Genomic DNA, 57,671 nt, shown 5'->3' on the forward strand with positions numbered 1-57,671 from the left:
CGTGAGAGCGCGGCCGATCTCCTTCAGTTCGCTGACAGGCAGTCCGGTCTTGCCGCGGCGCGGATCGTCTTCATCGGCCGCCCGTTTCATGCCGGCCCATTTGCCGTCGAGCCAGTCGGCCTTGTTCGGCTTGAATGCCTGACCAGAATCGAACTCGCCATCCAGATGCTTGCGCCAGTCGGCCTTCATCTGGTCGACTTCCTCCTGACTCAGAACACCTTCCTTGATCAGGCGCTCGGAGTAGAGCTGCAGGGTCGTCGCATGCTTGCGGATCTTGCGATACATGATCGGCTGCGTGAACGCCGGCTCGTCGCCCTCGTTGTGGCCGAAGCGGCGATAGCAGATCATGTCGATGACCACCGGTCGCTGGAACGTCTGACGGAATTCGATCGCAATCTTGGCGGCAAAGACAACCGCTTCCGGATCGTCGGCATTGACGTGGAAGATCGGCGCTTCGATCACCTTCGCCATATCCGACGGATACGGCGAGGAGCGCGAGAAGCGCGGATTTGTCGTGAAACCGATCTGGTTGTTGATGATCACATGCAGGGAACCACCAGTGCGGTGACCGCGCAGCGCGGAAAGACCGAAACACTCCGCCACCACACCTTGGCCGGCAAAGGCCGCATCACCGTGCAGAAGCAACGGCAGAACAGTACCGCGATCGATTTCGGTGGTCTCGATGAAATTGCCGTTTTCATCGGCAGCAAGCTGATCCTGCTTGGCGCGGGACTTGCCGAGCACAACCGGATTGACGATTTCCAGGTGAGACGGGTTAGCGGTCAGCGACAGGTGAACATCGTTACCGTCGAACGACCGGTCGGAAGAAGCACCGAGGTGGTACTTCACATCTCCAGAACCTTCCACATCGTCAGGTGCGTAGGAACCACCCTTGAATTCGTGGAAGATGGCACGGTGCGGCTTGCCCATCACCTGGGACAAAACGTTCAGGCGGCCACGGTGCGCCATGCCCAGAACGATTTCCTTCAAGCCCATTTGGCCGCCGCGCTTGATGATCTGCTCCAGCGCCGGGATCAGCGCTTCACCGCCATCAAGACCGAAACGCTTCGTGCCGGTATACTTGACGTCCAGAAACTTCTCGAAGCCTTCGGATTCGATCAACTTGTTCAGGATCGCCTTCTTGCCCTCTGAGGTGAAGGCAACCTGTTTGTCCGGTCCTTCGATACGCTCCTGGATCCAGGCCTTTGCTGCCGGGTCGGAAATGTGCATGAACTCGACACCAAGGGTCGAGCAGTAGGTCCGTTTCAGAATATCCAGCATCTCGCGGATGGTGGCGTATTCGAGACCAAGGACATGATCGATGAAGATCTTGTGGTCCCAGTCGGCTTCGGTAAAGCCGTAGGAAGACGGGTGCAGTTCTTCGTGATCGCCCTTGCCTGCAAGCCCGAGCGGATCGAGATCGGCGTGCAGGTGACCGCGCATGCGATAGGCACGGATCATCATCAATGCCCGGACCGAGTCGCGTGTGGCCTGATGGACCTCGGTGTCCGAAACCGGTTCACCCTTGGCCTGCGCCTTCTTCTTCAGCTTGTCGCCAAGCTTCTGTTCGATCGGCGCCCAATTGCCGTCAAAGGCATTGACCAGATCGCCATTGGCCTCGATCGGCCAGTCCTTGCGTTTCCACGGTGCCCCGCGCGCTTCCTTCAAGACAGCTTCTTTTTCGTCCTGGAAGGCCGCGAAAAAGTCCCGCCACTCGGGTTCAACCGAGTTCGGATTCGTCTTGTACTGTGCGTAGAGGTCTTCGATATAGGCTGCGTTGGCGCCGTAAAGCAACGACGTCAGTGCGAATACGTTGTTCGCTTCCTGCCGTGCCATGTCCATCTAGCGGAGGTTTGCTCCGCCCTTTTTGTTTTGGCGGGCCGAGAATATGACCCGCGGCCGGTTCCCTACAAAGACCGGTGCCCAAACACCGGCCCCTCGAAAAATAGTCACAGCACCTGACGCGCCGTAACCTATCCTTTCATCATGCAGCAGGAAACGTAAACAGTTTCCGTCACCTGCTGCAAATTTTCTTGCTCTTTTAGCGCTTCAACACTTCGAGAAGGGTTTCGCCGAGCTTTGCCGGAGAAGGAGACACCTTGATGCCTGCCTCTTCCATGGCCGCGATCTTGTCTTCCGCGCCACCTTTGCCGCCGGAAATCACGGCACCGGCGTGGCCCATGGTGCGGCCCGGAGGAGCCGTCCGGCCTGCGATGAAACCGGCCATCGGCTTCGAACGGCCTTTCTTGGCTTCGTCCTTCAGGAACTGAGCGGCTTCCTCTTCCGCAGAGCCACCGATCTCACCGATCATGATGATGGACTGGGTCTCGTCATCGGCCAGGAACATTTCCAGGACGTCGATGAACTCGGTGCCCTTGACCGGGTCGCCGCCAATGCCGACGGCAGTGGTCTGACCAAGTCCTGCATTGGACGTCTGGAAGACGGCTTCATAGGTCAGCGTACCGGAACGGGAAACAACACCGACAGAACCCTTCTTGAAGATGGAACCCGGCATGATGCCGATCTTGCATTCTTCAGGGGTCAGGATGCCTGGGCAGTTCGGGCCGAGCAGCCGGGAATTGGACTTCTCCAGCCGACGCTTGACCTTGACCATGTCCGCCACCGGAATGCCCTCGGTGATGCAGACGATGAACGGGATTTCCGCATCGATCGCCTCGATGATCGCTGCGCCCGCGCCTGCCGGCGGAACGTAGATCACGGATGCATCTGCACCGGTTGCTTCCTTGGCTTCGCCAACGCTCGCAAAGATCGGCAGCTGAGCAGAGCTTTCAACGCTGCCCCAGGTCTCGCCACCCTTTTTCGGGTGCACACCGGCCACCATCTTGGTGCCGTAATATTCGAGCGCCTGTTCCGTGTGGAACGTACCGGTTTTGCCGGTCAGGCCCTGAACGATGATTTTCGTGTCTTTATTGACGAGGATCGACATTTGTCAAACTTCCTTCGTTTTAGCGGCACGTTTTCGAAACCAAGCAACTGCGCGAGTTATCAGCAAAGCAATCACGCAGGCCAAGGTGAGATGTAGAGCGACAAACCCCGTTATGGCCCGAGCTACGTCATGATCCGTGGAGAAAAACAACGCCCAGTAAAAGACGCTGCTTACGAATCCGAGCCCGATCACTGTCGACGCTGCCCATGTCTCAAACCTGCCCCATCTGTTTCCCCTTGCCGCAACAAAAACCAAACCGGTCAAGATTGCTGGGCTGTAGAGAACCGAAATAGTCAGCAGGATCTCACCAACCAAGTTCCGACGTACCTCCGGGCTTAACCTTTAACCGCTTTCACGATTTTCTGGGCGGCGTCGTCGAGATCGTCGGCGGCGATCACGTTCAGACCGCTTTCGTTAATGATCTTCTTGCCGAGTTCCACGTTGGTGCCTTCGAGGCGGACAACGAGCGGAACCTGCAGGCCGACTTCCTGAACAGCTGCGATCACGCCTTCCGCGATCACGTCACAGCGCATGATGCCGCCGAAGATGTTGACCAGGATGCCTTTCACGTTCGGGTCGGACGTGATGATCTTGAATGCTGCGGTCACCTTCTCCTTGGAAGCGCCGCCACCAACATCGAGGAAGTTGGCCGGCTCGGCACCATAGAGCTTGATGATGTCCATGGTCGCCATGGCAAGGCCGGCGCCATTGACCATGCAACCGATGTCGCCGTCCAGGGCAACGTAGGCAAGGTCATACTTGGACGCTTCGATTTCCTTGGCGTCTTCTTCGGTCTCGTCACGCAGGGCCATGATGTCGTCGTGACGGAAGAGCGCGTTGCCGTCGAAGGAGACCTTGGCGTCGAGAACACGCAGATGGCCGTCCTTCATGACGATCAGCGGGTTCACTTCCAGAAGCGCCATGTCTTTTTCGACAAAAGCCTTGTGCAGGATCGGGAACAGCTTCTTGCCGTCTTCGCGCGCAGCGCCGGAAAGTTCCAGGGCGTCGCAAAGCTTGTCGGCGTCTGCTTCGGTCACACCAGTGTCCGGATCAATCGGCAAAGTGATGATCTTTTCCGGTGTTTCTTCGGCGACTGCCTCGATGTCCATGCCGCCTTCGGTGGAAACGACAAAGGCCGGGCGGCCAACGGTGCGGTCAACCAGAATAGAGAGATAAAGCTCACGCTCAATGTCGGCGCCGTCTTCGATGTAGAGACGATTGACGACCTTGCCTGCTTCACCGGTCTGTTTGGTGACCAGGGTGTTGCCGAGCATTTCCTTGGCATGTGCGGTGACTTCGTCCAAAGAGAAAGCGAGACGGACGCCACCTTTCGCGTCTTCCGGCAGTTCCTTGAACTTGCCCTTTCCGCGGCCGCCGGCATGAATCTGGGACTTTACGACCCAGAGCGGACCCGGAAGGCTTTTTGCAGCTGCTTCAGCTTCGTCGGCAGAAAAAATCGCGACGCCTTCGGCCACCGGAGCGCCGAATTCCTTCAGCACGGCCTTGGCCTGGTATTCATGAATGTTCATGTGTTTCCCCCGTTGTCGGAGAACCGTTCCTTCGCCGGGAAGGAACGGCTGCTATTTCCTGAATGCCTGGGCTTAGCCAAGCGCCGGCTGGATTTTCTTACAAGCCTCAACCAGACCATCGACTGCGGCGACGGACTTTTCGAAGTTGGCTTTTTCTTCACCCTGCAGGTCGATTTCGATGACGCGCTCAACGCCTTCGGAACCGATTACGACCGGAACACCGACATAGGTGTCCTTCAGACCGTACTGACCATCAAGAGCGGCAGCACATGGCAGGACGCGCTTCTTGTCACGCAGGTAGCTCTCGGCCATGGAGATGGCGGATGCTGCAGGGGCGTAGAACGCGGAACCAGTTTTCAGGAGACCGACGATCTCGGCGCCACCATCACGGGTGCGCTGAACGATTTCTTCAAGACGCTCGGCGGTGCACCAGCCCATCTTGACCAGATCGGTAAGTGGGATGCCTGCAACGGTGGAGTAACGGGTCAGCGGAACCATGGTGTCGCCATGACCACCCAGAACGAAGGCGGTGACATCTTCAACGGAAACGTTGAATTCTTCCGCCAGGAAATAGCGGAAGCGCGAGCTGTCCAGAACGCCAGCCATGCCGACGACCTTGTTCTTCGGCAGGCCGGAGAATTTCTGCAATGCCCAGACCATGGCGTCGAGCGGGTTGGTGATGCAGATGACAAATGCGTTCGGTGCGTATTTGGCGATGCCGGCGCCGACCTGCTCCATGACCTTCAGGTTGATTTCCAGAAGATCGTCGCGGCTCATGCCCGGCTTACGCGGCACGCCGGCAGTGACGATGACAACGTCTGCGCCTTCGATAGCTTCATAGCTGTTGGCACCGGACAGGTTGGAGTCGAATCCGTCAACCGGGGAGGATTCTGCAAGATCGAGTGCCTTGCCCTGCGGAATGCCTTCCGCGATATCGAAGAGGACGATATCCCCCAGTTCCTTCAAACCTGCCAGATGAGCGAGTGTGCCGCCGATCTGACCTGAGCCGATCAAGGCGATTTTGTTCCGTGCCATATCGAAAGTTTCCCTTTACGTAAGATGGAACCATGTGCCATCCGCCGATGACTGAAGATGGCACTACTCCCTTTGTGCCGCCTGCGCAACCTCGCCAAAAGAATATTGCCCAAACGGAAGCAAAATTTCTCGAATCTTCCCGCCTGCATAATTCACCTATAGGGAATGCAGACCTATGCGTGTACTCCTATATGGTTACCCGCCAGGTAAGCTTCGGACCGCATTTCGATCAAACGCGAGGCCGTCCGGTCGAACTCAAACGCCTCGGTACCTTCTTCAGCTACATAGAGCGACGTCGGCTCCGCTTCCGCAGAGACGACCAGCTTGATGCCGTTATCGTAAAGTGTGTCTATCAGCGTGATGAAGCGCTTGGCCTCGTTGCGGCGCGCCTTCGACATGACCGGCACATGATCCAAAAAGATTGTGCTGTAGGCATTGGCAATGCGCAGATAGTCGCTGGCGCCGAGCGGCTGCATGCACAGATCCTCGAAAGTGAAACGGGCCGCTCCAGCTGCAACGCAGGGCACATGGATTTTCCGACCCTTGTTTTCCAGCTCTTCCGTATGCGGCTTCATGTCGTGAGTAAGTTTAACCCAGATCCGATCCATTTGAGCATCGGCCTCCTCACCAAGAGGCGTGACATAGACTGGTGCTCCGGCAAGTTTTTCCAGCCGGTAATCTGTCGGTGAGTCCAGATGGAGCACTTTCACTTTCGAGGTCAGCATCTGAATGAACGGCAGGAAAAGTTGCCGATTGAGGCCATCCTTGTAAAGATTCGAGGGCTCGACATTGGACGTTGCAACCACAATGACACCGCGCTCGAACAATTGTGTGAACAGCCGGCCCAGGATCATTGCATCGGCAATGTCGGTGACGGAGAATTCGTCAAACAGCAGGAGCCGGGTTTCATCTGCGATCTGGCCGGCGACAGGGGGAATCGGATCATCCCCTTTCACTTCTCCGCGCTTGTGTGCCTGACGATGTTCGTGAATGCGTTCATGCACATCGTTCATGAACTCGTGAAAGTGGACCCGCCTCTTCCTGCGGATCACCGTGACCTCATAGAAGAGGTCCATCAGCATCGTCTTGCCGCGTCCGACACCGCCCCACATGTAGAGGCCTTGAACGGCCGCCCAAAGCTGGTTTTTCTTGCTGGCAAACAACCAACCGAGTGAGCTCTTTTTGGATGCGAGACGTGTTTCGGCCAATCGGGTGTTGAGAAGATCGAGCTGACGCACGGCTTCCCGCTGGACGGGATCTTCTTTGATCTGGCCTGACGCGACAAGCGTGTCATAGCGGGCTTTCAATGCGCTGTTGACCGGCAGTTCCATTCTCAAGGGTGCTGCTCCCTCCATGAGGACTCATGGGGCCCGAGGGTGTTATTTGCACGGCGAAATACGGTCAAAACGCCGCAGATGCAAGTCATGATATGTTTCGAACCTGTTACCCGAGTTCACGTATTCGTTTTTCAACCGTTTGAAACTTAAGGATTTCACATGACATGGCAATTGAACTTGTTGCCCATGACGTTTCCTGAGAGACCGAACGGATAAGCTGATTCAAAACCTGCAGCTCTTGCGAGAGACGTTTTCCTCGCACTTGAACAGCATCGGACCGACCTCCATGCCAGCAGTTGTGGTCAAGCCCATAACGCATACCGGCGTTGTGCTGATGCCGTGAGAATTCACCGCTTCCGGTCAGCTCCCGTCTTGACGAATTTGATGATGCCAAGCCTGGTTATTCGCTCTGGTTGAAAGCTCTACAACTTACACGTTTATTGGATAGACCCTTCGGACCGGCGCAATCAAAAACAGTGCTCACCGAAATTGTTCGCTGATTGTGCAACCGACGCCCAGGCGGCCGCACGCCTATTGAATGACGACAGTTTGCCGTTGCCCCGCAGATCGATCATGCGCTTGCAAGTAAATTCGAGAACATCAAACAAAACATTTCTGCCGGTTTTGCCGCCCCAGCCGATCCGGAATGCCAAGACCACGGCAATTCCCGCTCGGTTGAACCTGTGATCAGACGTTGGGTGCACAAGCATGGCTTGAAAACCAGTTCGCCCGCGACCGGAAAACCGATTGCGGGCGCCGGGCACAGTGATTGCTCACCGTGCGGGAGGAGCTGGGTCCGTACTGATTTCAGGAACTAGCGCAGCAAAAGCGTCGAATTTCTGCCGTTTTGCAGCTCCTGAAGATAGAGCAATTGCGCGACCAGATAGCATTCGGACTGCGCATCGAGGTCTGCTTTCCGGCCGCGGCCGTCTGTCAACAACCAGGCATTTCCGGACTTCACGACGTCGCACTCAATCGGCGCTTTCTGGTCGAATTCCGTTCTTTCGAAGACTTCGGAACCGACAGAACTGTCAGTGTCGTTCTCCAGTCCCTTCATTTTCATGCGAAGACTGCGATACGCCTGATGGACCGACATGGTCGCAACGATCACCGTATGGACATCATCGCCGTTCAGCGCTGCAAATCTCAGAATGCCGCCTTTTGGCGGAATGGTGTTCTTTGAACAGGGTGTTTTTTGTACCTCGCCGAGCGCCGACCACTCAGCCCGCAGAGTAACGGTCGCCGGTTGGCGAATGGCCGACATTTCCTTGGCCAGGCGCCGCTCCGCCGCCTTTTGCGGATTTTTCGCGGCTCGATCTGCCCGCGCCGCACCGTTGGCAACCACAGTGCCGCCAATCCGTAACCGCCTGAACACGATCACATCGCGCATCAGGTCCGTGCGTTCAACGCGCCAGCCCGCATCAAGCCAGGAATTCTGATGAACAAGAGTACCGCCGGAATTGGCCCACCATGTACGGTGCTCCCGGGCGCTTTTGGGAAGCGGGGAACCAATGATTTCCTCCACTTCTTCAAGCTTTGCAGCCCAGACAACGTCTTTAAGAAGAGCCAGGTGCTCACGCAGTGGTTCATATTTCGACATTTGCACAGCCTTTCCGGTAGGTGTGCAAATATACACTTTTAACGCGTATTGTCCAGCAAAATTACGGAGGGTTGTTAACGGAACAGCGAAATTGGAGCGCCCGCAGAGGTTTGCCCGTTAAATTGTCCCGGAGTGCTGGAATAGAGTTGCGCGACGATCACGCCGGACCCGTCCTTCAAGACAACCTGGTTGCCATTGAGGTCCCATGCGGAGATTCCCGACAGGACCGGTGTCGCACAGCCCCTGGTGTTGGCGCGATACCCGCCCGACCATGTCGTCAGGGTCATGAATGCCATACAGTTGTCTCCGGCCGAGGACAGTTTCCAGCCGCCAAGCAGGTCGGAACGTCCGACAGTTTGTGCATTTGCCGGAGCTGATACCGGATTGTTGGCAAGATCCGCGGGAGCAGACGCCACGTCGGTCGGAGATCCGGCAACCGGTGCTGCATTGGGATCAAGCGGAGCCAGCGAGCCACTGCCCACCGGTGTGGTCGGTGTCGCAGGCAACGGCGCAGCGTAGTTCCGGCCTCCGGAAAGACGCTGACACCCGGCGGCAAGGACCACCAATCCCAGAACCAATACCAGTTTTCCCGCACGCTTCATGACGAATCATTCCCTTAACATCGTCTCAATCTCGAAGCATCTCTTAGCCTAGAATTTGTCAAAAATGCAAAACCCGCCGAAATTAACTTCACGGCCACATCAGCCCGTCCCAAAAGAGACCGAACCTTCAGTGGTTTGGGTGGGTTCAACGAGCAGGTCAATCGACTTTCTAATTCGATGAAAATAGTTCGCGCCCGCTGCAAATGTTGACTGCAGGGGCGGCTTTCCTGCGACACTCCACCAGTGGCTGGATGTCGTGGCCTTCCAGAATAGCGGCAAAACGATCGGTTCCATGTCCGCAAGATAAATCACACGGTCAGGGACCACGCCATGCGGCATGAGGAATATATCGACCGACTTGGGATTGAGTCCATTGGCGTTTACGCCCTTCGCGGACAGCAGCCGGTTGACATACCGGTTGAGACCTTCAGCCGGATTGATGCCTGCGGAAAACGCCCGCATGAGCCCTTTCGCCCGGCAATTCAGATAGGCTTCTGCCAGAGGACCGAGCAGGGAATTGTCCGGGCAGATGAATAGGACGGTGGTCTTTGTCACGCAGATTTCCTTCGCAGGCTCGTATGCCGCCGCACATGCCGCGGCGGTCTCCCCCTAGCGCCGGAGCGAGAATTCTATATGACAAAATGTCAGGTTCCTCGGTTTCGAGAGCAAAACCAGAACGGTTCCGTCAAATTGCCAAGGCGATTACATGCTGTTTCACGACGAATTTTGTTGCCGGATCGCAGCAGCCTCACCTATTGAAGCGAACAAAGATTTTCAGGAGATTTAGATGCCGGTTGCCTTCTGGTGCATTCTCGTTGCGGCCATCCTTCCCATCCTGTCTGCATTTCCAGCCAAACTGAGCAAGGATTTCGACAACTCGAACCCGAGAGATCCCGACTTCTGGCGAGAGGGGTTCCGGGCTCGGGCCCAGTCCGCACAAGCCAATGGATACGAAGCGTTTCCCTTCTTTGCGGTTGCCGTGTTTGTCGCAATAAGTCAGGGAGGCGCATCCTACTGGATCAATCAGCTGGCGGTGTTGTTCATCTTGCTCAGGCTCATCTACATCTTCTGTTACTGGACGGACCGTTCCACACCTCGTTCTGTTGCCTGGGCAGCGAGTTTCCTGACAATCATCGCGCTTTTCACCACACCTCTCTGGAGCTGATCAGAGCTCCAGAAAATAGTCCGTTTCGGCCTTCTCTCTCACTATCGCCTAGATCTCCGGCCTATCGTTCAATCGAGTTGAGGCTGCCCCAAATTTGATCCCACATCGGGTCTTTTGCCCCTGACCAAGGGCGAAATTTGGTCAAGAACGCTGACTAGCCTTCGTTCAGGCAAGAGCCTAAACTCCAAAATTGTTCAACGAAGATTTGCACCAAGCGGCTGATTTCGTTAACGATGTTGAGTAGAAGTACGGTTTACCGATGGGCAGAGGTGCATTGTGCGGACGACAGACCAGACGACGGACACCTTGCCGACGCGCCACCAGGCAGCGTCACAGCGAACAGTTTCCGACCAGCATATAGTCGATGTTCTGATCGCTGAACGGGGCAAACTGGTGATGGCGAGCCCCTGGTGGCCTTTCATTCGTCCATTCGCCCATAAGGTGCTGCGCTACAAGTCCGCCGTCGACATGGCCGACACCATTTCCCAAATGGAAGCGCTTGATGTGTTCGCGCATCTGAGCAATCTGCTCAGCCTCGATGTTACGACACTAGGCCTTGAACGCGTGCCGAGCGAAGGCCCTGTCGTGCTCGTCTGCAATCACCCGACCGGAATTGCCGATGGCATCGTGCTTTACGATGCAATCAAACCCCGGCGCGACGACCTGGCGATCTTTGCCAACCGGGACGCAATCCGCATTAACCCGCGTCTTGCCGACATGATTATCCCCGTGGAATGGCGGGCTGATTTCAAAACGCGTGAGAAATCCAAGGAAACCATCAAACTCGCTTCTTCTGCATTCTCGAAGGAGCGGGTCGTCGTCCTGTTTCCGTCCGGTCGGCTCGCATATTGGCATGATGGCAAACTGACCGAACGTCCCTGGATGACCTCGGCCCTTGCACTGGCGCGCAAGAACAAGGCGCCCATCATTCCGATGCATATGGGAGGACGCAATTCCGGGCTGTTCTACTTCCTCGCCCGCGTATCGACCGAATTGCGCGACATGACAGTCTTCAACGAACTGCTCAACAAGAAGAACGCCAAGTTCAGGGTTCATTTCGGCAAACCGATCCGGCCTGAGCGGCTGGAAGGCGATCTTACTGACCTGACCGAACAGATGCGGGTTCATTGCGCCGAAACACTGGCCTCAAATCCTGATGCGGAATTCTAGGGCGGCGTTCACCCCCGACGTCTCAAATCATCCACAGGCCCGTTTGCTCTCGGCCTGCGAATAAGACATTGTGCGGAGGAATCAAAGGAAGCCGCTGCCCCATGCCAGTGTCACCCGCAATTGCCGCGGATGAAACCACTCCAGCTCCGATTAACGATGCTCCGCTTGTCAGACCGGAGCCGAAGCCGCTTGCTGTCCTGCAAAAGGTGTTCGGTTACAGTGACTTTCGCGGGAAGCAGCACGCTGTCATTGACACGCTGATCGACGGCAACGATGCAGTCGTCCTGTTTCCGACCGGAGCAGGCAAATCACTATGCTACCAGATCCCCGCACTTTGCCGTCAGGGCGTTGGCATAGTTGTGTCCCCCCTTATCGCGTTGATGAAGGATCAGGTCGGCGCACTGAAAGCGGCAGGTGTCCGGGCGGCCGCCCTGAATTCCACCTTGTCGCCCGAGGAGCAGGCCGCGCTTCGGGAAAACCTGGGCAGCGGTGACATCGACCTTCTCTATGTGACGCCGGAGCGGCTCGCCAACGAGAATTTCCGCCGTTTGCTGGACACGCTCAAGATCGCACTTTTTGCCATCGACGAAGCGCATTGCGTCAGTCAATGGGGTCACGATTTCAGACCGGAATACCTGTCTCTTTCCTGTCTTTCGGATCGCTACCCAGGGGTGCCACGCGTCGCACTTACGGCAACTGCGGACCCGCATACGCAAAAGGACATTCTTGCCAGACTTCAGCTGGAGGAAGCGCAGGTCTTTTCGACCAGCTTTGACCGGCCCAATATCCGCTACGAGATCGTCGAACGCACCAATCAGCGGCAGCAACTCCTGGATTTTCTCAAAAAGCACGACGGGGAAAGCGGCATTGTCTATTGCCTGTCGCGCGCAAAGGTCGAAGACATTGCCGAATGGCTGACAGCAAAAGGCATCAAGGCCCTTCCCTACCACGCAGGGCTGCCCACCGATAAACGCGCCTCGCATCAGGATGCCTTTCTACTGGAGGAAGGCCTTTGCCTGGTGGCAACGGTTGCCTTCGGCATGGGCATCGACAAGCCGGATGTTCGGTACGTCGCGCATCTGGATCTGCCGTCGTCTGTTGAAGCCTATTATCAGGAAACCGGTCGCGCTGGGCGTGACGGAGCGCCCTCTGAAGCCTTCATGGCCTATGGCATGGCGGATCTCGTACAAAGACGACGCATGATCGCAGAGGGCGATGCCCCGGATGAGGTCAAGCGTGCGGAAAACACTAAACTGAATGCACTTCTGGGCATATGTGAAACTGCTGGCTGCAGACGTCAGGCGCTGCTGGCGCATTTCGGCGAAATCTATCCTGAACCTTGCGGCAACTGCGATACGTGCCTGTCACCTGTCGAGACCTGGGACGGAACGGAAGCTGCCCAGAAACTGATGTCGGCCATTTACCGAACTGGCCAGCGTTTCGGCACCGGACACGTCATCGATGTGCTTTTGGGGAAAACGAACGAAAAGGTGGCCCGTTTTGGCCATGACGGGCTTTCTGTGTTCGGGATAGGTCAGGATTTGCCGCAAAAGACCTGGCAGTCAATTGCCCGGCAGTTGGTTGCGGCCGGATATGTCGATGTCGATCATGACCATTTCGGCGCGCTGGTTCTAACCGAGAATGCCCGAACAATCCTGCGCGGAGAGGAAAAGATAGCACTGCGCAGAGACCGCAACCCGGCCGGGCTAAAACAGACCCGATCATCGAGAACGGCTTCGATCGCCGACGAACTTGATGAAGAAGACAAGCTCCTCTTCCAGCGGTTGCGTCGCCTGAGAACCCAGATCGCACGGGACCAGAACGTTCCGCCCTATGTTGTCTTTCCCGATGCGACGCTGGCGGGTATCGCCGCGGCCCGTCCGGTTTCCTCCGATGCTCTCCTGTCCGTTTCCGGCATTGGCCAGTCCAAGCTTGAGAAATATGGCGAGGCTGTCATTGAGCTGGTTGAAGCCTTTGAAGTCGGTGTTTGACATGGTTTGACCGGTCGGCATGCCCATGAGGAATGACCGACAATTCGACCAGCTTGCCTTCTGTGCAAGTCCCGGAGGTTCTTCTGCGAACTTCTAGAGAAATAACTGGTGAGCTGCCTGATTTCTAAGTCAATTGTCCGCTTGCAGGCACAATTGGTAGGCGCCTGCCACATACGCAAGCGTTTCCTCGGCAGGGTCGGCCAGGAACTGATCCACGATCTCGCGCAGTGCCAGATGCGTTTTCCTGTTCTGACGTAATCGTCTGTAAGAAGATCCCAGCTTGTAGATCTGGTCGATTTCCTCGCGCGAAAACAGATCAAGGCCGGCGATCCCAAGCACCACGCCCAGGTCCGCGTTGGTTCTTCGGGTCAAATTATGAGCAACGAGGAAACCAAACAGGCCGGTTATGAACCGGTTTTCGAACGACAGGTCATCGAATTTCACATCAACCGTTTTCAAAATCAGCTTTACGACGGCAACCGTAGCAGTCGCGGCGAACTCGGTCGGCGTGTTGGTATCACCTATTTCGAGACTTGCCGCTGCAAGCAATTCCGCCAGGCTGCCTCGCAAACGATCTTCTGTTTCAACAGCCCTAAGCTCTGAAACAAATTCAGGTTCTTCTGAACTCCGACGTCCAAACAATCCAAGCATCACCCCGCCTCAAAGACGTGAGCCCACCTGAAAAAGGTAGTACACAACTTACGCTACGGCAAACCCCGAACCCGCACCCAACATTTTACAAAGAGTGAAAAGCAAAAAAATGCCCGGCGTTGCCGGGCATTCGAACTGCTGTTTGTCAGGAACCGGTCTTGGGCAATCCCTTGTAAGCTTCCCCGCCCCAAACCGATTTTACCCGCGCATCCCGTCCGCACGCCTTGCGATAGCCTTTGTATGCATCAGCACGGGTGACATAACCGAAACGTGTCAATGTGCGAACATCGCTCTTGTAGTAGCCCTGATGGTACTCTTCCGCTGGCCAGAAGACGGCCGCTCCTTCCACCGGTGTCACGACCTTGCCGCCGAGCGCCTGGTTCGCTTTCTTGATTTGGGCTGTCGCATCCGCGGCCTGGCCCTCATCAAGCGGATAAATGGCGGTGGAGTAACCGAAGCCGCGGTCGCAAAACTGTCCACCGGCATCCGTTACATCAACCGTGCGCAGGAAAATACCGACAAGATCGCCATAACTGATCTTGGTCTCGTCGAAATCCACCTGGACAACTTCACGGTGGCCGCCGCGCTCGTAGTTCTTGTAGGTTGGGTTTTGTGTAGACCCACCGGCGTAACCCGACACGACATCACGCACCCCCGGCAATTTTTCCAGATCCGATTCCACGCACCAGAAGCAACCACCCGCCAGAATGGCAGTTTCAGCCTGCGCGGGCGCAAGCGGGCCAGTGCCGGCAAGGGCAGCAAGAAAAGTCAGCGGTAAGATACGCTTCATGTCAGATCCTCCATTACAGTGTTTCGGAAAATCCTTGAAACACCGGAATCACATAACGCGATGAAATCTTCGACGTCAGACAGCGTCAGGTGATTCAAATTTTTCCGATAACGCTTTAGTTGCCGCTAGAGGTAACGCATCCGGCCAAAGAGACAACTCAACTCCAAAGCCCGAACCTGCACAACGCCGTGAGATTCCCGTGACCGGCTTCCTGAAAGCTCAACTCTCCCAGCTGTTTGCGGACTGCCCAAACTCCGGAGTTTGCGGACTGACAACACAGAACCTGTGACCGCTGCCGGCTTCCATCACTACCCAATGTTCGAAACGTTGCACGATCTTTGCGCCCAATTTCTCAAGGCGGGCAACTTCTCTTTCCGGATCATCGGTTTCAATATCGAGATGAACGCGTGATGGGTGTTCTACCGACTGCAGCAGGATGCCGATCTCACCGGCTTTGCCTTCCAGACGGCGGTATCGAGGATTTTTCGGTTTCGCTTCAACCCTTCTTCCAAGCGCCCCGGCCCAGAACGATGCATGCTCGTCAATATCTCCACCTTCGCAATCGATCACCAGATCGCCCAATCGACTCTTGTGCATTTTCATCTCCAAAGCTCAAAATCAGATGAGAACAAATATCGAACAAAACAAGGCAAATCGCAACACCTGTCGTAAACCGTCTTGATGTCGATGTGAGCAACCAGCACAAAAAAGAAGCAGACCGAACGGCCTGCTTCTATTCTTTTCGCACTTGTCTTCACAACGCTTCCATCAAACCTGCGCGTTTTCCAGGCTGTGCGCTTCAGAACCCTGTCCGGTCCAGTCGATTTTCTGCGTTGCGAACATTGTGACTGCGAGCGCGATGAAGGCGATGATCGATCCGATCAGCAATGCATAGTCCTGCTCGCGCATCAGGGCGAACAGAACACCGAATATGCTTGCCAGTACGACGAACATGACCAGACCGGCGGATCGGCTTTTGAGCGACGCACCAACATAAACAGCATTGAGGACAGTCGCGGCACCTGCAGCAATCAGGTAGGCAAGCGCATAACCGACATGTTCCGCAAAGGCGAGCAACATCACATAGAAGATGATCAGGGCAAAACCGACCAGACCATATTGAATCCAGTGGAATCGCCAGCCAGACCGCATTTCAAGAACAAAGACCGCCAGGAACGTCAGGCTGATAAAGCCTATGGCGTACTTCAATGAGCGCGAAATGGTCTGATAAAAATTGACCGGCTCAACGAACTTCACGCCGATGAGTCTCGTTGCCAATGGCAGTTGGTTCGTTTCCTGGAACTTTGGAATGCCTCGTGCCAGATACGGGATACTCCATGTGGCATCGAACCCGCTGTCGGAAATATTCCGCGCCTCAGGCAAAAACGCCCCGGTGAAACCCGGATGAGGCCAATTGGACTGCAGTTTCACGCTGGTGGTTTGTCCCGCTGGTGCAATGAAGACAGCGGATGATCCATTGAGCTGAAATGGAATTTCAAAAGTGAAACCCTTCCGCCAATAGGCCGAAGAAACGCCTGCGTTGATACCCGATGCATGTTGCGGATGGAAAGACTCGTTTTCCGGATTGAACACGAGAGCTTCCAGACCGGGTTCGAAGGAAACTTCGCGATTACCATCCAGTTTGAGGGCAACTTCGCTTTTCAAGGCCCGCAGATCTCCAATGCCAACCACGAGAACCGCCTTGTCTGCCGCGATGTCGATTCTGCCGCCGTGTTTGGGATCAAATGCACCTTCAGGCGGTGTTTCGAACCGGCCCTTCAACATCAAACGGCCATTATAGACGGGAAGCGTATAGATGGACTTTTGCCGCTCTTCCACGACAACGTCTCCCGAGACATCCAGCTTTTTCGGAAAAAGCACAACCTTACGACGGACGGTTTTGGTTTTTCGATTTCCTGCTAGCCCGGTATCGAAAGTTTCGGTGAACGGAACCACCAGATACGGGCCATTGATCTGCTGCGTCCCGCCCCAGGACCTGGCGATGTCGCGGGCAACCTCCCTCGCCCGGTCTGCCCTCTCCTCCACCAGCAACCAGACAAATGTGCTCGGTGCAACGAGCATCAGCGTTACAAAACCGATCAGGATGAATTTTGCTGCCGGTGAATTCAGCAGCGAATATCCCCGATGCGGCGTCGACCTGCCGGATGGCATGTCAGAAAATGTCTTGTCAGTATCACTTGTCATTCATTCGAACCTCTGCCGGACGGGAGCCCAAACAAGCGGTCCCGTTCAATGGGTCGAACTTTCAGAGCAAACAGGGTGATTGCAGGGCGGAAACGCGGGTCTTTTCTGCATTGAAATTGCAGAATGTGTGCAGCCTCTTCAGTCCCGCAAGCTGCGCTTTGTGAAGGTTGACCAAACCTCAGACCGGTTCAGCAGGGCGTTTCGATCCGATACATAGGGTTATCGCCATGCCGTAATTGTGCCGCCGCCCGCCAGGTTTCCATCCATCCGGTTGGGTTGAGTGACACGCAGGGTCGCGTAGGTTTCGCCAAAACCCGTCAGCACGACGTCGTAACCACGCAAAGACCAGGTCGTGACCCGGTTCAGATTCGTACCGAAACAACCGAACGCCGAAGCCGAAGCGCTGCCGGCAATTGGTTTGTTCAATGTCAGACTGCAGTTTTGGTTCGATGCCGAAAGGTTCCATTTGCCGACATAACTTGCCGCATTCGAGGCGGAAGCTCCACTGGTTCCGGCACTGTTGGAATTTCCTCCCAGCAACCCGGCAACAAGCGCGCCGGCGGCATTCGGATCAACGGAAAATCCTGCTGAAGACGTGGTTGTCTTCGTATGTCTGGTCCCGTCTGCAGAAGTCCAGCTTTTGCTTTTGGATGAGGACGTCGAGCGTCCGATGGGGTCGACGGCAGGCATTATGACCGGCGTGTTGGCGGTTTCCGACGCCGTTGGAGAGGAAAACCCTTGAACCGCGGTGTTTCCTGTGGAAGGGGCCGACTGACAAGCGGCAACAGACAATCCCGAAACAACAACGCCTGCCATCGCGAGCGGTCGACTAAACCTCATGAGGTCACTCCATATTTTCAAAAAGGGGCGGGAAAGGAACCGCACAGCTCTCAGGAAGAGAGGTCAGAAACAGGGACGGGAAGAGCGCAGGACAACGATCGGATGACTGCGATTGGTATTCCTGAAAAACGGACTGATCCCGGCTTCCATCTGACATGACGGCAAAGAGACCAAAGGCTCTCACCAGCGCACAGAATTTGACCGAAGCACAAGATCCGGCACCCAATCACATTCAAAAAATCACTAGTTAGGCGCAAACATAACAGCAACAATTTGAGGTCAATTTTCTTCAGTGTTTCAAAACAGATGCAGACAGTCGAATTCAAAGTCTTGCAACTCCTCCCTAGGCTCAACGTTTAAACAAGAAGACTTAACTCCAGAAGGTTTTGCTGTTTGCCGCAAGTCCCAAACTGTTTTCCTGATGTCCTGCAAGCCACAGAAACGCCATTGCGTCCGAGCCGATGGATCGATTGAAAACGCGCGCAAACCTTCGTAATTCTAACGAGGTGAACAGGAGACAGCGAATGCACGTCGACGTGGCGGGCCGATCTTACTTACCTTATGCGCATTTCACCGTTGCCGACGCTGCACCGGGCGAACGGTTTTCGCTTTGGCGAGAGAGTATTTCCGCCGTGTTCGAAGTCGAGGCCGAAAGAGAGTTGCGTAGGGCTCGCGAATTCGACGCATCGCTGGCGGCCTACCTGCATGGGGCGCATATGCTGGCAACGACGAGCGCCGCGCGTCAGAACTGGCAGCGGTCGGAACGACTGATCGGACACGACGGTATGGATCACTACATGATCCAGCTCTACGAAACGGGCAATATGCTCTACAGCCACCGGGGTGAGGACAGAACGGTCAGGGCTGGAGACCTGATTGTCTTCGACAATTCTCAGCCGATGGCCAGCAAGACAACGGACATCGTCACGCTTACGCTGATTGTGCCCCGGATGGATCTGGCGCCTTTGCTCAAGGCACCGGACGACCAGCATTTGAGACGCATCGGCATGGGGGAACCGCTTGCCGTTTTGCTGAGAAATCACCTGCTGACGCTCCGCGATCTGTCCCCCCGGATGCGGCGTTGCGAAGCCGTTTCGCTCAACCCTTCGTCGCTGGCACTCATTGCGGCTTGTTTGAATACCGGTCAACCCGACGATGAAACGCAAGGCGGCGTTCAGGTAGCCCGCGCCATTGCCGTCAGACGTTTCATCAGCGCGAACCTCGTCAATCCGGAACTTGGCCCGAACTTCATCATGCGCTCTCTCGGCATTTCCAGATCGCGTCTTTATGCCCTGTTTGAAAGCGACGGGGGAGTGGCCGCCTATGTCAGAAACCAGAGGCTCAGACTGATCAAGCTGCGCCTGGCCGACCCTTCTCATGACCGGTTTTCGATACAGCAGCTCATGTTCGAGGCGGGCTTTGCCAGTTCTGCCTCTTTCAGCCGTTTGTTCCGGCAGCAATTCGGCATGTCCGCAAGTGAATTCCGCCAGGAAGGCCGGAATTTCAAGATCGCCGCATCAACCGGCGAACGCGCCGGCCGGCGATGGGAGAACTGGATCCGGTATCTTTCCGAGTAGCTCTCAGAAAAAAAGGCCACCCCGGGGGACGGCCTTTCCAATTGCGGTGCGCTGTGCGGCAGATCAGACCCGGCGCTCCACCATCATCTTCTTGATCTCGGCAATCGCCTTTGCAGGGTTCAGGCCTTTCGGGCAAGCCTGGGAGCAGTTCATGATGGTGTGGCAGCGGTAGAGACGGAACGGATCTTCCAGATTGTCCAGACGCTCGCCGGTTGCCTCGTCACGGCTGTCGATCAGCCAGCGGTAGGCCTGCAGCAGGATGGCCGGGCCGAGGTACCGATCGCCGTTCCACCAGTAGCTCGGGCAGGACGTGGAACAGCAGGCACACAGGATGCACTCGTAGAGGCCGTCCAGCTTGACCCGGTCTTCATGCGACTGGAGCCATTCCTTTTCCGGAGCAGGTGAAACTGTTTTGAGCCATGGCTCAATGGAACGGTGCTGAGCGTAGAAGCGGGTCAGGTCCGGAACGAGATCCTTCACCACCGCCATATGCGGCAGCGGATAGATCTTGACGACGTCACCGGCAATCTCGTCCGTGCCCTTGGTACAGGCGAGAGTGTTGGTGCCGTCAATGTTCATGGCGCAGGATCCGCAAATCCCTTCACGGCATGAACGGCGGAAGGTCAGGGTCGGGTCGATCTTGTCCTTGATATAGATAAGACCGTCCAGAACCATCGGTCCGCAATCATCCGCATCGACAAAATAAGTGTCGACCCGTGGATTGCGGCCATCATCCGGATTCCAGCGGTAGATACGGTATTCGCGCAGGTTGGTAGCGCCTTCCGGCTTGTCCCACACCTTGCCTTCCGTCACCTGGGAGTTCCGGGGAAGCGTCAGCTGAACCATCTCGTTACTGCTCCGCGTTGGGCCCTTTATTCGCGCCAATTGCGCCTTTTGGGCCTAAAATCCTTTTGCTCAGTCACCGAGCTCAAAGATCATGTTGTCATCTGTCTGGCCGGTCACCTGATAGCCTCGGCTTGCCAGTTCGGGCAGGCAATCCTCGGACCAATAGGGCCGGCAATTGGTTTCAAGAAGGATCACGCGGGGCCAGAGGCTCTTGTCCGCATGTCTCAGGAAGGGAAGCACCACCCGGTCTTCGAACCCTTCCACATCCACTTTCAGTACGTCTATGCCGGAAAGCCCCTGCTCATCGACGATGGCAGTAAGCGGCCGGACCTGAACGAAAGTCGGAGACCAGTCCCCCGCCCATTCGCCTGTGGTCAGATCCTTCACAAAGGTGGCAAAGCCACAATTGCTCGGCTCCAACCAAAGCGGCAGCGTGTCGTCCCGTGGGCCGACCGCCGAATTGACGATGGTGAGGTTTTTCAAGTCGTTGGCACGAACGTTGAAACTGAGTTTGTCCGCAGTCTGCGGATTGGCTTCGATCGAAAGCACATCAGCTCCCAGACCGGCGGCAAAGATCGAATAGGAGCCGATATTGGCTCCAACATCGACAAAAACCTTGCCTTGGCCGAGAAGCGGTTCAATCAGTTTGTGCTCAGCACGTTCCGGCAAACGTCCTTTCGCAAGAATCTTGCGGTCGTCATAGTTCTCGCCCGGATAAATCCGGAATTTCAGACCATCCGCCTCAAGGTCGTAAGGACCCTTGAAGATCCGTGCGACCAGGGCGCGAACGCGCTTGCGCACCCCCTTGGAAAGGTCGTGCCGATCGGCAAGACGCCAGGCAACCCGAACCATCCGCTCGGCAGGATAGGTGCCGAACGGACTTCTCGTGTCCAGAAGGGTTGTTGTTGCCTGGCTCACTCAGCGCTTCCTTAGTAGACGCGCGCCTTCGGCGCGATCTTTTTCGGATCGATGCCACCTTCATCGAAGGTGGTCAGCGGATCGAGCACGACAGGGCGGTAATCCAGCTTCACTTCACCCGCGTCATTGACCCAGGCAAGCGTGTGTTTGCGCCAGTTCTCGTCGTCACGACCGGCAAACGGACCGTCCTTGTAGTCTTCGCGAGCGTGAGCGCCGCGGCTTTCCTTACGGGCTTCCGCGCCATAAACGGTCGTGATCGCATTGGCCATCAGGTTCTCCAGCTCCAGCGTTTCCACCAGGTCGGAATTCCAGATCATCGAGCGGTCGGAGACCTTGAGGTCCTTCAGCTCGCTCCAGATCTCGCTGAGGCGCTCGCATCCTGCCTCGAGGCTCTCCTGGGTACGGAACACGGCTGCGTCTTCCTGCATGGCGCGCTGCATCTTGTTGCGCAGATCCGCGGTCGGGATCGAGCCACTGGCATTCCGCAGATTGTCGAAGCGGTCCATGATCTTTTCGCAGGACGCTTCGTTCGGAGCCGGAACGGCAGATTTCGGATCGACGACCTCAGCTGCCTTGATCGCGGCAGCGCGGCCAAAGACCACAAGGTCGATCAGCGAGTTGGAACCCAGACGGTTTGCCCCGTGGACGGAAGCACAGCCAGCTTCACCAACGGCCATCAGACCTTCCTGGATGCGGTTCGGGTTCTTGCTGTCCGCATTCAGCACTTCACCCCAGTAGTTGGTCGGAATACCGCCCATATTGTAGTGAACCGTCGGCAGGACCGGGATCGGATCCTTGGTCACATCGACGCCGGCGAAAATGCGCGCGCTCTCGGAGATGCCCGGCAGGCGCTCGGCAAGCAGTGCCGGATCAAGGTGATCCAGATGCAGGAAGATGTGGTCGTTGTTCTTGCCGACACCGCGGCCTTCACGGATCTCCATGGTCATGCAGCGGGACACGACGTCACGGGACGCCAGATCCTTCGCTGATGGCGCATAGCGTTCCATGAAACGCTCGCCTTCCGAGTTGACCAGATAACCGCCCTCGCCGCGGGCGCCTTCGGTGATCAGGCAGCCGGAGCCGTAGATTCCCGTCGGGTGGAACTGAACGAATTCCATGTCCTGCAGCGGCAGTCCGGCGCGGGCAACCATGCCGCCGCCGTCACCGGTACAGGTGTGCGCGGAGGTCGCGGAGAAATACGCCCGGCCATATCCGCCGGTCGCGAGAACCACCATCTTGGCGGAGAAACGGTGAATGGTGCCATCGTCAAGGTTCCACGCGATCACGCCCTGGCAGACGCCGTCTTCGGACATGATCAGGTCAAGCGCGAAATATTCGATATAAAATTCCGCGTTGTGGCGCAGCGACTGGCCGTAAAGCGTGTGCAGGATGGCGTGACCGGTCCGGTCGGCAGCCGCACAGGTTCGCTGCACGGGAGGGCCTTCACCATAGTTCTGCATATGGCCGCCGAACGGGCGCTGATAAATCTTGCCCTCTTCTGTCCGGGAGAAGGGAACGCCGTAATGCTCAAGTTCGTAAACCGCCTTTGGCGCCTCGCGGGCAAGGTACTCCATGGCATCGGTATCACCTAGCCAGTCGGACCCCTTGACGGTGTCGTACATGTGCCATTCCCAGCAGTCCGGCGTCATGTTCTTCAGGGACGCTGCAATACCGCCCTGGGCCGCCACGGTATGGGAACGGGTCGGAAACACCTTGGTGATACAGGCGGTGCGCAATCCCTGTTCGGCCATGCCGAGCGTTGCGCGCAAGCCTGCGCCACCGGCGCCGACGACGACCACGTCATAGGTGTGGTCGATAAATTCATAGGTCTTGGCCATACGGGTTAACCTCCAAAGCCAATCTTGAGCACTGCGAAAATGCAGCCAAATCCGATGAAGGCGCAGAAGAACGTGTTTGCCATCAGCGACAGGAACTTGATGCCTTCGCCGTGGATATAGTCTTCAATGATCACCTGCATGCCAAGCTTCATGTGATAGACACCGGAGAGGATCACCAGCAGCAGAATGATCGAAACCAGCGGGTTCTTGAGCGTCTCGATCACTTCACCATGGGTCGAACCCTGCATGGCGATGACCATGATCACGAAGAAGCTTATCAGGAACACGTTGGCGACAGCCGTCACGCGCTGTTTCCAGAAATGGTCTGTGCCTTCCTTGGCAGAGCCAAGACCGCGAACCTTGTTCAGAGGGGTGCGCATATCCGCCATGACACTCTCCTTAGCGAACCATGTAACCGATGATCCAGAGGATCAGCGTCAGGGAAACGGAACCAATGATGGTGGCTTTTGCCAGCCACTCACGCGCGTCCTTGCCGAACCCGGCGCCCATGTCCCAGATGAAATGGCGAAGGCCACCCAGCATATGGTGCACCAGGGCCCAGGTGAAGCCGAAGAGGATCAAGCGCCCGATGATGGAGCCGTAAATCTCGTTGACAAAATCAAAGTAAGTCGGACCGGCGGCAGCGGCGATCAGCCACCAGGCCAAAAGAATGGTGCCGAAATACAGCGCCGCGCCAGTGATGCGGTGCAGGATCGACATAACCATCGTCAGAATGGGTTTATAAATCTGAAGATGGGGCGATAGCGGGCGATTGCCTCGCAGATCGGCGTTCGACATGGAATTCCTCTCCCGTACGACGCTACCTAACGCTTACGGAAACGTAAGCAAATCAACGCGTTGTCTAGAGGGTTTCTAGCGCCAACGCACGCAAAGGTCAAAATATCCTATAGGCCAATTCGCACCGAAACCACTTCTGAATCGTTTAAATGGGCATCATTACTTGAAACATTGGTAAAAAATTGCGGCGATTCCAAAGGTGACCTATACGTCAACCACCTCATTGGAATGCGGAACACCGAAGACCGACCATCCTGTTTTGTGCGCAAAAGTCTCCATCGCCTCCGTCCCGAGCTTGGAATTGCCATAGCGGTTGAGCCCCGGAGACCAGACGGCAATCGAGGCGCGGCCGGGTGAAACGACCAAAATGCCTCCACCGACGCCGCTCTTGCCCGGCATGCCGACCCGGAAGGCGAAATCGCCGGAACCGTCATAGTGACCACAGGTCATCATCAGCGCATTGATCCGGCGACGGCGCTCAACCGAAACCAGTTGAGGCATATTGTCCGCATCGACCAGAAACCGTCCCGCCATGGCCAGTTGGCGGCAGGTCAGCTCGATCGCGCATTGATGACAATAAGTTCCCAGAACCTTGTCGACGGTCGAGCGCAGGTTGCCATGGGAGGCGAGATAATGCGCCAGGGAGAAATTCCGGTGGCCGGTTGTGATTTCGGAATGCGCGACTTTTTCGTTGATGTGAATACTGTCGTCGTCGGCCGCGGCCCGGACAAAGCGGACAAGCTCGCCAAGCGCCTCGCGCGGACTGGAACCGGCGAGATAGGTATCGGTCGTCACCAGCGCACCCGCGTTTATGAAAGGATTGCGCGGAATGCCGTTTTCACGCTCCAGAAGCAGGATCGAATCAAAGGAAAGCCCCGACGGTTCCCGCCCGACCCGATACCAGAGCTGGTCGCCAACCCGACCGAGCGCAAGCGCAAGGGCAAAGACCTTCGAAACCGACTGGATCGAAAAGGGCACCTCGGCATCTCCAGCGGAGAAGACCTGTCCGTCCGACAAGGCGACCGCAATTCCGAACTGATCCGGGTTGATCCCGGCAAGTTCGGGAATGTAACTGGCAACCTCTCCCTTGTCGGGATTGCCCGACGCGGTCTCCGCCAGATCGTTCAGAAGGTCCTGCATGTGCCACTCCTACAAGGAAAGGCAGTTCGTCAGATCGCCGTTCCGGGTGCAAGTCTCTTATAGAGATGCATCATAAAGATGGTTGCGAAAATAGGCGTGACCAGATTGAGGATCGGCACGGCCAGCAGGCAGGCTATCACCAGCCCGCCAAGGAAAACGGTTCCCCCACGTGCTTTCCGAAACGCCCTGGCCTGTTCCGGCGGCATGAAGCGCATTGCCGCGAATTCGAAGAACTCCCGGCCGAGCAGATACCCGTTCACCAGGAAGAAAGCGACAAGGTTGACACCCGGGATGAGGAGCAGAAGCAGCGCGAAAATGTTTCCGGCAATGACGATGCCGGTAAACTTGATTGTCTGGCCGATCGACTGCGCAAATGGAAGCGCCTTGCCGGGACGGTCGCCCGGGTAGTCGCGCGTCTCGACGATATCGGCAATATCGTCCTGAAAGAGGCCGGCAAAAAGCGCTGAGATCGGCGCGATCAGAAACCCGAGCGCAAAGACGGCACCGATACCTGTCAGTATAGAGATCGACCATTCGACCCAGTTTGTCCAGGCGGCGTCGTTGCCGTATTCAGTGGCGGCAACACCAAGAAAGTGTCCGACCACGCCCTGCAACACGATCCAGATCACCACGAGGATCGCGATCGTGAAACCAAGCATCTTCCAGAAAATTGCGCGGAACGGCTGCTCGAACACCTGTGACATGGCACGGGAAGCGGCTTGGAACATGGAACCTTCAAGTCTTTGTGAATGACCGCATCGACATAAGTGCGGAGGGTGCAAGGTGCAAGAGGAGATACAGTTGCGGCCTCTGCGAATGCGGGAGATCAGGCGCCGTCAGATCAAATCGACTTCAGCAAATGCAGGATCCCGAACCTGCGCTTGACTGCACCGGGATAACTTTTCGGCATTGGGCAAATCAAAACCGCGTCCGGGCCTTCAACGCCTGCGCGAGCGTCCCCTCGTCCAGATAGTCGAGTTCACCGCCGACCGGGACCCCATGGGCGAGCTTGGTAACATTCACGTCAAGCGGTGAAAGATGGTCCATGATGTAGTGGGCCGTCGTCTGGCCTTCGACCGTCGCGCTGATCGCAAGAATAACTTCCGAATAGCCTTCGGATCCGCACCGTTCGACCAGTGATGCCAGATTGAGGTCTTCAGGCCCGATGCCGTCGAGCGGTGACAAAGTGCCCCCGAGCACGTGGTAGCGGGCATTGACGGCTCCGGCGCGTTCCAGCGCCCAAAGATCGGCAACATCCTCGACCACGACCAGCACGCCTGGATCCCGCTTGGGGTCCGCACAGATTGTGCAGGGATTGGACGTGTCGACGGTGCCGCACGTGGAACAGATACCGATTTCGCTCACTGCGACACCCATGGCGTCTGCGAGAGGAACCAGCAGCTGGTCCTTTTTCTTGATGAGATGCAGAGCGGCGCGGCGCGCGGAGCGAGGTCCAAGCCCCGGCAGTTTCGCAAGCAGTTGAATCAACCGCTCGATCTCGGGTCCTGCAACCTGCTTTTGTGCCATTAACCGCCCGCCCCCGTAAGATCTTAAAACGGCAGCTTCATGCCGGCTGGCAGCCCCAGGCCACCCATCATTTCCTGAGTCTTGTCCTGGATCGCCTGATCGATCTTCACGCGTCCATCCGTGTGTGCGGCAATGATCAGATCTTCCAGGATCTCGCCTTCCTCTTCCTTCAGAAGGGACGGGTCGATTTTCAGGCTCTTCATTTCGCCTTTGCCGTTGAGGCGAAGCGTTACCAGGCCACCGCCGGAGCTGCCTTCGGCTTCGATGTCTGTGATCTGTTCCTGAAGCGAGCCCATTTGCTCCTGCATCTGCTTGGCCTGCTTCATCATCTTGAGGAAGTCCATCGGATTTCTCCTTGAATTCTCGATAGGCGCTGCTGCGCGCCTTATCTTTCAACGTCTCTAATCTAATTTGGGATCTGCGTTTAGAAGAACAACAGGAGAATTACCACCCCCAAATGCGGTATCCCGGGCATGACTGAGAGCCCCTGCGCAGGGCATTCATGTCTTCTTGAAGCAGAGATAAAAAACTCTTCCCGCGAAATACAACCCGGCGAAAAACGACACACACACAATAGAAACAACCGTCAATAACTTTGTGTATTGATCGATGTCGCTCTTTGACACAATTGCCATGACAATCAGGAAAATCGCGCCCGTTACCAAGAACCAGATGACATTGTTTCTTATCTTGTGATCGTTCATGTTGCTTAACTTGTGAGTTGGTCAGATTTCATCATCATCATCGCCCAATGCTTCATTGAGCAACGGGTCGTTGACGAGCGGGTCGGCCATTGCGGCTTCGTCTTCTTCCGTGACCTGCACCTTCACATCGACAACCTTGGCACCGGGAAACTGTGCGAGCAATGCGGCAACGGTCGGATGGGACTTGGCATCGGAAAGCAGCTGCTGCTGGTTTGCTTCTTCCTCTTCGTGGATGGTTGGCCGCCCCTGGTTGCGCGAAACCACCACAAACCAGCGCTGACCGGTCCATTCGGTCAGTTTGCGCCCGAACTCACCGGCAATATCGGCCGGGGCATCTTCTGTCGGCTGGATTTCGATTTTGCCAGGTTCGAATTTCACCAGACGCATTTGCCGCCGGATTGCGACCTTCATCGGGATGTCGCGCTTTTCAGACGCCAGCGCGGCACAATCATGAAGATTACGCAGATTGTAAGCCGGTTGCGCAGGCGCTTCCGTCTGAGGCGCGATCTGAGGAGATGCTTGCGTATCGGGCATTCCGCCCTGAATAGCCGCCAGCTGTGGTCGGCCTGCGGCCTGCATGGTCGGACCGTTTCCCGGGCCACCAGCCGACTGCGGCATACCGACCGCCATTGCCTGTCCGCCGCCGCCTCCTGAGGGAGCCCCTCCACCGCCGGAGGGCGCGGCACCACCGAGTGGATTATGTCCGCTCTTGATCTGCGCCATCAGGTCGCCCGGATCGGGCAGGTCCGCTGCATAGGCAAGGCGCACCAGCACCATGTCCGCCGCCGCCAGCGGCTTGGAAGCGGCCTGCACTTCCTGAACGCCTTTCAGAAGGATCTGCCAGGCGCGTGACAAGAGGCGTACGGAAATTTTTTCGGCAAATTCCTGCCCGCGTGCCCGTTCGGCTTCGGTCACCGAAGCTTCATCCGCAGACTTCGGCGCAACCTTCATGCGGGTGACAAGATGCGTAAAATCCGCAAGATCGGTCAGCACGATCGCCGGGTCGGCGCCGACGTTATACTGCAACTGCAATTCGCCGAGCGCATCTTCGATCCGGCCTGCCATCAGGTGACCGAAAAGATCGATCACGCGGGCGCGGTCGGCCAGGCCCAGCATCTGACGCAGGTCGTCGGCTTCGATCGCTCCGGCGCCATGAGCCATCGCCTGATCGAGCAATGAAAGGGAATCACGTGCAGAGCCCTCGCCCGCACGGGCGATCAGCATAAGAGCCTCGTCGGAGATCTGTATGTTCTCGGCGTCAGAAATCCGTCGCAGCAGACCGATCAGCTTCGATTGCTCGATCCGGCGCAGATCGAAGCGCTGGCAACGCGAGAGAACCGTGATCGGAACCTTGCGGATTTCCGTGGTGGCGAAGATGAATTTCACATGTTCCGGCGGTTCTTCCAGGGTCTTCAGAAGACCGTTGAAAGCCGCATTGGAAAGCATGTGCACTTCGTCGATGATGTAGACCTTGTAGCGCGCCGTTGCCGGACGGTAGCGGGCCGCATCGATGATTTCACGGATATCGTTGATACCGGTATGGGAGGCCGCATCCATCTCGATGACATCGACATGACGCCCTTCCATGATCGCCTTGCAGTGCGTGCCTTCACGCTCAAGCTTGACGGTCGGTTTGTCCGCCTCGCCGGGAACCTCGTAATTGAGGCCGCGGGCGAGGATACGTGCAGTGGTCGTCTTTCCGACGCCGCGAACACCCGTCAGCATCCACGCCTGAGCGATACGGCCGGTGTCAAACGCATTTTCCAGCGTCTGGACCATCGGCTCCTGACCGACGAGATCCTCGAAGGTTTTCGGCCGGTATTTGCGTGCCAGAACGCGATATGCACCATCCTGGTCCTGGCCACCAGAATCAGAGGTGTTGGTCATGTCAGGCGCAGGCGCGCCTTCTTGCGGAAAACCTGTTTCATCCATGAGGCGCACAATAGCGACTTTTTCTGAAAGTTGGACGGCAATTTGAAAGTTTTTCTGTGAACGGAAATGCGTGATCGGGCGAACGTGGTCTTTTCCCGATCAGTTGCAGAAACGATCCGGCATCAGAAAGATTTCCCTCGCGCGGCGACTATCTACCCTTTCCTTTGAATACCAGGTTTCCATCAATGACCTCGACACGAGATCCGGGTTCTTCTCCATGAACTCCGCAAATGTCTCGTGAGGTGTGTCGGCCATGCGTTCCGACAACAGGCCGAGGAAGGCCAGCGTCAGAGTGGTGTTGAATTTGTCCGGAGCGCCTACCTTGGCCGCGATGCCGCGCAAAGCGGAGCCATAGCGCGCAGCAGCTTCCAGAAATTCATATTTCTGCAACATCTTGCAGGCGACCCCGATGTGATCGACATGCGTGAACCCGGACGCATCGAGCGATTGCGTTTCAAACTGCTCCGTCATCGCATTGTAGTTTCGCGGTTCAGGTCCCATCGGATTTATCCATCAGTTTGTGGCTGTCGTTTGCACTCAGGTCGAGATCGTAGACGCTTTTCAACTGTTCGATTTTCCCAAGCGTTTCTGCGGAAAAGGGTGGTTTGTTCTCAAAGCAATGCAGCGCCATGCCCTCGATCAGATCTCCGAGAGAAAGATCCAGATGTTCCGCAAGGCCCTTGAGAACCTTGAGAAGCCGTTTTTCCAGACGCACACCGGTCTGAACGCGTTCAACTGATTTCGCCATGATTGTTATCATGGTACCAATGTACCAACAAGTCAAGTGTTGACGACATGTGAGAACAGATGCAGTCGCGCAACAAAAAAACACCGCACGGATCGAGCGGTGTTCGACATAGGAATTCAATTTTTTGAAAGGTGGGAGGCTGGCACGGCGACCCGTGCCGAGGCTCGTTAGGGCTGCTTCCTTCCGGACCTGACCCGGTTGGCGAGTGGCTCGTCCACCACCAACCTCCCGAGTGCCTTATATCAGATCCACCCTGGGGTTTGGCAAGAGGCCAAAACGATTTTTTGTTTGCCATGGAACAAACCGCCCGATGGCGCCGGTTTTCAAGGACGCAGTGTCGCCAGTTTCGGCCCGAAACCCATGAAAACAACACCGGTCACGCCCTTCAGCCACCGCTGGAACGACGGATTACGAGCGGCGCTGCGCATGCTGGCGAGCAGAACGATCATGGCACCAAACCAGAGTGCGTTGATCAGAGAATGTATCGCCACGAGCGAAAAGGCTGCCGACACAGCACCGTCACCAGCAGGAATAAACTGCGGGAATGCAGCGAGATAGAACATCGAAACCTTCGGATTGAGGGCATTTGTCAGGAAACCTTCCCCAAACGCCCGTGCCATCGTCCGCTTTCGCTTTGCCGGAACGACATCAGGGGCGAGTACCTTTCCGGAAAACGCATCTTTCAACGCCTTCAGGCCAATCCAGAAGAGATAGGCAGCGCCAAGCATCTTGACGACAAAAAAGGCTTCCGCCGAATGGACCAGAATGACCGAAATGCCGAGAATCGAGAGCGTTCCGTGAAGGAAAAAGCCCGCAACAAACCCGCCAACATTGCAATAGGCGGCCGAGCGCCCGGACGTTGGAACCGTTTTGGCGATCAGGACGCCATTGGGGCCGGGAGACATCACCAGGAGACCGGCAACAAAGGCAAAACTCAAGAAGGTTTCCAGAGACATGTCTCAATCCGAATTGGCAATGCTGAAAGGGAACGGGAGATGAAACCCGCCAGGATCGGCTCAAATCTACGCATCAGCGTGCAAAATGCAATTCACTCGCGCCGAAACGATCGGCCGGACATGAACAGTCGGCCTTGCAAGAAACACCAGCTGAATGATCAGCCCGGCGTCCGGCCACCCAGAGACAATCTCTGGCGAACAAGTTCAGCCCAGAGCTTTGCACCAATCGGCAGCAGATCGTCGTTAAAGTCGTAATTGGCTGCATGGAGAGGACGGGCGTTTGCTCCCTCGGTTCCATTTCCGATCAACAGGAAACATCCCGGCACCTCGGCCTGAAAGTTGGCAAAGTCCTCGGAAAAAGTCATGGGTTTGCGATTCCCGTCGGCTTCGAGACCGATGGTCCGGGCAGCCGCGACCACATGTCCGGCAGCTTCAGCATCATTGACCGCCTCGATGAACTCGGTCCGAAAACCGACCTTCACTTCAACCCCATGGCTTGCTGCAATACCTGCCCCGATATCACGCATGTAACTTTCGATGGCCCGGCGGTCGTCAGGCGAAGCTGCCCGGGTGTCCCCCTTGATGATCGTATGTCCGGGCAGGACATTGCGCTGACCGTCGGTGATGAACTCGGTCACGGAGACGACCGCTCCAGCCGACGGAGGCAGTTTTCGGGCGACAATCGTTTGCAGTGCCAGCACCAGCTCGGCACCCGGGGTCAGCGTTTCCCGGCCCACATGCGGCATCGACGCATGTCCTCCCCGTCCCCTGATCTCAAACTCGAACAGGCTTTCGCTGTAGCAGATGATACCCGGCCGGGTCGAAACACGTCCCACAGGTTCGCCAGGAAGATTGTGAGCGCCATAGACTTCATCGATCGGAAATCTTTGAAGGACACCCTCATCGATCATTGCTTTGGCACCCAGGCCATGCTCTTCGTTTGGCTGAAACAAAAAGACCACGGTTCCATCGAAGTCCGGGTCCTTTGAAAGAAGTTCCGCCGCACCCAGCAGCATCGTGGTGTGTCCGTCGTGCCCGCAGGCGTGCATCACGCCTTCATTTTCAGACCGGTAGGAAAAGTCGTTTTCCTCGGTGATCGGCAGCGCGTCGAAATCCGCTCGCAGGCCGATTGCGCGGTTGCCTTTGCCCGCACGCAGGACACCAACCACTCCAGCACCGACATGCGTTTCAATTTCGAGTTCCTCCAGGCGCGCGGCAATGCGTGCCTTGGTCCAGTTTTCCTGAAACCCGAGTTCGGGATGCCTGTGAAATTCGTGCCGCAACTCGCGCAGCTGCTCGGCAAACTTCTCCACCTTATCGCTCCTTCCCGATCCAAATCGCCCTTTAGCCTGTCGTAGAGAGAAAATATTTCAATCCGACTGAAATTTTTGCTGAAACTTGCCTTGGGTTCTGCAATTTTTTCTCGCATGGCTTCTCTGGACGACTTCGACCGTGCAATCCTGCGCATCCTGCAGGTAGACAACCGAACCCCGCAACACAAGATCGGCGAGGCAGTGAACCTGTCGACGCCCTCGGTTCAACGCCGCATCCGGCGCATGGAAGCGGAAGGCATTATCGATGCAAATGTTGCACTGGTTAATCCCGACGCGGTCGGACTGCCTCTCACCATCTTCGTTGAGGTTGAACTCATCAGTGAAACACCGGACAAGATCGACGTTGCAAAAAGCGCATTTCGTGAGGCTCCGGAAGTGCAACAATGTTTCTACGTGACCGGTGAGGTCGATTTCATTCTCACCGTCGTCGTGGACAGCATGTCCACCTATGAAGACTTTACCCGGCGCATGTTTTTTCAAAGCGGAAACATCAAGAAGTTTCGAACGCTGGTGTCCATGGACACCATCAAGAGCGGGCGCACCTTGAAAATATGATCGCAATCCAAGGCCCGGTTCCTCTTTTCGGGCTCGCAAGCCGGCACACTTATGGGTTAGCCTCTCAACAAAATTTCCTGTTTTGGTGAAATCATGACTTCTTTTGCCCTTAACGTCCGCCTGGAAGGCGACAGCTATTTTGTCGCCGATCTTCCGCTTTCATCCGTCCGTTTGATGAAGGACGCCAACTATCCCTGGCTGCTCCTTATTCCGCGCAAGCCCGACCTTGTCGAGATTATCGACCTGGACGAAAGCGATCAGCAACAGCTGATGCGGGAGATTGCAATTGCCAGCAATGTTTTGAGATCGGTTACGGACTGCGAGAAGCTCAATATCGGTGCGCTCGGCAACATGGTTTCGCAATTGCATGTCCACGTGATCGCTCGTTTTCGCGATGATGCAGCCTGGCCAGGTCCGGTCTGGGGGGCAGCACCGGCTGAAACCTATGACCCTGAAAAAGCCGATACCTTGATCGAGCAATTGTGGGATGCCTTGTCATCGGAAGGTGAATAGCCCACGGCTGGACAGAGCTCTGCCACCGCCCTAGAGTTCAGCTTCAATCCAGCCAGCTTTTCTTTTCCAAGGAACCAAACATGCGCGCCTCCGCAGCCGGCCTACGGGCCATGGAGATGAGTTTTCTCGGCAACACGCTCGACAGGCAGTCAACACGGCGCGGAGACAAGCCCTATCTGGACGAACTCCTGAGACGGCCGGAAACGCAAATTGTCCTTTCAACCGACAAGACCCTGGTGTTCGCTTCCACCGAGCCTCTCAAGGTTGGGCATGACCTGAATTCAGCCATTGAGCTTGGCGCGGACCCGGCCGAATTGGTCTTTTTGGGCCTCAGACCGGAAAACGGTCAGGCCGTTTTTGCCACGACCTTGCCACATCGCGACGAGGATCTGGAGGGCCGGCCTGAGCTTCATATCCAGGACCTTCGCAATCTCGCGCTTCAGAACGCCTTTTCAGAACAGGACCTCGGAGCGCTGGCCCAGGCGCGCGCCCTCATCCACTGGCATCGAACCCATACCCATTGCTCACGCTGCGGGGAAAAGACCGTGATGGCAGAGGCCGGGTACCGGCGCGACTGCCCTTCCTGCACGGCTCCGCATTTTCCGCGCACGGACCCTTGCGTGATCATGCTGATCACCGATGGTGACCGCGCGCTCCTTGGGCGTCCCGCCCGATTGCCCGAAGGGGTTTACACAACTCTCGCCGGGTTCATGGAACCGGGCGAAACGATCGAACAGGCTGTCCGACGGGAAACGCTGGAAGAATCAGGAATTCAGGTTGGGGAGGTCCAACTGATCTCCAACCAGCCCTGGCCGTTCCCGGCAAACCTGATGCTCGGTTGCGTGGGTTCCGCGATTTCAAAGGACATTGAAATCGAGGACGACGAGCTGGAAGACTGCAAATGGTGCGACAGGGAAGAGGTCATTCAGATGGTTGAAGGAACCCATCCCGACGGACACAGGATACCGCCTTCCATATCCATTGCTTATGAGCTGATTGCCGGCTGGCTCGAGGAAGGGTCAAGATGACCTGGTGTGTGTACCTGTCTCACCCGGAAGTCAAAATCGATCCGGATGTTCCAGTGCCTGAATGGGGCCTGTCCGACGTTGGCAGGGAGCGTGCATTCAAGGCTACCGGACTTCCCTTTGCCAACGAGTTTGCCGAGGTGGTTTCAAGCGCTGAGAACAAGGCGATCGAAACCGCCAAAATCATATCAGAACAACTCGCCATCCCTCATCATGTCCGCGCTTCGCTTCACGAGAACGATCGTTCGGCGACCGGCTTCTTGCAACCGGATGAGTTCGAAGAGACGGCCAACCAGTTCTTCGCAAATCCCAATGCCTCCATCAGAGGCTGGGAAAGGGCCTCCGATGTGCAGAAGCGTGTTGTCTCGAGCGTCACTGAGGAGCTGGCAAGAACGGGACCCGATCAGCCTGTTCTTTTTGCCGGACATGGTGCCGCCGGAACGATCTTCATGTGTCACCTCATGGGTGTGCCTATTTCAAGAGTGCATGACCAGAAGCGCGGCGGGTGCTGGTACCGGTTTGAACGGGAATGGCTCACATCGCAAGCAGGCCGTGATTTAAGTTGGATCGAAATCTAGCCGTGCTAGGCTTCCAGCGGACAAATCACCTCTGGAGCCCGACGTGATCCGCTTGTTGCCGACCCTTTTTGCAGCCGTTCTTGTTTTTCTATCGCAGCCGCAGCCCGTTCAAGCGGGAAAGTACGACGCCCAGTTCCGGCAGTTTCTGAACAACGAGGTCGTTCCGGCAGCCCGCAGGGCCGGGGTTTCGCAAGCAACACTTGACCGCGAACTGGCGGGCCTGACGCCAGACACGTCTCTTCCCGGCCTCGTCGGCCCGGGTGGCAAGGGTTCACCTCCGAAGGTCAACTTCCAGGCCGAGTTCCGCTCGCCGGCGCGCTACTTCCGTGACAGCCAGTTCAACTCTCTGGTGCCAGGCGGACGTCGGCTGATGCAGAAACACGCAGATGCCCTGGTCAGGATCGAGGCCCGCTACGGCGTGCCCAAACGCATCATTCTGGCCATCTGGGCACGGGAATCCGGATACGGTGGCGCCAAAATCCCTTATGACGCCGTACGGGTTCTGGCGACACAGGCCTTCATGGGCCAACGGCCGGACTTTTTCCAAGGCGAGTTGATCGCTGCGCTGAAAATTCTCCAAAACGGCGATGTGTCCCGCCGAGCCATGAAAAGTTCCTGGGGCGGAGCCATGGGACAACCACAGTTCCTGCCCTCCTCCTATCTGAAATATGCAATCGATTTCGACGGTGACGGCAAGCGAAACATCTGGACATCCGAAGCCGATACGATGGCCTCCATTGCCCACTATCTTTCCGCCCATGGATGGCAGAAAGGCAGGGACTGGGGATACGAAGTACATCTTCCCAACACGATCTCCTGCACGCGGGAAGGACCGGACAACCGGCAGAAGATCTCAGGTTTCGTGGGCGAAGGGGTCAAGCGTGTCAGCGGAAGACCTTTTCCAGACCATGAGCTCAGGCAGGCCGGCAACATCCTGCTGCCTGCCGGGCGTTACGGTCCGGCATTCATTGCCACGGAAAATTTCTATGTGCTGAAGAAGTACAACGAGTCCGACACATACGCGCTATTCGTCGGACATCTCGCAGACCGGTACGGCAGCAACAAGGGTTTCGTCGGCGGCTGGAAGCCGATGCAGGAAACCACACGGGGCGCCGTCCGCAATCTTCAACAGCGCCTTGAGGGGCTGGGACACGATGTTGGCGGGGCAGACGGCCTGATCGGATTCAAGACCCGCCGCTCTATCGGCAAGGACCAGGAAAAGAACGGTTTCTTCGCAACCTGCTGGGTGGGGTAAAGCCCCGCGCTCTCTCCCTGATCGTATGAAAAGTGCCGACGATCAAGCGGTCGCGGTCTGTTTCCTCATGCCTTCACTTCAGCTCGCGCCGACATACTATCATTTTTCTTCTTTTATTTTTTATTGTTTTACGATAATTATTTTATGCTTTTTTCAAAAATGGAGTACCCCCGCATGTTTGGATTGACTGTCCGGCGCGCGACACCGTCGCTGCGTGCAGGAATTCTATTGCTTGTCGCAATGCTTATCGGGCCGATTGTCACCTCCGCGTTCGGAGAGGACCTGGATAGGTTCAACCCCGCAACGACTGACCTTGACCTGTTCCGCATCGCGGTTGTTCATTCCGACCGGCTGAAGATCCGCGCCAGTGGCCCCCGCATGTTCTTTTCCATGACGGACAAGACAACCGGTCGTGTCATTCGGGAAAAGACCATCTACCTGCAAAAGGCCGAAACCGCGGAAGAAATGTCGGAAGACCCGTCTGCCGACAGCCGCAAAACGATTTCAGTCTACCGGATTGCGGCCCGTCAGGTGGACGAATTGCGTGCGCTTCAGGCGAGATACCTTGCTCTTACGAAAGCAGAACAGGATCAGATTGCAGGTTCGCTTGCGATCGATGTGTCCGGTTGCAAGATCGACCCGAACGACGAGGGACCGATGCTGATTTCAACTTTCCTGAAATCGTCAGAGTTGCAGGAGTATGTCACGCTGGCAGAAGACTACGATCTGAGAAATATTCCGATGGGCACCGACGGCAAGACGGCAGATCCTGTGCAACCCTGCGCATAGACCGTCCCACCGGCGCGGCAATCCGCTGCGCCGGAACATTCTTGCCGGGCAATTGGATTACCTGTTCTGACCGGAACTTTTCCTGTTCCAATAACGGACGAATGCAATTGCCGCCCAGATCCCTTCCGCAATCAGGAATGGGATCGATCCGATCAGAAACGCATAGAAGCTGGCAAGCGCACATCCGAACGCAAAAATGAGGACGAAAACGGGATGCCGGCTTTCAAGCGCGTAACTGGCGACCATGATCACGACCGCAACCAGTCCCAGATTCTCTACCATGCGGCCTTGCTCCCGCCAGTTTCCGGTCAGATGTTGACGACACCTTCCGGAGCAGTTTCGAGCCTGAAGGCAGCTGCCATGAGGGCCTTGGTGTAGTCGGTTTGCGGCGCGTCGAAGATCTGCTCAGCCGGTCCGGATTCCACGACCTTTCCCTGTCTCATGACGATCACTTCATTCGCGAGCGCCCGAACGACCTTCAAGTCATGGGAAATAAACAGGTAGGCGAGTCCGTGAGCCCTTTGCAGATCACGCAACAGGTCGACAACCTGGGCCTGCACGCTCATGTCCAGAGCAGAAGTCGGCTCGTCAAGCATGACGAATTTCGGCTCAAGCACCATCGCGCGGGCAATCGAGATCCGCTGGCGCTGCCCGCCGGAAAACTCGTGCGGATAGCGGTGCCGGGTCGATGCGTCGAGGCCCACTTCTTCCAAGGCCTGAGAAACCCTCCGGTCGCGCTCTTCCGCCGAAATGCCGGGAAAGTGCACCTGGAGCCCTTCACCTACGATATCTGCCACGGACATGCGCGGAGACAGGGCGCCAAACGGATCCTGGAACACGATCTGCATGTCGCGGCGAAGCGGACGCATATCCTTCCAGGAATTGCTCTGGATATCCTGACCATTGAAGGCAATCCGGCCCGTCGATGAAATCATCCGCAAGATCGCAAGGCCGAGGGTCGTTTTTCCCGATCCGCTTTCACCGACAATGCCGAGGGTCTGGCCTTCACGCACGGTGATATCGATACCGTCCACCGCCTTGATATGATCCACCGTCCGGCGCAGGAATCCGCGCTTGACCGGGAACCAGACTTTCAGATCGTCAGCCTGAACGACGATTGGCCTATTGGTGTCGGTTTCCGGCGGTTCGCCCTTGGGCTCGGCAGCAAGCAGATGCTTGGTGTAATTGTGTTGCGGGTTCTCGAAAATTTCCTCGACAGGCCCCTGCTCCACGATCTTGCCGCCGGTCATCACACACACCCGATCCGAGAATTTGCGGACAATGCCGAGGTCGTGCGTGATGAAGAGCATCGCCATGCCCTGCTGGCGCTGCAAGTCCTTCAGAAGCTCGAGAATTTGCGCCTGTACGGTCACGTCAAGCGCCGTGGTCGGTTCGTCAGCAATCAGAAGATCGGGTTCATTGGCAAGCGCCATTGCGATCATGACACGCTGGCGCTGACCGCCGGAAAGCTGGTGCGGATAGGAATTGAGCCGCTTTTCCGGGTCACGAATACCGACCTGGTTGAGCAATTCCAGAACGCGTGCTCTTGCCTGCGTTTCCCCCATGCCACGGTGGATCTTCAGGATTTCGGCAATCTGCTTTTCCACCGTGTGAAGCGGATTGAGCGAGGTCATCGGCTCCTGAAAGATCATGGAGACATCATTACCGCGCACCTTGCGCATTTCGCTGTCGCTCACATGCAGGAGGTCCTTGCCGTTCATCAGGATTTCACCCGACGGATGCGACGCTGCCGGATATGGCAAAAGCTTCAGAACCGAAAGCGCGGAGACCGATTTTCCCGAACCGCTTTCACCTACCAGGGCAACGGTTTCCCCCTTCTTGATGTTGAAGGAAATCCTGTCGACCGCGAGAGTTTCCCTGCCGCCTTGCGTGAAAGCAACGGACAGATCCTTGACGGTCAGGAGAGCATCTTGTGTCATCCCAGTCTCCTTACGCCAGGCTCTTGCGTGGATCGAAAGCGTCACGCACGGCTTCACCAATGAAAATCAGCAGGCTGAGCATCAGCGAAATCACAATGAACCCGGTTATGCCCAGCCATGGCGCCTGCAGATTGTTCTTGCCCTGGGCCAGCAACTCGCCAAGAGATGCGGACCCCGGAGGCAGACCGAAACCGAGGAAATCCAGCGCGGTCAATGTCGAGATCGAACCGTTGAGAATGAACGGCATGAAGGTCAGTGTTGCCACCATGGCATTGGGCAACAGGTGCCGCCACATGATCACCGGATTGGAGACGCCCAGCGCACGTGCCGCTGAAATATACTCAAAGTTCCGGCCGCGCAGAAACTCCGCCCGAACGACGCCCACCAGCGCCACCCAGGAAAAGGCGAGCAGGATCGTGAACAGTGTCCAGAAACCGGGCACAAGAAACGAAGACACGATGAGGATCAGATAAAGCGTCGGTATTGCAGTCCAGATTTCGATAAAGCGCTGGAAAATGAGATCCACCCAGCCGCCGTAATATCCCTGTACTGCCCCTGCGGCGATGCCGATAACGGAGGACGCCAGGGTCAGGGCCAGACCGAACAGCACCGATATGCGGAACCCGTAGATGAGGCGGGCCAGAACATCCCGGCCCTGATCGTCGGTACCCAGCCAGTTCCAGTTGCCGATAACGCAGTTGGGGTCTTCAGCACCCAGAGGATAACGTGTGCAGCGCTGTTCCTTGTCCATTGTCCAGGACGGGGGTGCCGGTGCCGGAACGGGTATTTCGTTGTTGACCGTGCGATACGAATACCGGACTAGAGGCCAGAGCATCCAGCCATTGGCATTGATCTCATCCTGGATGAAGGGATCGCGGTAGTCGGTCACCGCAAGAAACCCACCAAACTTTTCTTCCGGGTAGTCCACAAACACGGGTGCCAGAAGCTCTCCCTTGTAGGACACCAGAATGGGCCTGTCGTTGGTAATGAATTCCGCAAGCATCGCCAGCGTGAAGAGTACGAGGAAAATCCAGAGAGACCAGAAGCCGCGTCGATTGGCCTTGAAGTTTGCCAGCCTGCGCTGATTGATCGGCGACAGGCGCATCTTTTTCGGTGGTGGCGCGGTTTCCTCTGCCAGTGGATTGAGCACGTCGTAGCCGGCGTCTTCCAGTTCCTTGTTCAGCCTCGAATCCATGGATCACACCTCCCGGCTTTCAAAATCGATCCGGGGATCGATCCAGGTATAGGTGAGGTCCGACATCAGGTTCACGAGCAGTCCCATCAACGAAAAAATGTACAATGTCGCAAAGACCACGGCGTAGTCCCGATTGATGACAGATTCAAAACCGAGAAGGCCGAGGCCATCGAGGGAAAAGATGGTTTCAATCAGCAGAGATCCGGCAAAGAAGGAGGAAATGAACGCTCCCGGGAAACCGGCGACGACGATCAGCATGGCATTGCGGAAGACGTGTCCGTAAAGAACCTGACGCTCGCTGAGCCCCTTGGCCCTTGCGGTGACGACATACTGCTTCCGGATCTCATCGAGGAAGGAATTCTTCGTCAGCAAGGTGGTGGTCGCGAAAGCCGACAGCACCATCGCGGTCAACGGCAGCGCCAAATGCCAGAAATAGTCAGCTATGCGGGCCGGCCAGGAAAGTTGCTCCCAATTGTCGGAGACAAGACCTCGAAGCGGGAAGATGTCCCAGAAGGACCCGCCTGCGAAGAGTACGATCAAGAGAACGGCAAACAGAAAGCCGGGAATGGCATAAGCGACCACGATCACACCGGACGTCCAGACATCAAACCTCGATCCATCGCTCACCGCTTTGCGAATTCCCAAGGGAATGGACACAAGGTAGGAAATCAGCGTCATCCATAGTCCAAGGGATATGGAAACGGGCAGTTTCTCCGCGATCAGATCCAATATTCGAATGTCACGGAAATAACTCTCGCCAAAATCAAACCGGGCGTAGTTCCACAGCATGTTCAGGAAACGCTCGAACGGCGGTTTGTCAAAACCGAACTGCGCTTCAAGTTCCTTGATGAACTCCGGATCCAGCCCCTGCGCCCCGCGGTACTTGGACGTCACGCTGTCGGACGCGACACCGCTTCCGCCGGAGGCATCGTTCCCTCCGGCAAAGTCGCCTCCGCCCCCGCTGATCCGTGACGTGGCAGAGACATCCGTTCCCTGAAGCTGGGCAATGACCCTTTCGACCGGTCCGCCCGGCGCAAACTGGATAATGACGAAATTGATGGCCATGATGCCGACAAGTGTCGGAATCATCAGCAGCAAACGGCGAAGAATATAAGCGCCCATGGAGTTCGTGCATTTCCTTTACAGTTTGGCCGTCTTTGGCGATCCGCAGGCCGGTAATCGAGTTTAACCGGCTTTACCGATCTTTTTGGCCTTTTCCGTGTCGACCCACCAGGTCGACTCCACCGGGAAATCATATCGCGGCGGTTCTTCCGGATAACCGAACATGTCCCACAAGGCGACCGTATGGATCGGTTTGTTCCACTGCGGAACCCAGTAGTGGCCGGATCTGATGACCCTGTCGAGGGCACGGGCGATGATATTCATTTCTTCCCGCGTTTCCGCTTCCAGCACCTTGTCCATCAGGTCATCGATCACCGGATCGGAAATTCCCGCAATATTGTAGGTTCCTGGCGTCTTGGCGGCTTCCGATCCCCAGAAAGTGCGGATCGCTTCGGACAAGGTCGCAGTCAGTGAATATCTGCGTGAACAGATATCGAAGTCATAGTCGTTCAAACGGGACTGATACTGCGCCGGATCGACCAGACGGAAGGTTGCCTGAATGCCCAGTCTTCCCAGGTTCTTGATGTACGGATTGATGATCCGCTCAAAGGCCGGGGAATTGTTCAGGAACTCGATTGTCAATGGCGCGCCGTCCGGGCCGACCAACTCCGCCCCTTTACGTTCATATCCCGCTTCCTTCAGCAATTTGCTGGCTTCGCGCAGCAGTTTCCGGTCAAATCCGGAACCGTCACTGACCGGTTGGATATATGCGGTCTCGAAAACGCTCTCAGGGAGCTGGTCCCGATAAGGTTCCAGAATTGCGAGTTCCTTTTCCGACGGCAGCCCTTCCGCCTTCATGTCGGAATTCTCGAAAAACGACTGTGTGCGCTGATAGAGATCGTAGAAAAGGTTCTTGTTCGACCATTCAAAATCGAAAGCGTAGCTCAAAGCGCGGCGCAGTCGCGGATCCTTGAACTTTTCCCGCCTGGTGTTAATGAACCATCCTTGAGCGCCGGAGGGCCGTCCATCGGGAAATTCCTTCCTGAGAACCCGATTGTCCTCCACCGCCGGGAACGTGTATTCGGTTGCCCAGATCTTGGAATAGAATTCCTCCCGGAAGGTCATTTCCCCCTTCTTGAAGGCTTCGAAAGACACCTGGCGATCCCGGTAGAAGTCCACACGGATGATCTGGAAATTGTTCTGGCCAACCAGAACCGGCAGATCCCTGCCCCAGTATTCCTGGAACCGCTGATACTCCACATACCGGCCGACCGCGTGTCTACCCACTTTGTAGGGGCCGGAAGAAAGAGGCGCGGTCAACGTGCTCTGCTTGAAATCGTACGCCGTGTAGTAGCGCTTGGAGAAAATAGGCAAACCGGCTACGAGCAGGGGCAACTGCCGCGACTGCTTTCCCGTGAAATGCACGGCGACCCGGTATTCATCCAGAACTTCCGTATCCTTGAGCTCCTGGATGTTTTGACTGATCTGCGGGTGACCATCCGCCTTCAGGAGCATCAGGGAGAACGCGACATCCTCCGCGGTCAGTTTCGAACCATCGTGAAACCGGGCTTCCGGACGCAGGTTGAAGGTGTAGACGTTGCCATCTTCCGAAATCTCAACCGTTTCGGCGAGAAGACCATACATGGCATCCGGTTCATCGAGCGCGCGCACCATCAGCGTGTCGAAGCACAGCTCCATGCGCGGTGGCGCGTCACCTTTCAAGATGAAGGAGTTGAACGAATTGAACGTCTGGGGGTTCTGATTGTAGGCCCAGGACGGTGCTGTAAAGACGAACCGCCCTCCCTTGGGAGCTTCGGGATTGACGTAGTCGAAATGGGTGAAATCAGGACCGTATTTCAGCTCGCCAAAAACAGAAAGACCATGGCGAGGGCCGGTTTCTGCAACCCCGGCTGCCAGCGCCGACACCGGAATGCTGGGGAGAACAGCAGCAAGGCTCGCTGCCCCGGTAAGTTTCAACAGCTTTCGACGGGAAGGGTTAGAAATCATCGTCATTTCGCGGCTCCCGTTTTTTCTGCAAGCTCCTGATCATACCACCAGATCTCGGGGAAGCCGGTACTGTATTCCGGCATGTTTTCCGGGTGTGCGAAACGGTTCCAGCGAGCGGTGCGGGTTTCATCGGAATAAAACTGCGGCACGACGTAGTGGTTCCACAGCAGGACCCTGTCGAGCGCATGTGTTGCCGCAACGAGCGTTTCCCGATCTTCCGCGAAAATAACCTTGTCGATCAGATGATCGATCGCGGGATTCTTGATACCGCCATAATTGGCCGAACTGGGATTGTCCGCCGATGCAGTCCCCCAGTATTCGCGTTGTTCGTTGCCGGGCGACAGGGACTGCCCAATCACCAGAACGGTGGCATCAAAATCCCTGCTGCGAACGCGGTTTATGAACTGGGAGGTATCAACCAGTCTCAAGACGGGTTTGACACCTATGCTTTCCAGGTTCTTTGAATAGGGCAGTAGTGTTCTTTCGCTTGCCTTGTCCCGGTAAAGAAACTCGACGCTCAGCTGCTCGCCGGTCGCCGGGTCGATCATCTTGCGGTCCTTGAGCTCGTAACCCGCCTTGCGCAGCAGTTTCACGGCTTCACGCAAATTGGCACGAACGTTCTGCTGCGAACCGCCGACAGGGTTCTTGTATTCTTCGGTGAAGACTTCCGCAGGAACCTGGTCACGTACTTCTTCAAGGATCTCAAGCTCCTTGCCTTCCGGCAGTCCGGACGATGCCAGCTCCGTTCCCGCAAAGTAGGAACCGACCCTTTTCAGAAGCCCTGCCGAGACAATTTCATTCGTTGTCTCGAAATCGTAAGCGTAGTTCAGAGCCCTTCGTACGTCCGGGTTCTGGAACTTGTCCCGGCGAAGATTGAGGAAAAACCCTTGCATCACACCGGAAGAATTGTCCGGAAAGATCTCTTTTACGATCCGTCCGTCCCTGATTGCCGGAAAATCGTAACGTTTTGCCCATTGGCTGGAGCTGCGCTCCACATGGTAGTCGTACTGATCGCCCTTGAAAGCTTCGAACTGAACGGCATCATCGAGGAAAGAGACATAGCGGATTTCATCAAAATTGTTCGCGCCTACGCGGATTGGCAGGTCCTTTCCCCAATAGGCTTCTACGCGCTCATAGGTGATATTCCGGTTCGGAGAGAAATTCTTGAGTTTGTAAGGGCCTGACCCGAGCGGCGGCTCTAATGTTCCACGGGAAATATCCCGTTTTTCACCCTTGTCATTAGTACCCTCCCACCAATGTTTCGGCAGTACGAACAACTGCCCCATGATTTTCGGGAGTTCGCGATTGCCGGCTGTGTCAAACGTGAAACGAACAGTCCCTTCATCCACGATTTCAGTGCCGGTCACGTTCTGGAAATAGAACTTTCGCTGAGGATCGAGTTCGATCGCCTTTTCGAACGACCAGATCACATCTTCAGCGGTTACCGGCTGACCATCATGCCATTTGGCATTCGGATTCAACTTGTATTCGACCCACGAGTAATCTTTGGGATACCGGACAGCTTCGGCCAGAACACCGTATTGTGCGCTGATGTCATCCTCATCGAGCGAAGGTTCCATGAGACTTTCATAGATGAGGCCGAGACCCGGCGCCAGGCTCCCTCTTTGCGCAAGAATATTGAAGGTGTCGAAGCCGCCACGACTGGCAAGCCTGACGGTACCGCCTTTCGGTGCAGCGGGATTGACATAGTCGAAATGAGAAACTTCCGGACCGTATTTGGGCGTGCCGTTGAGTGCTGCAGCGTGCTGCCATTCGGGCTCTTCTGCCTGAACCGGACTGATGGCCAGTCCTGATACGGTCAAAACACCTGCCAGCGCAAGACTTGCGGCAGCCACGTTCCAAGCACGCCATGAAAGCACCATCGGCTTCTCCGTCCCTTTCCGGTTTTTCACCCGCTTTGATCGAGTGTTAAATTACCAGTGTAGGGATCAGCTGGCCAAACGTCATCAACTGGTTGCAGAGATGACAGAAATTTAACCTGCCTGGGGAACGCCTTTCCCCATAATGTCATTGGTTTTTTGCCTGTTTCGGGCCTTTCGGGCGTACATGCGTCCATCCGCGACCTTGAGCAAGTCTTCCGCGTCCGCGGCGTCTGCAGGATAACTGGCCATTCCGATACTGGCCTTCACATCAATCGTGATGTCAGAATACTCAAACAGCTTTGCCACATTTTCAGACAGACGCGTCAGAAATGCTCTCTTTTCCTCGCGGCGCATATTTCCCGGTGTCAGGACGATGAACTCATCTCCTCCGACCCGCGCAACCGTGTCAGACCGGCGCACCTGGTTCTGAAGCCTTCGTCCGACTTCGATCAAAAGCTGGTCGCCAACCGAATGGCCAAAGTTGTCGTTCACGGCCTTGAAGGCATCGAGATCCACATAAAAAATGTCGAAACCATCCCCTGAACGCTCACTCATGGACGCCAGTTGCTGCATGCGATCCGCAAGCAGGCGGCGATTTGCCAGACCGGTCAACGGGTCATGCAAGGCCATTGACCTGACCTTGAAAATTTCACTGACCAGGAGAAAAGCCATGGTGGCAAACGCCAGGGAAATCAAACTTCCGACCAGCTTCGTGATCCAGACCTTGCTTCCGGCTCCCGACCAGCCGTTTTCAGGAAACCCGAGCAGTTCCCACCTCAATCCTCCCGGCAAATGAAGCGGAAGGGAGACAAAGTCCTTGCCCTTGATCGACGCGTCACCGAAAATCCTGTTTTCGGCGGCATCCTCCGCATTGTTGTCGATTATTGCGACCTGAACGCCGTTGATGACGTTCATGAGGCCCGCGGCCGCCATCACGCTTTCCTCGTCAAGGACAAGCGTTGCAATACCCCAGTAAGAGCGCTCTTGCATCTTCTGACCGGGAAAGGCTGCCGGAAACACCGGAATCCTGATCAACAGTGCTCTACCGCCCTGCACCAGTTCCAATGGCCCGGCGATCACGACTTCCCGGGTCAACATGGATTGCCTGATGGCCGGCCATTGCGCGCTGTTCAAACGGTAGTTCAGACCGATTGCCTTGTGGTTCGCCTCGAAGGGGTAGACAGCACGCAGGATATTGTTCGGAGCCAGTCCGATTGAGCGTATCGACGGGTTTTCCTCGATGAGGTCGGCGGCGATTTCCTGATAATCCGCCATGTCGAACAATTCGTCATCGAATTGCGCAACATAGGCACGGATCCCAAGGCCATGTGCCACGGTGCGGCTGATTTCACCCTCCAGGCGACCGCGCGCTTCGGATAGTCCCGCGACGGCTTCGCGCTTTTGCTGAGAGATCATTTCGCTGCGGACAAGATTGGCCACATACAAAGTGATTGCTATTCCCGACAGGAAGCAAACGAAGGCAACGGCAGAAGCGGACAACGTCCCGTTCGACCTGTAAAATAAGCCTTTTGTCAGATGAATGCCCATATGGCCCTGTCCGACTACAACCTGGATTCAACCCTACGTAACGTTAAACCTGTTAATTTTTCATAACGTTTAAACAGATGAAGCCGGACCAAAGGCCCGGCTTCATGGGTTCTCTTGTGATCGATCAGCTCGGATCGATTTCTTGTATTATTCGGAAGGCAACGGCTTCGGAGAACCGGACATTTCGCGGAGATATGCAATCATGTCCGCGCGATCTTCCGGCTTACGCAGCCCGGCGAAGCCCATGGACGTGCCGTTGATGTACTTCTTCGGAGCGGCCAGGAAGTGATCCAGCTCTTCGTAGGTCCATTCCGGGTTTTCTTCACCAAACGCAGTCATTGCGGAAGAATAACGGAAACCGTCCAGGCCGCCCGGCTTACGGCCGACAATGTCCCAAAGCGCAGGGCCGACCTTGTTCGCGCCACCTTCTTCAAAGGTGTGGCATGCCGTACATTTCTTGGCGACACTTTCGCCCTTGGTGGATGCGGCTGCGATAAGACGCTCGGAGATCGGCTCGACTTCCGGAACCGCCGCGACCTCTGACGTTGAATCCGGTGCGGATTCAAGGACGATCTCGTAACCCGGCTGACCAGGGATCGTCGGTTTGAAAATGATGTCGGACACAATTCCAACACCCATAGTCAGAATAAGCACCATCAGGACCGCCCCTGCGGCCTTGTTCAGTGTGAAGGAATCCATTCTCTCCGGCTCCAAGCTCATACGCGTCCGGGCCCGCAACATCGGTCACGAACCCTATCAGCTTTTCGAAATTTGCCGGAACCTACAAATTTTTTGACCTTGCTGTCCATAGCTTTAAAAGGACAAGTGATACGACAAACGGACGCGGCTGCTATTTTTCACACATTAGCCGCTCTGTCCGGCTGAAATGGAGACCCGATTGACTTCTGCACTCGTCATTATTCCGGCGCGCATGGCGGCGACACGCCTGCCCCGCAAACCTCTCGCCGATATTTGCGGAAAGCCAATGATTGTGCGGGTTATCGAACAGGCACAGAACGCGGATATCGGCCCGGTCGTGGTCGCGTGTGATGACCAGGATGTTGCCGATGCCGTTACCGACTTCGGTGCCAAGGCGGTCATGACCCGTCCTGACCATGCTTCCGGTTCCGATCGAATCCAGGAAGCGGCAAGCCTTGTTGACCCGGACGGTCAGCACGACGTGATCCTGAATGTGCAGGGCGATGTCCCTCTGATTGCTCCGGAAGCGATTCGCGCAGCATTTGCGCCCCTGAGCATCCCGGAAGTCTCAATCGGCACGATCATGACGGAACTGGACCCTCAGTTCCGGGACAATCCCAATTTCGTAAAAGCGGTAACAACACCGAATGGCCACGGTCATCACCGGGCTCTCTATTTTACCCGTGCCACCGCTCCCAGCGGCGATGGGCCGCTGCTTCATCATATCGGCATCTACGCCTATCGCCGTGCCGCACTGGCCAAATTCGTCGAACTTCCACCCTCTCCGCTCGAAACGAGAGAGAAGCTTGAACAATTGCGTGCTCTTGAAGCCGGAATGCGGATTGACGTATCGATCATTGACAGCGCACCCATGGATGTGAATACGCCTGAGGACCTGGAGCGTGCCCGGGCAGCTTATCAAAACACCTGAACCAGATGCCTTCGAGGCTGAAAGACCATGACAGACAGCAAAAGAATTGTTTTCCAGGGCGAGACCGGGGCGAATTCCCATATGGCCTGCCGGAGTGTTTATCCCGATTACGAGGCCATTCCCTGCGCGACCTTTGAAGATTGCTTCTCGGCGATGGCAGATGGCAGCGCGGATCTTGCAATGATCCCGATTGAGAATTCGGTCGCCGGGCGGGTTGCCGACATTCACAACCTGTTGCCGAAGTCGGGCCTTCATATCATCGGCGAGTATTTCATGCCGATCCGCTTCCAGCTCATGGCGCCGAAGGGTGCAGGCATCGAAGGGCTCAAGAAAGTCCAGAGCCACATTCATGCGCTTGGACAGTGCCGCAATGTCATCCGCGAATTGGGTCTGACCGCTGTTGTCGGTGGCGATACCGCAGGTTCCGCGCGTCAGATTGCGGAATGGAATGACCCGACCATCGGAGCCCTCGCTCCTGAAATGGCCGCCGAAATCTACGGCCTGGACATTCTGCGCCGCGATGTGGAAGACGAGGCGCACAACACGACCCGTTTCGTAATCCTGTCCCGCGAAAAGCTGGAAGCCGCCCATAACGGACAACCGGTCATCACCACTTTCATTTTCCGCGTCCGCAACGTCCCGGCAGCGCTCTACAAGGCGCTTGGCGGATTTGCGACGAACGGCGTCAACATGACGAAGCTGGAATCCTACCAGCTGGAAGGTCAGTTCTTCGCGTCCATGTTCTATGCAGATGTCGAGGGACACCCGGAGGATCCGGCTGTTGCTCTCGCGATGGAAGAACTGGCGTTTTTCTGCGCTGAGCTGAATTTGCTCGGCGTTTACCGCGCAAGCCCGTTCCGGGAAAAGATCAAGGAACCGGAAGCCAACCGCGCGCTCAGACCCAATCCAAATTCCTAACGCTGCATCAGGCGGCGATATCAGAGGACCACATGACAGAAACCAGATTTGATGCGCTTTGCATCGGCAACGCCATTTGCGACGTGTTTGCGCATGTCGAGGAAGATTTCCTGCTCCAGGAAAACCTGATCAAGGGCTCCATGCGCCTGATCGATACGGAAGAAGCCGTTCGACTGTTTGAAAAGATGGGTCAGACCGTTCGTGTTTCCGGCGGCAGCGCTGGCAATACTGCTGCCGGGATCGCCTCGCTCGGTGGCACGCCGGCCTATTTCGGCAAGGTGGCGGAAGACGAGCTTGGCGACAGCTATTCCCATGACATGAACGGCACCGGTGTCTATTTCAACACGCCGCGGCTGCGTGAATGGAAGCCGACGGCCCGCTCGATGATCCTGATCACGCCGGACGGCGAGCGCACCATGAACACCTACCTTGGCGCGTGCACCGAATTCGGTCCCGGCGATGTTGATGAAGACGTCGTCGCCGCATCCGCAGTCACCTACATGGAAGGCTACCTGTGGGATCCTGAAGAAGCCAAGAAAGCTTTCCTGAAGGCTGCCGAGGTTGCTCACCTTAACGGACGCAAGGTCGCCCTGACCCTCTCCGATTCCTTCTGCGTCGACCGTTACCGCAGCGAGTTTCTGTCGCTTATCTCCGACCAGGTTGTGGATCTGCTGTTTGCTAATGAACACGAGCTGAAAGCTCTTTATCAGACCGGCGACATCGACACGGCTATTGCCGCGGCAAAGGAATCGGGCGCGCTAACCGCGCTGACCCTTGGCTCTGAAGGTGCCATGGCGATCAGCCCTGAAAAAACCGTCAAGGTTTCAGCGCAGAATGTCGAAAATGTCGTCGACCTGACCGGCGCCGGCGACCTGTTCGCCTCCGGCTTCCTGTTCGGGTTGGCGCGCGACTACAAGCTTGAGGATGCCGCCGAGCTGGGGTGCCTGTGTGCAGCCAATGTGATCAGCCATGTCGGCGCCCGACCGGAGCGTCCTCTCAAGAACATCGCCGCCCAGAGCGGTTTTGATGTCTGATCAAACAAAAAGGGCGGTTGCATCAACCGCCCTTTGCTTTTCCAAGAACATCAATGCCGTTCAGGCCTAGTCCGCCAGGTCCTGAACACTTACGACACCGCCGTTTTCATCGAGACGATAGATAATCGGCGTACCGGTTCCAAGTTCGCGTTTCAGGATCTGTTCCGGGGTCAGATCTTCAAGTTCCATGATCAGAGAGCGCAGTGAATTGCCGTGAGCGGCAACAATGGTGCGCTTTCCGGACAGGACTTTCGGGAGGATCTCGGCCTTGTAGTACGGCAAGACGCGCTCCGAGGTCATCTTGAGGCTTTCACCACCCGGAGGTGGAACATCGTAGGACCGGCGCCAGATGTGAACCTGCTCTTCGCCGAACTTCTCGCGCGCCTCGTCCTTGTTCATACCGGTCAGATCGCCATAGTCCCGCTCATTGAGCGCCTGGTCCTTGATGGTTTCCAGCCCGGTCTGACCAAGTTCCTCCAGAATGATGTCGAGGGTCTTTTGTGCCCGTGACAGATCGGAGGTAAAGGCCAGATCGAATGTCAGCTTCAAGTCCCGGAGCTGTTCACCTGCCTGATGCGCTTCAGCCACACCCTGTTCCGTGAGACCGGGATCTTTCCAGCCGGTGAACAGGTTCTTCAGATTCCAGTCGCTCTGACCGTGACGGACGAGCACAAGAAGGCGATCCATGCCATTCTCCCTTGAACAATAAACGGAAATTCAGTCATCCAGGCCGAGGACATCGGCCATCGAATAAAAGCCGGGCTTCTGATGGAAGCCCCACAAAGCCGCCTTGACCGCCCCACGGGCGAACAATTGCCGGTCTTCGGCGCGGTGGGTCAACTCGATCCGTTCACCCTCGCCGGCAAAAATGACGGAATGTTCGCCGATCACCGATCCGCCCCGCAGCGTGGCGAACCCGATGTCACCGGTCTTTCTGGGATCCATGATCCCGTCCCTGGAGCGAACAGAGTGGGAGGCGAGATCAATGCCCCGCCCTTCGGCGGCGGCTTCTCCAAGAAGCAGAGCCGTTCCGGAGGGAGCGTCGACTTTGTGCTTGTGATGCATCTCAAGGACTTCGATGTCGAAATCCGTATCGAGAGCTGCCGCCGCCTTGCGGACAAGGCTGGCAAGCAGGTTCACACCGAGGCTCATGTTGCCCGACTTGACGATACGCGCATGCCGGGCCGCAGCCTTGAGCGGTTCATCTTCGCCTTCTGCCCAACCGGTCGTTCCGATCACATGCACGATGCGGGCCTGTGCCGCCAGTTCCGCAAACCACAGGCTTGCCTTGGGAGCGGTGAAATCAAGAACGCCGTCGGCCTTCGCGAATGCCGTCAATGGGTCATCGGTTATAGGAACGTTCAAGGAGCCGGCACCAGCAAGCTCTCCAGCATCCTGGCCGAGGAACTCTGAACCTTCCCGCTCAACCGCTGCGACAACTTCCGCGCCTGAGGTTTCGGTCACGGCGCGTGTCAGCGCCCGGCCCATTCTGCCGCCCGCACCAACGACTACCAAGCGCATTTGAGCCATGTTCATCCTCTCGTTCGATTTTCGCTCGCGGGTATAGCAGTTTCACGATGGGAGGCAAACGGCTGATCAGCGAAAACACTCCGCGAAGGAGCAGATAAGGCTCAATCCGCTCTCCAAGTTTTCCTCTTCTTTGCCCGACAAGCGCCCACCGATCGGCCCTTTCTCGAGGAGAGGAACTTTCGAAACTCCGAACAGATCACCAAAAGGCTTCATGCCTGAGACCAATCCGGAATTTACAATTTCTTTTCCATTACTTGTCCGAATAGAAATTCCTTTGGCTTTTTTTAATTTCCGGCAGTGAAACTGATCTGATGAAGGGTCAATGACTTGCAAATAAACCATTAATATTTGCATTCAAGGGGTGCATTTATCGAAATGCACACCCTGGGCGCGAAAGATCAAACGTAGAAAGTACGCATGACAGCAACAGTTCGATCCACGGTGAAAATCTTCCGGCTTCTGGCCGGGTTCCTTTCAATCCTGGTTTCTTTCTGTTTGCATGGCTTGACCGCAACTGCCGACACCCCATCCGGAACCCTGGACGAGTTCTGGACCCTTGAGGAATTCACGCGCAAACACCCCAAGCAGCAAATGAACGCGGAGACTTTTGCCAGACGAGTCTCAAACGACGCTGTTGCGCTTCCCAATTCAGGCAAGACCGTTCGGATTGCGGTCATCTATCCTGGAAGCCAGACATCCGATTACTGGCGCCGAAGCGTCATTTCCTTCGAAGCCAGGCTGAAGAGCCTTGATGTCGCATATGAAATCGTGCCGTATTTTTCCGGCTCGTCCTCCTTTGTCGGCAATCAGGCAAGCTTGATCACGGCGGCCTTGAAGGAAGATCCCGATTACCTGGTATTTACCTTGGATGCCCTCAGGCACAAGGCGATCGTCCAGCGTCTGATCGCCCGGTCCCGTCCGAAAGTCATCCTTCAGAACATCACGACGCCGGTTAAGTCCTGGAGAGACAAGCAGCCGTTCCTCTATGTCGGCTTCGATCATGTCGCGGGAACGAATCTGCTCATCGACTATTATCGAAACAGGTTCGGGCACCAGAAACCGTTCGCAATTCTTTATGGCCCCCGCGGCTATGTGAGCCGGGCTCGCGGCAACACGTTTCTGCAGGCCTATTCCGACCCTGAAGTCCTGAACCTGAAAGCTTCCTATTACGTCGGTTATGACCGCGAAAAGTCACGCGAAGCGGCAACCCGCATCCTGGCGGACAATCCGGATCTGGCGTTTATCTACGCCTGTTCGACCGACATCGCGCTCGGTGCGCTGGACGCAATTCAGGAACGGCCTGAGGGAACACAAGTTGTGACGAACGGCTGGGGCGGCGGAAGTGCCGAGCTCGAGGCCGTTGCCGCCGGCAAACTCGATGTCACGGTCATGCGGATGAATGACGACAATGGTGTTGCGATGGCAGAAGCCATAGCGCTTGATCAAGCAGGACGGCAAGACGAAGTGCCTGTGGTATACTCCGGCAGCTTCGAGCTCGTGACTTCAAGTGATTCGATTGAGCGTATTGACGAACTCAAGGCACGGGCATTTCGATACTCAAAATGAAAACAGCCAGGGGCGTAAAATACAGCCGGATTGTTTTGGGTCTCTTCTTCGTGGGCCTGATGGTTACGGCTATCGCCTTGTTCGGGATAACTTATCTCGGCAGTCTGGCTCTTGCCGAACTGGAAATTGAACGCCAGGCGCAACGGGATGAGGCGCTCGCCGGGCTCGTTTTCGAAACCCATCTAGAACAACTTGAAAACCAGCTGCGAACCGCTTCCGTCGATCAGGACCTGATCGATGCGATCAAGGATTATGACGGACGGGAGGCGACCCGTCTGCTGGAACGTCTGGGCCAAAATTCAACCGGCCCCCAGCCGGATATCCTGATACTGGACCACGAACACCAACTCGGCTGGCTGAACGCGAGCCTGGCTCTGGTCGATGTTGCAGCCGTTTTGCCGGGCAGGCTGCTGAGAACCATGCCGCCGGACGTCTGGCGCATTTATGACACTGCGCATACCGAACCGGTTACGCTGATCGCAGTCATTGCGATTCCGATCATCGATCCGGACAATGGACGGGTCATCGCGAAACTCGTTGGCGGCAGTGTTCTCAACGATTCCTTCACCCTGCTCGACTCGCTCGCCGGTATCCTCGGCGTCGACAATGTTGCCATCGTCCACGAAAAAGAAAATCTCGCGAGCATCGGAGATATTTCCGACGAAGAGAAATTTGCCACTGCACAGGGTTTCCTCTCCGAGAAGAACCATCATCTCGAGGGTGCCCGGCTGTTTACAAAGTCGGTTCTTTACAGTGATGAGAGCGATCACCCGATATATGTCTACGCCGAAGAACCCAGCGATATCATCAACAACATCCAGAGCACTTATGAGGAGTACTTTGTTCCGTTCCTCCTTTACGTCGCTCTCGCTTCTCTGGCTGCGGCACTGATCCTCAACCTGTTCACAGCCCCGGCGCTATCCGCTCTCGTTCGCTACGCGACGGCACGCCGCAACCGGGGCAACATCGAGGAGTATCAGGCTGGACGCATAGCAGAGTACAATCAGCTGGGATCGCTTTTCCAGGAGGCGTTCGAATCCGTTCACAACACCAATGCGCAGTTCAGGGAATTGATCGACGGTTCACTGCAAGGGGTGATCGTGCACAAGAATGGCACGATCGTTTATGCAAACCGTGCGCTGCTGGAGATGCTTCGCTACCCGGTGGATCATCCGGAAGAACTCGTCGGGGAAACGATCTGGTCTATTTACGCGCCATTTGAGCGAGAGCGTGTCAGAAATTACCACAAGCTCAGAAGCGAGGGAGAGGTCGCTCCGACGGTCTACGAAATTCAGGGCGTGACCAAAGCCGGCGACTACGTTTGGCTCGAGCAGCATGTACGGGTGACAGACTGGGACGACACTCCGGCAATCTATGTGACACTTCTGGATATTTCGGAGCGAAAGGAACAGGAAAAGCTGATCGAGCTCCAGTCCAACTATGATCTGCTGACCAACCTGCCGAACCGCAACCTGTTCCTGGACCGGCTGAAGCAGGCCATCGCACAGGCCAAGAGAAGCGGAAGCATGGCCGCTCTGATGATGGTTGACATGGACCGCTTCAAAGCGATCAACGACACGTTCGGACACGGTTTCGGAGACGAAATTCTCAAGGTGCTGGGCGCCAGGATTGAAGCGGTTGCAGAATGGAACCAGACCGTATCACGTCTCGGTGGCGATGAGTTCGCGATCATATTGCCCGACTGCGAAGACGAGTGGGAAATCGAGCACAAGGCTCAGGCCGTTCTCGACGCAGTCAGCAAGAAAATCGACATCGAAGACGGCAAGGATTTTTTCCTGACAGCAAGTATCGGCATCACCGTTTATCCGTATGACGGCAAGGGGCCGGACGGCTTGATGCGGCAGGCGGATGCGGCGATGTATCAATCCAAGGCGGATGGTGGAAATCGTTTCCGTTTCTTCTCCAGGCAAATGAATGAGCGCACGGCACGCACGCTCCAGATCGAATCCGCACTCAGAAAGGCTCTGGAGCTGGGCGAGCTGGAAGTGCATTACCAACCGATCATCGACTATGCCTCCGGTACGATCTCCGGCTGCGAAGCCCTGGCGCGGTGGCACGACCGGGAATTGGGCACGATCTCTCCTGCGGAGTTCATTCCGATTGCAGAGGATTCCGGGCTGATCGTCTCACTCGGCAAGCAGGTATTGCAGAAGGCCTGCGAATTCCATGCCTCGTGCATTTCCCGCGGTCTCGATATCGGCAGCATCGGCGTCAATATTTCGCCGCGCCAGTGCCGCGAAGACGGTTTCGTCGGTTCCATCAAATCCATCCTTGAAGACTGCGGCATGGATCCTGTCAATCTGCGCCTGGAGATGACCGAAAGCGTCATGTTCGATGACAGCCGGATCAATCCGGTCGCGCTGCTGAACGCGATCAAGAGCCTGGGCGTCAAAATATCACTCGATGACTTCGGAACCGGATACTCGTCGCTGAGTTATCTCAAGCGCCTGCCGATCGATATTCTCAAGATCGACCGATCCTTCATCATGGACCTTGAAAGCGACCCCGACGACCACGCCCTTGTCGAGGCCATCATCTCGATGGCCGGCAAGCTGGATATCGAGGTGGTGTGCGAAGGGGCCGAAACCCGCGAGCAATGCGAAATTCTCGCAGAACTGGGTTGCAGGCTCATCCAGGGGTTCTATCTCGGCAAACCGATGCCGGCACAGGATTTCTACGAGTTCCTCGCACACAAACCCTTTGCGGACAGCCTGGCCAAGAAGGCCGGTTGATACGATCGTGGCCGGGTAAGGCCCCGCCCTTCATTGATCACCGCAAAAAAGAAAACGCGCGAGGATTGTGCATCCCCGCGCGTCTTCAGATCAATCCGACAGCCGCTTATTCGGCGGCAGTGTCTTTCGGAATTTCCTGACCGGTTTCCTGATCAACGACTTTCATGGACAGGCGTACCTTGCCGCGCTCGTCGAAGCCCATGAGCTTGACCCAGACCTTGTCGCCTTCCTTGACCACATCGGTGACCTTGCCGACCTTTTTCGGAGCCAGCTGGGAAATGTGAACCAGACCGTCCTTGGCACCGAAGAAGTTGACGAACGCGCCGAAGTCGACGCATTTCACGACGGTACCTTCGTAGATCACGCCAACTTCCGGCTCAGCGGCAATGGAGTTGATCCAGTTGACGGCAGCCTTGATCGCCTTGCCGTCGGAGGATGCGATCTTGACGGTGCCATCGTCTTCGATGTTGACCTTGGCGCCGGTCTTTTCGACGATTTCACGGATGACCTTACCGCCCGAACCGATGACTTCACGGATCTTGTCGACCGGGATCTTCATCATTTCGATGCGCGGTGCGTGCTCACCAAGCTCGGAGCGGGCTTCGGTGATTGCCTTGGCCATTTCGCCGAGAATGTGAATACGGCCGTCTTTCGCCTGACCCAGAGCGACTTTCATGATCTCTTCGGTGATACCGTCGATCTTGATGTCCATCTGCAGAGCAGTAATGCCGTTTTCGGAACCGGCAACCTTGAAGTCCATATCGCCGAGGTGATCTTCATCGCCAAGGATATCGGAGAGAACCGCGAAGCGATCGCCTTCCTTGATCAGACCCATGGCGATACCGGCAACCGGAGCCTTCAGCGGCACACCGGCATCCATCAGCGACAGCGAAGTGCCGCAGACAGTTGCCATGGAAGACGAACCGTTGGATTCGGTGATTTCGGAAACCACACGCAGCGTGTACGGGAACTCGTGGTGCTGCGGCAGCATCGGGTTGATTGCGCGCCAAGCCAGTTTGCCGTGACCGATTTCACGGCGTCCCGGGGAGCCCATGCGGCCGGTTTCACCGACGGAATACGGCGGGAAGTTGTAGTGCAGCATGAAGTGAGATTTCACGGTGCCTTCCAGCAGGTCGATGAACTGCTCGTCTTCACCGGTGCCGAGGGTCGCGACAACCAGGCCCTGGGTTTCACCACGGGTGAACAGGGAAGAACCGTGCGCGCGCGGCAGGATGCCGACTTCGGAAGAAATCGCGCGGACGGTGGACAGGTCACGCCCATCGATACGATGACCCGTGTCGAGGATCGCACCGCGAACGATTTCGGCTTCCAGCTTTTTGAACTGCTCGCCGAGAACGGTTGCTTCAGGTGCTTCGCCTTCGGCAGCGTTGGTGATCAACGCTTCCACGACCTTCGCCTTGGCAGCGTCAACCGCGTTTTTGCGATCGGTCTTGGAGGTGATCTTGTAGGCTTCGGTCAGCTCGCCGGCAGCAAGAGACTTGACCTGCTCGAACAGCGCGGAATGATCCGGGATGGACAGTTCGCGCGGTTCCTTGGCAGCGGTTTCCGCCAGCTTGATGATTGCATCGATGACCGTCTGGAAACCCTTGTGGCCGAACATCACCGCGCCGAGCATGGTGTCTTCGTCCAGTTCCTTGGCTTCAGATTCCACCATGAGAACAGCGTCACTGGTGCCTGCAACAACCAGAT

General features: G+C 56.3%; 53 protein-coding genes and 1 other RNA gene (2 of these 54 running past the window's edge). 15 read left to right on the forward strand and 39 right to left on the reverse strand.

Annotated elements, in window-relative coordinates:
• The 8 genes from ABLQ08_RS21460 to ABLQ08_RS21495 form a co-directional block, all read right to left on the reverse strand.
• Positions 1–1,836, reverse strand: partial view of a 2-oxoglutarate dehydrogenase E1 component gene (locus tag ABLQ08_RS21460; protein WP_352946850.1) — the 5' portion only. Its footprint begins 1,152 nt before the window's first position; only the first 1,836 of its 2,988 coding nucleotides appear in the window; it begins with the start codon at positions 1,834–1,836; its stop codon lies off the left edge, out of view.
• Between the two features lie 205 nt (positions 1,837–2,041).
• Positions 2,042–2,947, reverse strand: coding sequence for a succinate--CoA ligase subunit alpha (gene sucD / locus ABLQ08_RS21465; protein WP_352946153.1), 906 nt, complete (start codon positions 2,945–2,947; stop codon positions 2,042–2,044).
• 335 nt (positions 2,948–3,282) lie between these two features.
• A complete protein-coding gene (gene sucC / locus ABLQ08_RS21470; protein ID WP_352946156.1) occupies positions 3,283–4,476 on the reverse strand; it encodes an ADP-forming succinate--CoA ligase subunit beta in 1,194 nt (397 codons plus the stop codon).
• A gap of 72 nt (positions 4,477–4,548) precedes the next feature.
• The gene (gene mdh / locus ABLQ08_RS21475; RefSeq protein WP_352946158.1) at positions 4,549–5,511 is read right to left on the reverse strand and encodes a malate dehydrogenase; all 963 of its coding nucleotides are present in this window, start codon (positions 5,509–5,511) and stop codon (positions 4,549–4,551) included.
• Between the two features lie 173 nt (positions 5,512–5,684).
• A complete protein-coding gene (gene zapE / locus ABLQ08_RS21480) occupies positions 5,685–6,842 on the reverse strand; it encodes a cell division protein ZapE (RefSeq protein WP_352946853.1) in 1,158 nt (385 codons plus the stop codon).
• Between the two features lie 820 nt (positions 6,843–7,662).
• A complete protein-coding gene (locus tag ABLQ08_RS21485; protein WP_352946160.1) occupies positions 7,663–8,448 on the reverse strand; it encodes a DUF7662 domain-containing protein in 786 nt (261 codons plus the stop codon).
• Positions 8,449–8,522: 74 nt separating this feature from the next.
• Complete coding sequence (locus ABLQ08_RS21490) at positions 8,523–9,050, reverse strand: protease inhibitor Inh/omp19 family protein (RefSeq protein WP_352946163.1); 528 nt, start codon at positions 9,048–9,050, stop codon at positions 8,523–8,525.
• 99 nt (positions 9,051–9,149) lie between these two features.
• A complete protein-coding gene (locus ABLQ08_RS21495; protein ID WP_352946166.1) occupies positions 9,150–9,605 on the reverse strand; it encodes an ArsR family transcriptional regulator in 456 nt (151 codons plus the stop codon).
• A 232-nt stretch (positions 9,606–9,837) separates the two neighbouring features.
• Here ABLQ08_RS21495 and ABLQ08_RS21500 point away from each other — a divergent pair, with 232 nt between their 5' ends.
• The 3 genes from ABLQ08_RS21500 (at position 9,838) to recQ (ending at position 13,376) form a co-directional block, all read left to right on the forward strand.
• Complete coding sequence (locus ABLQ08_RS21500; protein WP_352946169.1) at positions 9,838–10,215, forward strand: MAPEG family protein; 378 nt, start codon at positions 9,838–9,840, stop codon at positions 10,213–10,215.
• Positions 10,216–10,491: 276 nt separating this feature from the next.
• A complete protein-coding gene (locus ABLQ08_RS21505; protein ID WP_352946171.1) occupies positions 10,492–11,385 on the forward strand; it encodes a 1-acyl-sn-glycerol-3-phosphate acyltransferase in 894 nt (297 codons plus the stop codon).
• Between the two features lie 101 nt (positions 11,386–11,486).
• Complete coding sequence (gene recQ / locus ABLQ08_RS21510; RefSeq protein ID WP_352946174.1) at positions 11,487–13,376, forward strand: DNA helicase RecQ; 1,890 nt, start codon at positions 11,487–11,489, stop codon at positions 13,374–13,376.
• A 129-nt stretch (positions 13,377–13,505) separates the two neighbouring features.
• On the opposite strand, the gene ABLQ08_RS21515 is transcribed toward recQ, so the two are convergent.
• The 5 genes from ABLQ08_RS21515 to ABLQ08_RS21535 all read right to left on the reverse strand — a co-directional run bounded on the left by ABLQ08_RS21515 (position 13,506) and on the right by ABLQ08_RS21535 (position 17,862).
• Positions 13,506–14,027 carry a hypothetical protein gene (locus ABLQ08_RS21515; RefSeq protein WP_352946177.1) on the reverse strand — a complete coding sequence of 174 codons (522 nt, stop codon included), beginning with the start codon at positions 14,025–14,027 and terminating at the stop codon, positions 13,506–13,508.
• 145 nt (positions 14,028–14,172) lie between these two features.
• A complete protein-coding gene (msrA, locus tag ABLQ08_RS21520) occupies positions 14,173–14,817 on the reverse strand; it encodes a peptide-methionine (S)-S-oxide reductase MsrA (RefSeq protein ID WP_352946180.1) in 645 nt (214 codons plus the stop codon).
• Between the two features lie 219 nt (positions 14,818–15,036).
• Positions 15,037–15,414, reverse strand: coding sequence for a VOC family protein (locus ABLQ08_RS21525; RefSeq protein WP_352946182.1), 378 nt, complete (start codon positions 15,412–15,414; stop codon positions 15,037–15,039).
• A 171-nt stretch (positions 15,415–15,585) separates the two neighbouring features.
• Positions 15,586–17,022, reverse strand: coding sequence for a cell envelope integrity protein CreD (gene creD, locus ABLQ08_RS21530; protein WP_352946185.1), 1,437 nt, complete (start codon positions 17,020–17,022; stop codon positions 15,586–15,588).
• 219 nt (positions 17,023–17,241) lie between these two features.
• Positions 17,242–17,862: an AprI/Inh family metalloprotease inhibitor gene (locus ABLQ08_RS21535; RefSeq protein WP_352946187.1), complete on the reverse strand. Its 621-nt coding sequence runs from the start codon at positions 17,860–17,862 to the stop codon at positions 17,242–17,244.
• 524 nt (positions 17,863–18,386) lie between these two features.
• Here ABLQ08_RS21535 and ABLQ08_RS21540 point away from each other — a divergent pair.
• The gene (locus ABLQ08_RS21540; protein WP_352946189.1) at positions 18,387–19,439 is read left to right on the forward strand and encodes a helix-turn-helix domain-containing protein; all 1,053 of its coding nucleotides are present in this window, start codon (positions 18,387–18,389) and stop codon (positions 19,437–19,439) included.
• 63 nt (positions 19,440–19,502) lie between these two features.
• Here the strand turns inward: ABLQ08_RS21540 and ABLQ08_RS21545 are convergent, their stop codons facing one another.
• The 15 genes from ABLQ08_RS21545 to ABLQ08_RS21615 all read right to left on the reverse strand — a co-directional run bounded on the left by ABLQ08_RS21545 (position 19,503) and on the right by ABLQ08_RS21615 (position 32,159).
• A complete protein-coding gene (locus tag ABLQ08_RS21545) occupies positions 19,503–20,285 on the reverse strand; it encodes a succinate dehydrogenase iron-sulfur subunit (protein ID WP_352946191.1) in 783 nt (260 codons plus the stop codon).
• 69 nt (positions 20,286–20,354) lie between these two features.
• On the reverse strand, positions 20,355–21,203 hold the full coding sequence (locus ABLQ08_RS21550) for an FkbM family methyltransferase (protein ID WP_352946193.1): 849 nt from the start codon (positions 21,201–21,203) through the stop codon (positions 20,355–20,357).
• An 11-nt stretch (positions 21,204–21,214) separates the two neighbouring features.
• Positions 21,215–23,041: a succinate dehydrogenase flavoprotein subunit gene (gene sdhA, locus ABLQ08_RS21555; protein WP_352946195.1), complete on the reverse strand. Its 1,827-nt coding sequence runs from the start codon at positions 23,039–23,041 to the stop codon at positions 21,215–21,217.
• Between the two features lie 5 nt (positions 23,042–23,046).
• Complete coding sequence (sdhD, locus tag ABLQ08_RS21560) at positions 23,047–23,430, reverse strand: succinate dehydrogenase, hydrophobic membrane anchor protein (protein ID WP_352946197.1); 384 nt, start codon at positions 23,428–23,430, stop codon at positions 23,047–23,049.
• 10 nt (positions 23,431–23,440) lie between these two features.
• The gene (gene sdhC, locus ABLQ08_RS21565; protein WP_352946199.1) at positions 23,441–23,839 is read right to left on the reverse strand and encodes a succinate dehydrogenase, cytochrome b556 subunit; all 399 of its coding nucleotides are present in this window, start codon (positions 23,837–23,839) and stop codon (positions 23,441–23,443) included.
• A gap of 204 nt (positions 23,840–24,043) precedes the next feature.
• A complete protein-coding gene (locus ABLQ08_RS21570; RefSeq protein WP_352946201.1) occupies positions 24,044–24,979 on the reverse strand; it encodes a glutaminase in 936 nt (311 codons plus the stop codon).
• 29 nt (positions 24,980–25,008) lie between these two features.
• Positions 25,009–25,707 carry a sulfate transporter family protein gene (locus ABLQ08_RS21575; protein ID WP_352946203.1) on the reverse strand — a complete coding sequence of 233 codons (699 nt, stop codon included), beginning with the start codon at positions 25,705–25,707 and terminating at the stop codon, positions 25,009–25,011.
• Positions 25,708–25,897: 190 nt separating this feature from the next.
• Positions 25,898–26,506, reverse strand: coding sequence for a recombination mediator RecR (gene recR / locus ABLQ08_RS21580; RefSeq protein WP_352946206.1), 609 nt, complete (start codon positions 26,504–26,506; stop codon positions 25,898–25,900).
• Positions 26,507–26,529: 23 nt separating this feature from the next.
• On the reverse strand, positions 26,530–26,850 hold the full coding sequence (locus ABLQ08_RS21585) for a YbaB/EbfC family nucleoid-associated protein (protein WP_352946209.1): 321 nt from the start codon (positions 26,848–26,850) through the stop codon (positions 26,530–26,532).
• A gap of 381 nt (positions 26,851–27,231) precedes the next feature.
• Positions 27,232–29,142 carry a DNA polymerase III subunit gamma/tau gene (locus tag ABLQ08_RS21590; protein WP_417714936.1) on the reverse strand — a complete coding sequence of 637 codons (1,911 nt, stop codon included), beginning with the start codon at positions 29,140–29,142 and terminating at the stop codon, positions 27,232–27,234.
• Between the two features lie 99 nt (positions 29,143–29,241).
• Complete coding sequence (locus tag ABLQ08_RS21595; RefSeq protein ID WP_352946212.1) at positions 29,242–29,643, reverse strand: hypothetical protein; 402 nt, start codon at positions 29,641–29,643, stop codon at positions 29,242–29,244.
• Positions 29,633–29,890, reverse strand: coding sequence for a hypothetical protein (locus tag ABLQ08_RS21600; RefSeq protein ID WP_352946215.1), 258 nt, complete (start codon positions 29,888–29,890; stop codon positions 29,633–29,635). Before ABLQ08_RS21600 ends, ABLQ08_RS21595 begins: the two co-directional genes overlap by 11 nt.
• Before the next feature lie 131 nt (positions 29,891–30,021).
• Positions 30,022–30,119: signal recognition particle sRNA small type (gene ffs / locus ABLQ08_RS21605), an RNA gene on the reverse strand.
• 94 nt (positions 30,120–30,213) lie between these two features.
• Complete coding sequence (locus tag ABLQ08_RS21610; RefSeq protein ID WP_352946217.1) at positions 30,214–30,846, reverse strand: LysE family translocator; 633 nt, start codon at positions 30,844–30,846, stop codon at positions 30,214–30,216.
• Positions 30,847–31,004: 158 nt separating this feature from the next.
• On the reverse strand, positions 31,005–32,159 hold the full coding sequence (locus ABLQ08_RS21615) for an amidohydrolase (RefSeq protein ID WP_352946220.1): 1,155 nt from the start codon (positions 32,157–32,159) through the stop codon (positions 31,005–31,007).
• A gap of 114 nt (positions 32,160–32,273) precedes the next feature.
• On the opposite strand from ABLQ08_RS21615, the gene ABLQ08_RS21620 reads away from it, so the two are divergent.
• The 6 genes from ABLQ08_RS21620 (at position 32,274) to ABLQ08_RS21645 (ending at position 36,895) form a co-directional block, all read left to right on the forward strand.
• On the forward strand, positions 32,274–32,735 hold the full coding sequence (locus ABLQ08_RS21620) for an Lrp/AsnC family transcriptional regulator (protein WP_352946223.1): 462 nt from the start codon (positions 32,274–32,276) through the stop codon (positions 32,733–32,735).
• 93 nt (positions 32,736–32,828) lie between these two features.
• Positions 32,829–33,248 carry an HIT family protein gene (locus ABLQ08_RS21625; RefSeq protein WP_352946226.1) on the forward strand — a complete coding sequence of 140 codons (420 nt, stop codon included), beginning with the start codon at positions 32,829–32,831 and terminating at the stop codon, positions 33,246–33,248.
• Positions 33,249–33,328: 80 nt separating this feature from the next.
• A complete protein-coding gene (gene nudC, locus ABLQ08_RS21630; RefSeq protein ID WP_352946230.1) occupies positions 33,329–34,276 on the forward strand; it encodes an NAD(+) diphosphatase in 948 nt (315 codons plus the stop codon).
• Positions 34,273–34,851 carry a histidine phosphatase family protein gene (locus ABLQ08_RS21635; protein WP_352946233.1) on the forward strand — a complete coding sequence of 193 codons (579 nt, stop codon included), beginning with the start codon at positions 34,273–34,275 and terminating at the stop codon, positions 34,849–34,851. Before nudC ends, ABLQ08_RS21635 begins: the two co-directional genes overlap by 4 nt.
• Positions 34,852–34,903: 52 nt before the next feature.
• Positions 34,904–36,106, forward strand: a complete 1,203-nt coding sequence (locus ABLQ08_RS21640; RefSeq protein ID WP_417714939.1) for a lytic murein transglycosylase — start codon at positions 34,904–34,906, stop codon at positions 36,104–36,106.
• A gap of 174 nt (positions 36,107–36,280) precedes the next feature.
• Complete coding sequence (locus ABLQ08_RS21645; protein ID WP_352946238.1) at positions 36,281–36,895, forward strand: hypothetical protein; 615 nt, start codon at positions 36,281–36,283, stop codon at positions 36,893–36,895.
• A gap of 57 nt (positions 36,896–36,952) precedes the next feature.
• Here the strand turns inward: ABLQ08_RS21645 and ABLQ08_RS21650 are convergent, their stop codons facing one another.
• The 8 genes from ABLQ08_RS21650 to ABLQ08_RS21685 form a co-directional block, all read right to left on the reverse strand.
• Positions 36,953–37,177 carry a hypothetical protein gene (locus ABLQ08_RS21650; RefSeq protein WP_352946240.1) on the reverse strand — a complete coding sequence of 75 codons (225 nt, stop codon included), beginning with the start codon at positions 37,175–37,177 and terminating at the stop codon, positions 36,953–36,955.
• Between the two features lie 26 nt (positions 37,178–37,203).
• The gene (locus ABLQ08_RS21655; protein ID WP_352946243.1) at positions 37,204–38,835 is read right to left on the reverse strand and encodes an ABC transporter ATP-binding protein; all 1,632 of its coding nucleotides are present in this window, start codon (positions 38,833–38,835) and stop codon (positions 37,204–37,206) included.
• A gap of 10 nt (positions 38,836–38,845) precedes the next feature.
• A complete protein-coding gene (locus tag ABLQ08_RS21660) occupies positions 38,846–40,030 on the reverse strand; it encodes an ABC transporter permease (protein WP_352946246.1) in 1,185 nt (394 codons plus the stop codon).
• A 3-nt stretch (positions 40,031–40,033) separates the two neighbouring features.
• Complete coding sequence (locus ABLQ08_RS21665) at positions 40,034–41,152, reverse strand: microcin C ABC transporter permease YejB (RefSeq protein ID WP_352946248.1); 1,119 nt, start codon at positions 41,150–41,152, stop codon at positions 40,034–40,036.
• A gap of 63 nt (positions 41,153–41,215) precedes the next feature.
• Complete coding sequence (locus ABLQ08_RS21670; RefSeq protein ID WP_352946250.1) at positions 41,216–43,105, reverse strand: extracellular solute-binding protein; 1,890 nt, start codon at positions 43,103–43,105, stop codon at positions 41,216–41,218.
• Positions 43,102–44,982 carry an extracellular solute-binding protein gene (locus tag ABLQ08_RS21675; RefSeq protein WP_352946253.1) on the reverse strand — a complete coding sequence of 627 codons (1,881 nt, stop codon included), beginning with the start codon at positions 44,980–44,982 and terminating at the stop codon, positions 43,102–43,104. The genes ABLQ08_RS21670 and ABLQ08_RS21675 overlap by 4 nt, the downstream gene beginning before the upstream one ends.
• A gap of 111 nt (positions 44,983–45,093) precedes the next feature.
• Positions 45,094–46,530: a diguanylate cyclase gene (locus ABLQ08_RS21680; RefSeq protein ID WP_352946255.1), complete on the reverse strand. Its 1,437-nt coding sequence runs from the start codon at positions 46,528–46,530 to the stop codon at positions 45,094–45,096.
• 147 nt (positions 46,531–46,677) lie between these two features.
• Positions 46,678–47,229, reverse strand: coding sequence for a c-type cytochrome (locus ABLQ08_RS21685; RefSeq protein ID WP_352946258.1), 552 nt, complete (start codon positions 47,227–47,229; stop codon positions 46,678–46,680).
• Positions 47,230–47,416: 187 nt separating this feature from the next.
• Between ABLQ08_RS21685 and ABLQ08_RS21690 the strand changes: the two genes are divergently transcribed.
• Genes ABLQ08_RS21690 through ABLQ08_RS21700 form a run of 3 tightly spaced genes read left to right on the forward strand, consistent with a single transcriptional unit; the run spans position 47,417 to position 50,112 of the window.
• Positions 47,417–48,160: a 3-deoxy-manno-octulosonate cytidylyltransferase gene (locus ABLQ08_RS21690; protein ID WP_352946261.1), complete on the forward strand. Its 744-nt coding sequence runs from the start codon at positions 47,417–47,419 to the stop codon at positions 48,158–48,160.
• A gap of 27 nt (positions 48,161–48,187) precedes the next feature.
• On the forward strand, positions 48,188–49,078 hold the full coding sequence (locus ABLQ08_RS21695; protein ID WP_352946263.1) for a prephenate dehydratase: 891 nt from the start codon (positions 48,188–48,190) through the stop codon (positions 49,076–49,078).
• Positions 49,079–49,110: 32 nt separating this feature from the next.
• Complete coding sequence (locus ABLQ08_RS21700; RefSeq protein ID WP_352946266.1) at positions 49,111–50,112, forward strand: adenosine kinase; 1,002 nt, start codon at positions 49,111–49,113, stop codon at positions 50,110–50,112.
• Between the two features lie 66 nt (positions 50,113–50,178).
• On the opposite strand, the gene ABLQ08_RS21705 is transcribed toward ABLQ08_RS21700, so the two are convergent.
• Together ABLQ08_RS21705 and dapB are read right to left on the reverse strand one after the other, a co-directional pair.
• The gene (locus ABLQ08_RS21705) at positions 50,179–50,799 is read right to left on the reverse strand and encodes a 2,3-bisphosphoglycerate-dependent phosphoglycerate mutase (protein WP_352946269.1); all 621 of its coding nucleotides are present in this window, start codon (positions 50,797–50,799) and stop codon (positions 50,179–50,181) included.
• Positions 50,800–50,829: 30 nt separating this feature from the next.
• Positions 50,830–51,642 (reverse strand): 4-hydroxy-tetrahydrodipicolinate reductase, encoded by an 813-nt coding sequence (dapB, locus tag ABLQ08_RS21710; RefSeq protein ID WP_352946271.1) that lies wholly within the window; start codon positions 51,640–51,642, stop codon positions 50,830–50,832.
• 417 nt (positions 51,643–52,059) lie between these two features.
• Between dapB and ABLQ08_RS21715 the strand changes: the two genes are divergently transcribed.
• On the forward strand, positions 52,060–53,208 hold the full coding sequence (locus tag ABLQ08_RS21715; protein ID WP_352946273.1) for a substrate-binding domain-containing protein: 1,149 nt from the start codon (positions 52,060–52,062) through the stop codon (positions 53,206–53,208).
• Positions 53,205–55,961, forward strand: coding sequence for an EAL domain-containing protein (locus tag ABLQ08_RS21720; protein ID WP_352946275.1), 2,757 nt, complete (start codon positions 53,205–53,207; stop codon positions 55,959–55,961). Before ABLQ08_RS21715 ends, ABLQ08_RS21720 begins: the two co-directional genes overlap by 4 nt.
• Positions 55,962–56,067: 106 nt before the next feature.
• Here ABLQ08_RS21720 and pnp read toward each other — a convergent pair whose 3' ends face one another.
• Positions 56,068–57,671 carry the 3' portion of a polyribonucleotide nucleotidyltransferase gene (gene pnp, locus ABLQ08_RS21725; RefSeq protein WP_352946277.1) on the reverse strand. The gene runs 526 nt beyond the window's last position, so only the last 1,604 of its 2,130 coding nucleotides appear in the window; its start codon lies off the right edge, out of view; its stop codon occupies positions 56,068–56,070.

The organism is Roseibium sp. SCP14 (genome assembly GCF_040329475.1).
In the GTDB taxonomy this organism is placed as follows: domain Bacteria; phylum Pseudomonadota; class Alphaproteobacteria; order Rhizobiales; family Stappiaceae; genus Roseibium.

Coding starts and splice junctions, on each gene's coding strand:
- sucD (WP_352946153.1), bottom strand. CDS start 2,947: ATGTCGATCCTCGTCAATAAAGACACGAAAATCATCGTTCAGGGCCTG.
- sucC (WP_352946156.1), bottom strand. CDS start 4,476: ATGAACATTCATGAATACCAGGCCAAGGCCGTGCTGAAGGAATTCGGC.
- mdh (WP_352946158.1), bottom strand. CDS start 5,511: ATGGCACGGAACAAAATCGCCTTGATCGGCTCAGGTCAGATCGGCGGC.
- zapE (WP_352946853.1), bottom strand. CDS start 6,842: ATGGAACTGCCGGTCAACAGCGCATTGAAAGCCCGCTATGACACGCTT.
- ABLQ08_RS21485 (WP_352946160.1), bottom strand. CDS start 8,448: ATGTCGAAATATGAACCACTGCGTGAGCACCTGGCTCTTCTTAAAGAC.
- ABLQ08_RS21490 (WP_352946163.1), bottom strand. CDS start 9,050: ATGAAGCGTGCGGGAAAACTGGTATTGGTTCTGGGATTGGTGGTCCTT.
- ABLQ08_RS21500 (WP_352946169.1), top strand. CDS start 9,838: ATGCCGGTTGCCTTCTGGTGCATTCTCGTTGCGGCCATCCTTCCCATC.
- recQ (WP_352946174.1), top strand. CDS start 11,487: ATGCCAGTGTCACCCGCAATTGCCGCGGATGAAACCACTCCAGCTCCG.
- ABLQ08_RS21515 (WP_352946177.1), bottom strand. CDS start 14,027: ATGCTTGGATTGTTTGGACGTCGGAGTTCAGAAGAACCTGAATTTGTT.
- msrA (WP_352946180.1), bottom strand. CDS start 14,817: ATGAAGCGTATCTTACCGCTGACTTTTCTTGCTGCCCTTGCCGGCACT.
- ABLQ08_RS21525 (WP_352946182.1), bottom strand. CDS start 15,414: ATGCACAAGAGTCGATTGGGCGATCTGGTGATCGATTGCGAAGGTGGA.
- creD (WP_352946185.1), bottom strand. CDS start 17,022: ATGACAAGTGATACTGACAAGACATTTTCTGACATGCCATCCGGCAGG.
- ABLQ08_RS21535 (WP_352946187.1), bottom strand. CDS start 17,862: ATGAGGTTTAGTCGACCGCTCGCGATGGCAGGCGTTGTTGTTTCGGGA.
- ABLQ08_RS21540 (WP_352946189.1), top strand. CDS start 18,387: ATGCACGTCGACGTGGCGGGCCGATCTTACTTACCTTATGCGCATTTC.
- ABLQ08_RS21545 (WP_352946191.1), bottom strand. CDS start 20,285: ATGGTTCAGCTGACGCTTCCCCGGAACTCCCAGGTGACGGAAGGCAAG.
- sdhA (WP_352946195.1), bottom strand. CDS start 23,041: ATGGCCAAGACCTATGAATTTATCGACCACACCTATGACGTGGTCGTC.
- sdhD (WP_352946197.1), bottom strand. CDS start 23,430: ATGGCGGATATGCGCACCCCTCTGAACAAGGTTCGCGGTCTTGGCTCT.
- sdhC (WP_352946199.1), bottom strand. CDS start 23,839: ATGTCGAACGCCGATCTGCGAGGCAATCGCCCGCTATCGCCCCATCTT.
- ABLQ08_RS21570 (WP_352946201.1), bottom strand. CDS start 24,979: ATGCAGGACCTTCTGAACGATCTGGCGGAGACCGCGTCGGGCAATCCC.
- ABLQ08_RS21575 (WP_352946203.1), bottom strand. CDS start 25,707: ATGTTCCAAGCCGCTTCCCGTGCCATGTCACAGGTGTTCGAGCAGCCG.
- recR (WP_352946206.1), bottom strand. CDS start 26,506: ATGGCACAAAAGCAGGTTGCAGGACCCGAGATCGAGCGGTTGATTCAA.
- ABLQ08_RS21585 (WP_352946209.1), bottom strand. CDS start 26,850: ATGGACTTCCTCAAGATGATGAAGCAGGCCAAGCAGATGCAGGAGCAA.
- ABLQ08_RS21590 (WP_417714936.1), bottom strand. CDS start 29,142: ATGGATGAAACAGGTTTTCCGCAAGAAGGCGCGCCTGCGCCTGACATG.
- ABLQ08_RS21595 (WP_352946212.1), bottom strand. CDS start 29,643: ATGGGACCTGAACCGCGAAACTACAATGCGATGACGGAGCAGTTTGAA.
- ABLQ08_RS21600 (WP_352946215.1), bottom strand. CDS start 29,890: ATGGCGAAATCAGTTGAACGCGTTCAGACCGGTGTGCGTCTGGAAAAA.
- ABLQ08_RS21610 (WP_352946217.1), bottom strand. CDS start 30,846: ATGTCTCTGGAAACCTTCTTGAGTTTTGCCTTTGTTGCCGGTCTCCTG.
- ABLQ08_RS21620 (WP_352946223.1), top strand. CDS start 32,274: ATGGCTTCTCTGGACGACTTCGACCGTGCAATCCTGCGCATCCTGCAG.
- ABLQ08_RS21625 (WP_352946226.1), top strand. CDS start 32,829: ATGACTTCTTTTGCCCTTAACGTCCGCCTGGAAGGCGACAGCTATTTT.
- nudC (WP_352946230.1), top strand. CDS start 33,329: ATGCGCGCCTCCGCAGCCGGCCTACGGGCCATGGAGATGAGTTTTCTC.
- ABLQ08_RS21635 (WP_352946233.1), top strand. CDS start 34,273: ATGACCTGGTGTGTGTACCTGTCTCACCCGGAAGTCAAAATCGATCCG.
- ABLQ08_RS21645 (WP_352946238.1), top strand. CDS start 36,281: ATGTTTGGATTGACTGTCCGGCGCGCGACACCGTCGCTGCGTGCAGGA.
- ABLQ08_RS21650 (WP_352946240.1), bottom strand. CDS start 37,177: ATGGTAGAGAATCTGGGACTGGTTGCGGTCGTGATCATGGTCGCCAGT.
- ABLQ08_RS21655 (WP_352946243.1), bottom strand. CDS start 38,835: ATGACACAAGATGCTCTCCTGACCGTCAAGGATCTGTCCGTTGCTTTC.
- ABLQ08_RS21660 (WP_352946246.1), bottom strand. CDS start 40,030: ATGGATTCGAGGCTGAACAAGGAACTGGAAGACGCCGGCTACGACGTG.
- ABLQ08_RS21665 (WP_352946248.1), bottom strand. CDS start 41,152: ATGGGCGCTTATATTCTTCGCCGTTTGCTGCTGATGATTCCGACACTT.
- ABLQ08_RS21670 (WP_352946250.1), bottom strand. CDS start 43,105: ATGACGATGATTTCTAACCCTTCCCGTCGAAAGCTGTTGAAACTTACC.
- ABLQ08_RS21675 (WP_352946253.1), bottom strand. CDS start 44,982: ATGGTGCTTTCATGGCGTGCTTGGAACGTGGCTGCCGCAAGTCTTGCG.
- ABLQ08_RS21680 (WP_352946255.1), bottom strand. CDS start 46,530: ATGGGCATTCATCTGACAAAAGGCTTATTTTACAGGTCGAACGGGACG.
- ABLQ08_RS21685 (WP_352946258.1), bottom strand. CDS start 47,229: ATGGATTCCTTCACACTGAACAAGGCCGCAGGGGCGGTCCTGATGGTG.
- ABLQ08_RS21690 (WP_352946261.1), top strand. CDS start 47,417: ATGGAGACCCGATTGACTTCTGCACTCGTCATTATTCCGGCGCGCATG.
- ABLQ08_RS21695 (WP_352946263.1), top strand. CDS start 48,188: ATGACAGACAGCAAAAGAATTGTTTTCCAGGGCGAGACCGGGGCGAAT.
- ABLQ08_RS21700 (WP_352946266.1), top strand. CDS start 49,111: ATGACAGAAACCAGATTTGATGCGCTTTGCATCGGCAACGCCATTTGC.
- ABLQ08_RS21705 (WP_352946269.1), bottom strand. CDS start 50,799: ATGGATCGCCTTCTTGTGCTCGTCCGTCACGGTCAGAGCGACTGGAAT.
- dapB (WP_352946271.1), bottom strand. CDS start 51,642: ATGGCTCAAATGCGCTTGGTAGTCGTTGGTGCGGGCGGCAGAATGGGC.
- ABLQ08_RS21715 (WP_352946273.1), top strand. CDS start 52,060: ATGACAGCAACAGTTCGATCCACGGTGAAAATCTTCCGGCTTCTGGCC.
- ABLQ08_RS21720 (WP_352946275.1), top strand. CDS start 53,205: ATGAAAACAGCCAGGGGCGTAAAATACAGCCGGATTGTTTTGGGTCTC.